Source organism: Paraburkholderia sp. 22099 (genome assembly GCF_052045835.1).
GTDB lineage: Bacteria > Pseudomonadota > Gammaproteobacteria > Burkholderiales > Burkholderiaceae > Paraburkholderia > Paraburkholderia terricola.
Genome location: NZ_JBQEPU010000028.1, coordinates 57,024 through 97,739 on the forward strand (window position 1 = coordinate 57,024; position 40,716 = coordinate 97,739).

The following is a 40,716-nucleotide window of genomic DNA, read 5'->3' on the forward strand; positions in this document are numbered from 1 at the left end:
TCAAGGCTTCCCGAGACGCCGCGTCCCAATGGCATGCGACTTGCCTTGAACGGTCAGCAGCCAGTCTGCGTTCACTAGACGATGACGCCGCCCGCATGGCCTCGCGTCGAATAATTTCACAGCAATCTGCATGGGACCGGCGTCACGCTCCAAAGCGCGAACGCCGGTCTACACAGGAGACAAGGATGAAAGCACGTCCAATTTCGGCGACGCGGCCCACGGCGCTCGCGATGAGCATCGCCACGGCGATCGGTCTGATGCTCGCATCGGCAGCGGGATCAGCGGCGGGAGCGGCCGACTATCCGCCGGTCACGTACGAGCGGTTGACGGCGGCGCAGAGCGACCCCGGCTGGCTCACGTATTACCGCACCTACAACGGCCAGGCGCATTCGCCGCTCAAGCAGATCGACACGTCCAACGTGAAGGGACTCAAGCAGGTCTGGAGCTACAAGTTTCCGGCCGATCTGCAGCAAGGTTTCGAGGCGACGCCGATCGTCAATGGCGGCTATCTCTTCGTGACCACGCCGAAAGACAACGTGTACGCATTCGATGCCGCGACCGGCAAGCAGCTCTGGAAATTCGAGCCCAAGCTCGGCGCCGAGTCGTTCAAGACGGCATGTTGCGACGTGATCAACCGGGGCGTGGCGCTGTACGGCAAGAACGTCTATGTCGCGATGCTCAACGGCGAGGTCGTCTCGCTCGACGCGCAAACCGGCGCGCTCGCCTGGCGCAAGTCGATGTTCGAGCCGGGCCTCGGCTACGCGTTCTCCCTCGCGCCGCTCGCGCTCGACGGCGCACTGGTGGTCGGCAGCGCAGGCGGCGAATACGGCGCGCGCGGCTTCATCGCCGCGCTCGATCCCGCCGACGGCAAGGTGCTGTGGAAGCGCTTTACCGTCCCCGCAGCCGGCGAGAAGCACGCCGACACATGGCCGAAGGGCATGCAGGAGCATGGCGGCGCGCCGGCCTGGCTGACGGGCACTTACGACGCCGCATCGAAAACGCTCTACTGGGGCGTCGGCAATCCTGGGCCGTGGCTCGCCGATCTGCGTCCGGGCGACAACCTGTACTCCGACTCGCTGCTCGCGCTCGATCCGAAGAACGGCGAGATCAAATGGCACTACCAGTACACGAAAAACGATACGTGGGACTACGACGGCGTCAACACACCGGTGCTCGCCAATATCAAGTATCAGGACAAGGATTACGACGCGATTATCCACGCCGACCGCAACGGCTATTTCCATGCGATCGATCGCGGCACCGGCAAGCTGATCTACGCGAAGCCCTTCGTCAAGGCGACCTCGGTGACGGGCTATACGGAGGACGGCGCGCCGATCCAGGACAAGTCGAAGTATCCGAAGGCCGGCACGACGATCGAAACCTGCCCGAGTTTCCTTGGCGGCAAGAACTGGTGGTCGGTGTCATACGATCCGCAAAAGCACATCGCGATCGTGCCCGCGCTGCATGCGTGCATGTCGCTGTCCGGCAAGTCGGTCAATTACATGGAGGGGCTGCCGTATCTCGGCGAGGGCTTCGAGATCAAGCCTGAGCCCGGCAGCAAGGGTTACGGCGAGTTGCAGGCCATCGACGTCGATACCGGCAAGAAGCTCTGGAGCCACTGGAGCAAGCTGCCGTGGAACGGCGGCGTGGCGACCACCGCGGGCGGCCTGGCATTTAGCGGCTCGCTCGACGGCTACCTGTATGCGTTCGACGTGACGACGGGCAAGGTGCTGTGGAAGAGCCCGAAACTCGCGAGCGGGATCATCGCGCAACCGTCGGTGTTCGAGGTCGACGGCCGCGAGTACGTCGCGATCCTCGCCGGCTACGGCGGCGCCAATCCGATCTGGGGCGGCCCGATGTCCAAGGCGGCGGAGAAGGTGCCGCGCGGCGGTACGCTGTACGTGTTCGCGCTCAACAAGGGTTGAACTCCACATGGCCGCCGCGCCGGTTTGCGACACGCAGCGTGCGTGCGCCCTTCGATCGTGGCGGCCGGGCCTTTTCCGGAAAGCAGGATCATGAAGACTTCACTCCATTCGTTTGCTCTCGCCAGCGCGTTGCTGGCGACCGGCGCGCTCGCGCCTCAATCCGCTCTTGCCGGGGCGACCAGCGTGCGCGTCTGCACGTTCCCCGGCAGTCCCTCCACGGCGCTCGACGAGGCGGTGGCGCGCGAAGCGTTCCGCACCGCCGGTATCGCACTCTCGCTCGCGCCGGGCGGCTTCGCCAGCAGCGACGACGACGGCGTGTCGCTGAAGGAACTCGACAAGGCGTTGGCGCGCAAATGCGACGTGATCGCGGGCTTCCCGCGCTCCGAGGTCGCGGACGGCGCCGCCAGCAAGCTCACGTTCTCGCGCGGTTATCTACAGTCCGGGTATGTGAGCGTCACGTCGCGCGGCTCGTCGGCGCAGGCCGGCGACGCCGAGGTCGTCGCGGCGACTTACGCGAGTCCCGCGCAACTGATCGCCGTGCAGCAACCCGGTGTCGAACTCGACCTGGAGAACACGGCGGAACTGACCGTCGATGCCGTGGCACGCGGCCATGCGCGGCGCGCGATCGTCTGGTATCCGGCGGTCGTCGCTTATTCGATCGCGCATCCCGAGCGGCATTTCCAGATCGCCGGCACGCACTCGCCGTATGCGGACTGGCATCTGACGTTCGCGTTCGGCACGAACGGCGCCGCGTTGCGCCCGCGTATCGACGCCGCGCTGGAGAAGATGGCCGCCGACGGCAGGCTCGCCGCCTTGACCCGCGCATGGCGTCTGCCTGAAACGGCGCTGGCCGACGCGCGACCGGCGGCCACGTTCGCCTATCGCGACGGCCCCGCGCGCGGCAACGACGTGGGGCGGATGATGCGCGCGGGCGGCCGCGAGTCGCCGCAAGGCCGCTTCGTCAAGGTCGATGCGAGCGCACCCGCCGAGGCGCCCGGCTTCGACCGCGCGCAGGTCGCGCACGGCAAGACGCTGTACTCCAGTTCGTGCGCGAAGTGCCACGGTCCCGATCTGCAAGGGCTGAATGCGCCCGCGCTGCGCGGGCCGTCGTTCGCGCCGGCCGCGAATGCGAAGCTCACGATCGGCGGGGTGTACGGCTACATGGCGAGCAATATGCCGGCGGATCGTCCCGGCAAGATGAAGCCGCAGGATTACGCCGACATCATGGCGTTCCTGCTGTATTCGAACGGCTATGGAGCCGGCAAGACGAAGCTGACCGACGACGCCGCGAAAGCGTCGACGACGCCGCTCAACGCGCGCGCCGCGCAATAGCAATAGTGCGAAGGCCCGGCGCTCGCCGTGTGGGTGTGCGGCGAGCGCCGGGGGTCGGGTTCAAGAGCGATTGCGTGTTAGAGAAGATGCCGTGCGCGGCGCATGAAAACACACGCGATGCGAGAGGTCGGGTGAGCCGTACCAACAGCCATGACGACCTGCCCGCTCGGCCCTCCCACGATGCCCGCATCAACCCCTGTCAATCGAGTCAATCGAGCCAGCCGCGTTGCCGTGCATGGTCGATGAAGCGATAGATATCGGCGGCCAGATCGGACGCGCGAAACAGATCCTCCAGTTCACCGATGATGTCGTCCAGTTCGCGCGTGCCATCGCAGCGCGAGAGAATTTCGCCCGCGCTCGGATTGAGCGTCACCCGACCTTCGGGATGGAGCAACACATAGGCATGCTGCCCGGCTTCCCATTGCAGGCGGAATATCGCGCGTAGGCGCGGCCGCAAGCTGAGGCAGCGCCGGATGTTCGGGGCGGTCATGGGAAGCGGGGTGTGGCTGAACGATGAGCAGGGCGCCGCCGCGCACGATGACGACTTGCAACGTGCGCGCGGCGCTTCATCGTTGCTTCAACGAACGGCGATGTACATCGTGACTTCGAAACCGAAGCGCAGATCGGTATAGGCGGGGGTGGTCCACTGCATGGCTGTCTCCTTGGGTATGGCATGTGATGGGAAAAACCGCATGGCTAAAAGCTAAAGCGGCCGCGTCATTAAACGCAATGTCCATGCCGGATGGAGCGAAACGGAGTATCGAAGCGGTTAGCCGCGCAGCGATAACGCGGCCGTTGAGATCAACGCGGCATCAACTGCTTTTGCCTGCTGCTTGCGCGGATCTGGCGCGTCGAACAGCGCAGCGGTGAGCCGCGCGCTGTTCAATCGAAGAACACGCCTGTTGCAATATGGAACACCGTTGAACACGTGCCGTCGCGCCACGTCCGTACCGCTCGGCCCGCTGTCAGGCCTCGCCCGCGGTGTCGTCCGTGCTGGCTAGCGCCGGCAATTTGCGGTAGATGGTATTGCGCGACACGCCCAGCGCGCGGGCCGCCGCCGACACGTTGCCGCGATGCTGCGCGATGGCCGCGGCGATCGCGCTGGTGGTGACGTCGCGCAAGCGCTCGCCCTGCAAGGGAGCGGCTTCGGCGGGGCGCGCGCTGGGCGAGGGGGCGGAGCGCAAATCGTCGAAGAAGTCGTCGGGCAAGTGCTCGCGGCGAATCTCGCCGTCCTCGTCCACCATCGCGGCCGCGGTGCGCAGAAGATTGCCGAGCTGACGAAAGTTGCCCGGCCACGCGCACTGCTCGAACAGCGCCATCACGTCGGCGGCGACGCTCAGACGCCGGCCGTCGGGTTCATCGAGCGATGCGCAATGCAGCATCTTCTGGATCACGGCTAGCAGGTCCGTGCGCTCGCGCAGCGGCGGCAGTTTCACCACCAGACCGTTCAGGCGGTAATACAAGTCCTCGCGGAAACAGTTCTGCGCGATCATCTCGCGCAGATCGCGATGGGTCGCGCAGATGATCGCGATATCCACGGGAATCGATTTGGTCGAGCCGAGCGGATTGACGAGACGCTCCTGCAACACGCGCAGCAGCCGCACCTGGAGCGGGTAGGGCATGTCGCCGATCTCGTCGAGAAACAGCGTGCCGCCGTTCGCCTGCAGCAGCTTGCCGGCCGCGCCCTTGCGGCGCGCGCCGGTGAAGGCGCCTTCTTCATAGCCGAACAGTTCGGATTCGATCAGGCTTTCCGGTATCGAAGCGCAGTTCACCGCGACGAACGCCCCCGACCTGCGCGGCGAATCGTTGTGGATCGCCTGCGCGAGCAGTTCCTTGCCGGTGCCCGTCTCGCCGGTGATCAAGATGGGGATGTCCTTGCCGAGCACCTTGCGGACCTTGGTGATGACCGTGGCGATCTGCGGATCGCCGGTGTCCAGATAGCTCAGTCTCGACAGCGCGCCCGCGGCCACCGCCGGCGGCGGCGCGTCGGGGCGCGGCGCGGGCTTCTCCGCGCGCGGCGCAGGCGGCGGCACGCCGTCCTCGGCGAGCGTGGCGCGGCGGAATTCGACGCGCGCGCAAACCACTGCGCCGTTATGCAGGTTCAACGACAGATTCCGGTCGCCGCCCGCACGCAGACGGTCGATCAACTGCGGACTTGTCAGGCCGAACAACGAGAACAGCGTATGCGCGCGCAAGGCGGTGAGCGGCAGGCCCAACTGGAATTGCGCGCTGCGGTTGGCGGACAGGAAGCGGCCATCGCAGGTGAACGCGGCGATGCCTTCCATCAGCGTGCCGAGAAACTCCGGCCGGCCGTGAAAGGCGATCCGCAAGGTCTCGCGGAAGGTGTTGGTGAACAGATGATTCTCGATCATCTGCACGGACATCTTGGCGAGCGCCATCGTGTGTTGATGGTAGCTGCGATGGTCGCCGCTCACGTCGAGCACGCCGATCAGATCGCCATACGGATCGAGGATCGGCACGCTCGAACAGGTCAGAAAGCGGTTGGCCGCCAGATAGTGCTGCTCGCCATGCACGACGGTCGGCGAGCATTCGGCGATCGCGGTACCGATCGCGTTGGTGCCCTGGCGGTCCTCGGCCCAATTCGCGCCGGGGCGCAGCGCCACCTTCTCCGCGCGGCGCAAAAACTCGTCGTCGCCGATCGAATGAAGAATCAGCCCTTCGGCGTCGGTCAGCACGATCATGCTTTGCGTGTTGACGATCTGCTCATGCAGCGTTTCCATCACCGGCGTGGCATGCGCGCACAGAATGCGGCTCTGTTCCAGCCGCAACGCGAGTTCCGCGGCCGGCAGGACGTCGTAGTCGGGCCGCATCAGGGAACTGAGGCCGAACGTTTGCGAACGCTCGTGGGACTTCTGAATGGATGGCGTGAGCCAGCCCGCTTCATGCGGGGCGATTGGGGTCATGGCGTGATGAACGGCATCGCGCATTTGTCTCCTCCTGCTGGTCAGGTCTGGTCGATCGCCAGAACCGTATGGGCTCATCGCTTAAAGCAAATCGCGCGCCAGTTCGCGATTTTTTGGCCGCGCATTGGGGCCCGTGCGCGGCCCAAGCGTGGCTCACGCGCGGCCCATGCGTTGCATGTTCTTCCTGAACGCAACCCAGGGATTGACCTGAATCAACGCAGCGCGCATTGAACCCGCCCGAGGCAGGGCGGCCAATGCTAACGCTGCGTCGAGGTGCCAGTCGAGATGCCGGCCCGTCGCTACGCGGAGATCAATGCCGTGATCTGCTCGGCGCTGAGCGCGTTGCGATAGACGCGGAACTCGTCGATCGAGCCGTTGAAATACGGATCGGCGAATTGCGAGCGGCCGATCCAGTTCTGGCTCGTGCTTTCCAGGCGGAACGGCGCGAACGACATCGCCGTGTTGGTGCCGATCGCGGCGCCGTTCAGGTACAGCGTGCCGACGCTGCCCGACAACGTCACCGCGACGTGCGCCCATTGTCCGGTGGGCAGGGCGACATTGCCGTTGATATCCTGCTCGCCCGCCCCACCGTTCAAGGTGATCGCAAAGCGTGCGAGTCCGTTGTTGGCGCGCGGCGTCAGCATCATGTAGCGGCCCGTGCCGGCGCCGAAATCGAACACGCGCTCCCAGGTTCGCGCCGCGTTCCAGTAGACCCAGGCCGCGATCGTGAAGTCGGCTACGTCGGCGACGAGATCGCCGGGCAAGCTGACATAGCCGGTACTGCCGTCGAGCGAAACGGCATTGCCTTTCTTGCCGGGCACCCGGCTCGCCCCGCCGACGAGCGTGCCGGCATGGCCGTTGCCGCTCGAATCGGCCGCGCTCGTGCCGCTCGTTTCGTCGAAGGCGAGCCACGTTTGCAGTTGCACCGCGGTGACCGCCACCGCCTCGTTCGACGCGGCCGTTTCGCCGGACGGCGTCGCGGCCGTGACGACGTAGTACCAGGTGCCGGCTGCCACGGCGCTGTCCGTGTAACTGAGCAGATCCGTGACGCCGCTCGCGATCGACGTGTAGGGACCGCCCGCCGTGCTGCCGCGCTTCACGTTGTAGCTCGTCGCATAGGCGGTCCCCCACCACGACAGGATGACTTTCCCCGCGCTGACGGTCGCGGTGAGTCCGCTCGGCGCCGCGCCGCTCGCGATCGGATCGCGCGTGCAGGTGAGGGTGCCGTAGCCGAGCTGGTCGTAACCGCCGCTGTTCGGGCCGTAGTTGCCGCCGCCGCCTTCCGGTTGAACCAGCGCCGCGAATTTCTGCGTGTACGGCGCGGCCAGGCCCTTGCGGTTGACGTAGTGGTTATAAACGAGCGCCCAGCAAGGCCGGATCGTGCCTTGAGAGGCTGTCGAGAACACCGTCTGATTGACGTTGTCGACATTGTTGTAGCGCACATAGGGCACGGTGTGATACGTCGTGCCCGATTCGATCAGGTTGCCTTTGGCGACGTATTCCGCGCCCATCAGGAAGCGGTTGTTGTCGTAGCCGTAGAGGTCCACGCCCTGGTTCCAGGCCATCTCGCAGATCGCGCCGCCGAGCGCGATGCCGAGCGTGTTGTGCCCCTGGTCGCGTCCCGATTCCTGCCATTGGCCGAGATAGCCGGGGTGCACGTAGTACACCGCGTTGAAGATCGCGCCGTTGCCCGCGCCGCTCTTGAAGTAGGACACGGCTTCGTCGAACAGGGCCTGGTCGTCGCATAGCACGCCGATCGCCATGATCGACGCCATGTTGCACAGATCCCAGTTGGCCCAATAGTGGGTCGCCTGGGTGTTGTTGTGCCGGTTGAGGAAGTCGTGATTGATCGGATAGAAGATGTTGCGCATCATCGCCTGGAAGCGCGCGAGGTCGGCGGCGGCCCAGCCCGAATACGTGCGCATGATTTCGCCGGCGTTGGCGAATTCATAGCCGTAGATGCCGGCCGCGAGATCGACATCCGTGGAGCCGCCGAGGCCGGTCAACGTCGAGGACCACGCGTTCATGATCTGCACCGACTTGTCCGCATACGCCGTGTTGCCCGTCACTTTCCAGCGCAGCGCGCACGCGTAGGCCGCCGCGATGTCGTTGAACAGCAGCGAGTAGTTCTGCGGGTGAACGCCGTCGTCGCCGCGGTAGACCACCGCTTGCGGACGCGGCGTCCATGACAGGCTCGCGTGACTGTTCGCGATCAGGATGTTCCAGCTGTCGACCCACGGAGACGCTTGCGCCGCGACCTTCTGGCTCATCCGGTCGAAGTCGGCCTGGGTATGCAGCAGGCCGGGATGCACGAATGCGCCGGATGACGCGCTGTTCGCCACGGCTTGCAGCGACCGGGGCGACGATTGCGCCGATGATTGGGTCGACGACTGCGCCGAGGTCGTCGCGGACGCGCCGCCTTCTGCGCCGCCGCCACAGGCGGACAGCGCCAACGCGCCGAGGCTGTAGAGGAAGGTGCGGCGCGACATGCCTTCGGCGATGTCCGCCTCGTTGGCGAGGCTGTCCGATGGTTCAAACCACGGTTCAGGCGAAGCTGAATTCATGTGTGCCTCTGGTGCAACGGCCTTGCTCGATTTCGCCCGCTTCATGCGCTTCTCCGCTCCTGATTGGGACGGCTCCGGGGTGGGTTCATGAACCCTTGCGGTGGCCGCCGATGGTTGGCAAACGTTTGCTCTTGCGGCCGCGATCCGTGTTGCCGGCATGCGCCGGCGAACGACATCATCGTGGCTTATTCGTGCTGCGGTTTAGTGACTCGCGATTTGCGACATACGCGTTAATTCGTATAAAACTGATTTGCCGGCATTCGCTTTCCATTCGCTTACATGAATGCGCGGCTCGTGCTGCTGCGATGAATGGAATTCGGATATCGCTCCAATCCTGTCGAGCGATAAGAGGCGCGTATCCCAAGCGCGTATCCAAGGTATACGGCCACGACGAGGGGTTCTGAAGAGCAAAGCCGGGCGCTATTTTATTGGATCGGGCCGGTCGCCGGTTTTCAATTGCATTAATACAAAGGCGCAATGAAAAAAACAGGGATTCCCTATATGGGAATCAGGATTGCCTTACACGGAAAAGCGGCCAATTGCTCCGCATGCGACGATCGCATCGAGCTTCGTGAGGGTCATCGGGGAGACGCCATGGCCTGCCGGTTTCGCGTTCTTTCCGGCGCATGCCGACTATGTTGATATCGGTCAAGCGAAATCAGCCCGCGAGAGCGATGATGTCTTCATCACTCCGTCCAGGCTCCGTGGAGGGCATCATGGTCCGCTCAGAAAGCAGAATCGTTTTTTCGGCCATTGCCGTATTCGTGGCGTTGGCGGGCATTGCTGCGTCGATCCGCGGTTTGCTGTTCGATGCGCCGCAGTTCTTCCACTACGGTGTCGCGGCCGTGATTGGCGGCGTCGCGTGCTTTGTGCTCTTGCTCAATCCGATGCGCAACGGCGATACGTAAACGTAGGATAAGCGCGGCGATCGTCACCGCGCCGCGAGCGGGTGGTCGGCGCCAGCCGGCGCTTTACGCTTCTTCGCCGGCAGCGAACAAGCCGTGTTCGGGCTGCGCCTGCTCGTTGTCGACACACTGCACATGCCAGTGGCCGGTCATCAGGAGGCGGTCGCGTTCCGCGCAGCACTGTGCGCGTCCGGTCTCGCCTTCGAACGGCCCGCTGCAGTCTTTCAGATCCAGGCCTTCGAGCACGCAGAGGGGCGTCGCGTCGCGCGGACCGCACATAAGGGTATTGCCGCCATCCACCTGCAGCGTGCCCCATTCGGGCAGATCGAGCCCGTGGTGGCCTTCGCGCGACCATTGCCGCGTGTCCTTGTCCAGCCAGAGGATTGCAAATGCCATTGGGTGGGTGCAGTCGAAGGCGTCGAGGTGGACAGTGAGGCGCATGAAAATTCTCCGAAACAGGCGGTCCGGTTCAGGCGGAGCAGACCGCGGAAGTCATGATTCAAAAGCGGGTCATTGACTCAACACCCACTGCACCAGCGTGTGCGCGTCCTCCGGGGACAGCGGGCCGCCGCGATCGGCCGGCAGCGGCATCGGCGTATCGCCCCAATGCGCCTTGCCGCCGAGCCGCAGTTTGTGTTCGAGCATGAACTGCGCATTCGGCACGTCGCGGTAGCGCTCGGCGATCTGCTGAAACGACGGCGCGAGGAACGGCGCATCGCGCGTGTGGCAAAACATGCAGTGATGCTGATCGACCAGCGCGGCCGGCTCCGGCGCGGCGTGCGCGGCGGCGGCCAGCACGAACCCGGCACATGCCACCAGACTGTTTCTGGACAGGACGTTCATGGCACGCGCTCCTTTGCGACGGGGATGAGTCCAGTGTAAGGGCGGTGATCCGGGTGCGATTGACCTCGGTCAACGAGGACGCAGGGCCTGAGTTTGACGAATCGCGCCAGGCTCCTATGCTGATGACAGGCGGGGCGACGCGACCCACGGACCGGGCCGCCTCGACGCGTGGTGCGCGATGCGCGGGTGGGCGGAGACGCCGCTTAAGCCTCGCATCCTGCGCAAGGAACCAGGTGGTGATGATGAAGATTCATTTTCCCGAGGAACGTCCGGAATATTGCGCGCGCGATCTCGTCGTCGCGTTTCCGGCCGAGGTGGATGGCGTGCGCGTGCAGTGCGCGATCACCGCGGAAGCGCTCGAGGATCATTTTGGCGCCGCGTCGCTGCGTGAGGACGATCTGATCGCCGCATTCGACTCGAACCGGCATCCGATCGAACACGCGGCAAGGCAACTGCTGAACGAAATCGGCGCCAAGCCGGTGCTCATGCACAGCGGGTATTTCCGCTTTTGCGACTGACTTCGCGTGAGGCGGCCGGGCGTGCGGCCTGTTTCAATGCGTTCGGATGCGCCGGCCGCCACCTTCGAGGAGACCCTGATGCGTGCGATGGTATTCGACGGCAGCGCGTCGTCGCTGCGTGAGCGGGATATGCCTGATCCGACGCCAGGCCCTGGGCAGATCCTGATCGATGTGCATACCTGCGGCGTGTGCCGCACCGATCTCCATCTGATCGACCATGAGTTGGAGCACCCGAAACAGCCCGTGATTCCGGGCCATGAAATCGTCGGCACGGTGGCCGAACTCGGCGCGGGCGTGACGGGCTTCGCCGTCGGCGACCGGGTGGGGGTGCCGTGGGTGGGCCGCACCTGCGGGCATTGCCGCTACTGCCTGTCGGCGCGGGAAAATCTCTGCGACGAGGCCGGCTTCACCGGTTATACGATCGACGGCGGTTACGCCGAGCGCACCGTCGCCGACAGCCGCTACTGCTTTCATCTGCCGGAGCACTACACGGATATCGAGGCGGCGCCGCTGCTGTGCGCCGGCCTGATCGGCTATCGCACCTTGAGCATGGCGGGCGACGCGCGGCGGATCGGCATCTACGTTTCGGCGCGGCGGCGCATATCGTCGCGCAGGTCGCGCGTCATCAGCAGCGCACGGTGTACGCGTTGACGCGTCCGGGCGACGATGCGGCCCGGCAACTCGCGCTGCGTCTCGGCGCGGCCTGGGCGGGCGGCAGCGATGAGACGCCGCCCGACGAACTGGATGCCGCGTTGCTGTTCGCGCCGGTCGGCGCGCTCGTTCCGCAAGCTCTGCAAGCGGTGGCGAAAGGCGGTGTGGTGGTGTGCGGCGGAATTCACATGAGCGACATTCCGTCGTTCCCGTACGCGTTCCTATGGGGCGAGCGGCGCGTGGTGTCGGTCGCCAATCTGACCCGCGACGACGGGCTCGCCTTCATGCGCATCGCGGACGAGACGCGCCTCGCGATCGAAACGACGACGTATCCGCTGACGGATGCCAACCGCGCGCTGAGCGACCTGCGTGACGGCAGACTGACGGGCGCGGCCGTGCTCAGCATTCGCTAGCGTGAGCGGTTCGGGCGCGGTCCGCGTCGCCCCGCGTTTTGCGGTGCGTTCGGGCGAGAACCGCACCGCGGATCAAACCCGGAATCACACCCGCACGAGGCCCGCGTGATCCACGATCCGGATATCCTTGCCGCGTATGTCGACCAGTCCGTCGCGCTGGAACTTGGAGAGCATCCGGCTCACCGTTTCGAGCTTGATGCCCAGGTAGCTGCCGATTTCCTCGCGTGTCATGCGCAGATGAAATTCCGCCGGCGAATACCCGCGCAGCCGCAGGCGGTCCGACATATTCAGCAGGAACGTCGCCACCCGCTGATCGGCGGACATGGTGCCGAGCAACAGCATCTGTGACGACTCGCGCACGATCTCGCCGCCCATCATCCGGTGCAGGTGCTGCTGGACGGCCTTGACCTCGCGGCACATGGCTTCGAGCAGATGGAACGGGATGATGCAGACCTTGCTGTCCTCGAGCGCCACGGCGTCGCAACTATGGTGGCCGGAGCACACTCCGTCCAGCCCCAGCGAGTCGCCGGCGAGATGAAAACCGGTCACCTGCTCGCGGCCGTCGCGATGCATGACGACCGTCTTGAACGAGCCGGCGCGCACCGCATAGATGCTCTGAAACGAATCGTTCGCGCGGTAGATGGTCTCGCCCTGCTTGATGGTCCGCGACGGGCAGATGAGCGATTCCATCCGTTGCAATTCCTCGGATGTCAGCCCTTGCGGCATGCAGATGGAGCGCATCGAGCAGGCCGTGCAACGTACCGCGTCGTTGCGCGGCGCCCGCGCGGTTGCCGGCTCGGCTGCGGGAGCGGGCGAGGCTTGCCGGGTCTTAAGCGAGGGCGACGTGACGGAATAGACGGCAACGTCAGACATGATGTGCTCCAGGTTGAGGAAGGGTGCGCGCGCGATGTTCGCCGGCGATCCGCTGGATCGCGTTGCGCGCTAGATTGAATTCGCTGGTCTTGTCGAAAAAGTAGTGAGCGCCGCTCGCGAGGCATGCGCGCCGGAACCAGGCGCCTGAACGGTTCGTCAGCACCATGACGATCACATGCGGCATGCGTTGGGCAAGCAAAGCGAGCAACTCCATGCCGGTGCCGCCGTTCAGATGCAGTTCCGTCACGACCAGATCGACCGCGCCGGCGGCGATGCCCGCGAATGCCGCGCCGGGCTCCTCGGCTTCGCCGACGATCTCGACGCCGTCGAGCGCGCCGAACAGCGCGGCGATACGGTGCCGCACCAATGCTGCATCGTCGACGAGAAAGACGCGCAGGGCGGGGTGGTCAGTGCTTGAGTTCATGGCTCGAAGTATCGGTCGCGCCGTATCTAAATGAAATCGGCGTCGAATGAACTTCGAGTAGGCGAGAGGGAGGCGCTGTAGGGCGTTTCCTACAGCGGGTGGAGTGGAGCGGGGATCGACGAGTGCGCTAAGTGGACGGAGTGCGCAATGGGCGCAATGGGCGCAATGGGCGGCTGGCGCGGCAGGTTAGAGCGGGAACGCGCGGCGGCGGGGTCCGTGCGCGTCGTGACCCGCAAGCCGATGCGAGCCGCGCGGGCGTTCAGATGTCGTCCTCGTCGCTGACCAGCTTGTGACGCATCGCATAGCGCACCAGCGCCGCATCGTGCGGCATCTGCATTTTCTCGAGGATGCGCGTCTTGTACGTGCTCACGGTCTTGGCGCTCACACACAGTTCGGCCGCGATCTCGGTGATCGTCTGACCGGTGGCGATGCGCTTCAATACGTCGAATTCCCGATCGGACAGACGCTGATGCGGCAGCAGATCGGTGGGTTCGTTCAGGCTCTGCGCGAACCGCTCGGCCATCGCGAGGCTCACGTAGACACCGCCCGCGGCGACCTTGGTCACGGCGGCCACCAGCTCGGCGCTCGCGCTTTCTTTCGTCAGATAACCGGACGCGCCGGCCTTGAACGCGCGCACCGCGTATTGCTGCTCGGCGTGCATGGTCAGCACGAGAATGCGCAGCGTCGGCTTTTCCTCCTTGATCTGCTTGATCAACTCGACGCCGTTGCGGCCGGGCATGGACAGATCGAGCACCAGCACGTCGGCGGCCCGCTCGCGGATCAGCGCGACGGTGCTCGGGCTGTCGTTCGCTTCGCCGACCACTTCGAAGCCGCTTGCGCCCTGCAGGATATGGCGCAGACCGTCGCGCACCAGCGCATGGTCGTCGGCGATCAGGACGCGGGTCATGTTTGCATCTCCTGCATTTGCACGGTTTCCGCCGGAATGGTGACGGTCAGCACGAAGCCTTCGCCTTGCGCGGTATGAATGTCGACCGCGCCGCCGAGCATGTGCGCGCGTTCGCGCACGCCGAGCAAGCCGAACGACTTGCCGGCCGGCTCGGCTGCCTGCTGCGCGCCCTGGCCGTTGTCGGCGATGCGCAGCACGAAGGTCTGTTCCGCCGCGCGCAGGCTCAGCGTGACCAGTGTGGCGTCGGCATGGCGCGCGACATTGGTGAGCGCTTCCTGCACGATGCGGAACAGCGCGGTGGCGCCCGCCGGCGTGAAGCGCGCGTCGCCGGTTTCGATGTCGCGCTCCACGTCGATGCCGTAGCGGTTGGTGAAGTCGTTCGCGAGCCATTCGATCGCGGGAATCAGCCCGAGGTCGTCGAGCATGACCGGCCGCAGATCGGCGGCGATGCGCCGCACCGAGGCCACCGTCATGTCGATCAGCCGGCGCATGCCTTGCAGTTGTTCACGCACCGGTGCGCTCGCCGACGCATCCAGCGCCTGTTCGACCGACGAGATGTCCATTTTCAGCGCGGTGAGTTGCTGGCCGAGATCGTCGTGCAGTTCGCGCGCGATGCGCGTTTTCTCGTCTTCGCGGATGTTCTGCAAATTGGCCGACAGTTCGCGCAGCTCCTCGCGCGCCTGCTGCTGCGCGCGCTCCGCCTTGACGCGTTCCGTGACGTCACGCAGCATCACCGTGTAAAGGCGCGTGTTGCCGTCGCGGATCTGCGAGATCGACGCCTCCAGCGGGAATTCCTCGCCGTTGGCGCGCGAGCCCGATAACAGCCGCTGCCTGCCCATCTGCCGGTCCGACACGCCTGTCTCGCCGAACTGCTCGACATGCCGCGAATGGGCCGCGCGAAACCGTTGCGGGATGAAGCGGTCGAGCGAGGAGCCGATCGCGTCCATGGCGGAACAGCCGAACACCTGTTCCGCCATCGGATTGAAGATGACGATGCGCTGCTGTTCGTCGATGGTGATGACCGCTTCCATCGAGGAGCGGATGATCGCCATCATGCGAGCCTCGTTCACGCCGGCGTGGCTGCTTCCGGGGCTTGCCTCGCTGTGTGCGGACGACCCGTCGCGACGCGCGCGCACGAGCAGGAACGCGCTCGTGGCCAGAAGCAGGGCGGCGGCGACGCAAATGAACAACACCGGGTCGAACCAGCGCCGCGCCGCCAGCATCGCGGCCAGCGTCACGACGAACGCGGCCGTGGCCGCGACCGCGGGCCGGGCCGCCAGCGAGCCCAGGCGCTCGCGTGGAACGGCACTGGGCGGCATGGGCGTCTTACCGCTAACGGGCATGTGCGCCTCTTTGGAATGACAACGGACAAGAATGGGGCGCACCGCCCGACGAGGTCGGTGCAGCGGTGCGCGCGGCAAACACGCTTGTTCCGGGTGATTCCGTGATTCATGTGGCCGCAGGCCGCGGAAACACCGCGCGGAAAGTGTGTGTTTGCGTTCATTGTCCGTGAAACGCCCGCTTCATGCCAGTGCCGGCCAGTGCCGGCCGGCGCAGGCCGGCGACCTGCCGGTTCCCCTGGTGCGGGCGCCGGCGCACCCGCTTCGTCTCGACGCGGCGCTCAATGCGACATCAGCACGGGCACGGTCATCGCCTGCAACACGTTGCGCGTGACGCCGCCGAGGAGCCGCTCCTGCACCCGCGCGTGACCGTACGCACCCATCACCAGCAGGTCGACATGGCGGTCGGTGAGCGCATCGAGCAGCATCGCGCCGGTGTCGACGCCCGGCGCTTTCAGCGTGGCCGTGAAGCTTGCCTCGATGCCGTGCCGCGCCAGCCAGGCGGCCACGTCGATGCAGGCCGGCTCGCCGTAGTGGGGATGGCGCTGAACTTCGATGATGGTGACGAAACTGGCGCGGCGAATGAGCGGCAGCGCATCGGTCGCGGCCCGCGCGCTTTCGCGGCCGCCGTCCCACGCGATCATCACGTTGTCCATGTGCGGCCGGACCGGGCCCGCATACGGCAGCACGATGGCCGGCCGGCCCGATTCCATGATCACGTCCTCGACGAAGTGGCGCGCGATAAAGGCGCTACTATCTTCGGGATCGTCCTGGCCGAGGATCAGCAGATCGGCGTGGCGTGCGTGCAGAATCGCCGCCGCGCCCGGCGGGCCCTCCGGCGCGCGCCATTCGACGCCGCGCCCGGCGCGATCCGCCGCGGCGAGGCAGGCCGCGTGCGCGCGCTTGCGGTTGTCGTTGCGTTGCGCCTCGCGGCCGGCGCTCCAGATGTCCTCTCCATGCAGGAAGAGCGGCCCGGCCGGGTCTTCGCAGACCAGATACAGACCGATCAGATGCGCGTCGTGGCGGGCGGCCAGCGCGAGTGCATAGTCGAGCCGGGCAGCGGCATGGGCGCTGTCGTCGAGATGCACCAGCAGCGTTTTGCAGTTCATGACGGCTCCTTGACCGATTCGCTCGCGGGCTGGGTGGCGTCAGCCGCGCTCGCGGCGGGCGATGCGCAATGCGCGGAGATCAGCAGCACCGGACGGTTGGCGATGCGCACAAAACGTTCGGCGACGCTGCCGAGCATCAGCCGCCGCACGCCGCGCCGGCCGTGCGTGCCCATCACCACGAGGTCGGCGTCGAACTCGTCCGCGGCGAGCCGGATGCGGTGCGCGATGTCGTCACCCGTCAGGTCGGTTTCGATCATGCGCGGCGAGCCTTTCACGCCCGCGCTGGCCATCCGCGCGGCGGCGTCGGCGAGCACGCGCCCGCTTTCCTCGACGAGCGCGTTGCGCACGTAGGACGGGTCATAGGCGGGCACGTCGTAGACCATCAACGGCACGTCGACCACATAGAGCGGCTGCAGTTGCGCGCCCGACTCGCGCGCCAGTTCGACGGCGGCCGCCAGCGCGCGCGCCGAGGTGTCGCTGCCGTCGACCGCGATCAGAATCCTGTTGTACATGGCGAACACTCCTGAACGGGAAAGCAATCTGCCGTACTCAATGCGACATCAGAACGGGCACCGTCATCGACTTGAGGATCGTGCGCGTGGCGCCGCCCATCATGAGTTCACGCCAGCGGGCATGGCCGTAGGCGCCCATCACCAAGAGATCGACGCCGCCGTCGGCGACCTGCGAGAGCAGCACCTCGCCGACCGAGCCGCCCGCTCCGGTTTCGACATCGGCGACCTCGACGTGCACGCCATGCCGCGCGAGCACCGTGGCGATGTCCGCGCCGGGAAGGCGGATGCGCTCGTCATCGTGCCGGCCCGCGTGCATCCCGTTCACGGTGAGGATCGTGGTGCTCGCCGCCGCGCGCATGAACGGCAGCGCGTCGTGCACGGCGCGCGTGGCTTCGCGGCTGCCGTCCCACGCGACCAGAACCCGGTTGCCCGTGGCTCTGTCATTGCCCGCATACGGCACCAGCAACACCGGCCGGCCGCTCGTCAGAATCAGGTTTTCCGGAAAGAAGTCGCCGACATACGACTCGGGATCGGCGGGGTTGTCCTGGCCGGCCACGATCAAGTCGGCGCAGCGGCCCGCGCGCGGAATCGCGAGACTCGCGGGCGCGTCGATGGCGATCCACTCGCCGGGCACCTCGGCGCGCCGGAGTTCGGCGTGAAAGAGGCGCTCTAGCGCCGCGCGCCGCTCGGTGCGCCGCGCTTCCTGCTCCCGGTAGTACTCCGCGGTTCCCGCCATCACATAGAGCGAACGCGGGTCCGGCGAGAACACGGCATAGGCGCCCGTCAGATGCGCGCCGAACTGTTTGGCGAGCCGCAGGGCGATTTCGAGCCGCGGATGCGCGCGCTCGCTGGTGTCCAGGTGAACAACGATGGTTTTGTAGTTCATGGCAGTCGCTCCGGAAAGAGACGGTGACGCACGGATCGTTGAGCTTGAGTCTAGGAACGATCGCGGCGGCCCCGTTGATGCAGATCAATGGCGGCAGGGGCGGCGTGCATGGCCCGCTCAGTGCCCGCGCAACGCGGACGCCGCGCCGTACAGCACACGCGCATCGTGCTGGCCTTTGTACACGGGCGGCGCCGACCGGTTCAAACCGAGCAGCGTATAAACGGCGGTCTGCGCGGACCGAACCGAATATTCGACGGTGAACACGACGTCGTTCGGCAGCTCGCAAAACTGTCCGATGAACGCGAGGTTCGCCCAGCCCTCGGGCACGACTTGCGGCCGGTCGCCGCGCTTGCGCCGCAGGAACTGGCTGGTGACGAACGGCATCAGGCACGGAATGCAGATCGCGTCGTCGAGAATGCGCGGGGCTTCCGCCTGAATGTGCAGATGGCCGAGCAGCTCCGTCATGATCTCGCGGCCCGTGCACTCGGCCATCGGCTTGCCGACGAAGTTGCCGGGCCGGTCGATGAAGAGCCCATAACCCCAGAACACCTGGACGTCCTTCGGCTGGCCGATGAAATGCGGCTGGTGAGGCAGCACGATCGAGGCGAGCCAGTTCGATTGCGGGAAGGTGATCAGGCCGCCTTCGCCGGGCACGTTGCCGGTCAGATCGCGGACCAGGCGGAACAGCGTCGGATCGCGCAGCGTCGCTGTAAAGGACAGCCATTTGGATTCGTCGACATGATCGGCGAACACCGAGGGGTGGCCGAATTCGGCTCGTCCGGCCGCGATGGTTTTCCACAGCGCCCATGCGCCGCTGCTGTCGGCATGATCGAACACGGCCGGGCGGTGCGTGCCGCCGAGGCTCGATCCCGCCGTCATCGAGCCGAGCGTGACGATGACCTTGTCCGCCGCGCCGACCGGAATCTCCACGCGCCGCTTGTCGTGTTCGCAGACGATGCCCGACACGCGGTTCAGTTCGCCGCTTTCGTCATACCGCAGATCGACGACGCGCGTGTTGGCGCGAAACGCCACGCCATGCTCGTCGAGCCATTTGCGCAGCGGCCGCACCATCGAGTCGTACTGGTTGTAGACCGTGCGCATGATGCCGTGCAACTGGTTGAAGCCCGAGGTCATATGCGCGAAGCGCAGCAGATAACGGCGGAATTCGGCGGCGCTGTGCCACGGCTGGAAGGCGAACGTCGTGCACCACATGGTCCAGAAGTTGGTGTCGAAAAAGTCCGGCTCGAAGTGGTCGGAAATGCGGCTGTCGCCGAGCAGAATTTCCGGTTCGAGCGACAGGCGGCCGAGCGTCAGCAGATGCGTGTCGGCGAGCCCGTACGCGGGTGCGTCCTCGCGCCGGCCGTCGCGCACGAGCCGCGCCTTCGATGAGGTGCGCAGCGTCTCGTTCCAGTCGAAGATTTCCTTCGTGACGCTGCCGTGGCCGTCGAGCGTGGGAATCGAGTCGAACAGGTCGTAGGTGCACAGATACTTGCTTTCGAGCATGCGGCCGCCGCGCACGACGTAGCCTTCCCGCGACGAACCGGCGCCGTCGAGGCTGCCGCCCGGCTGGTCGAGCGCTTCGAGAATCGTGATGCGGCAGCCGGGCATATCGGCGTCGCGAATCAGAAACGCCGCGGCCGCCAGCGACGCGATACCGCCGCCGATCAGATAGACATGGCCGGCGGCGCTCGCGTCGTCGCGAGCCTGATCCGCGAGCGGATGAGTATGGAGATAGTTGGAATCGTTCATGTGATGCTCCCCGAAGGGTAATGGCCGTTGACGTATTACCCGGACCATACGCGCGCGGCGCAAAGGCGCGTTGCGTTGGATCAACCGGAGCGCGACCCGCGCTCGCCGGTGTCGCGCGATTGGTCGGCGATTGATCGCTGCTCACTCCGCCGATTCGTCCGCGGCATTCCACGCCCGCGTTCGCACAGGCGCTGCGCGGCACTGCCGCGCCGTTGACGCATGTCAATCGCATGACGCGAATAGCGCCGATCATGTATTCATCGGCTCGCTGTCGTTCGCGGCTTCCGTTCTGGCGACTGAAGCCGCGACGGCCGATGAGTATCAAGGCACGCTCGGAGGCGGCATGGGAATCGATATGCAGATCGTGTACTTCGGGTTTGCGGGGTCCGCGCAAATCGAGGCCGAAGCCGCCGTTCAGTTCATGCGGCTCGAGCGCTTCGGCAAATCCATTTCTGGTTGCCATCTCGCGATCGAGGCGATTCGCGAGCGTGCGCCAGATGGCACCTCACGCGGCGTGTTCGACGCCACGCCGAATCACCTCATGTTCGATGCGCGACTCGATCTGGTTCTGCGCAACGGCGAACTGGTGCCGCTCGAACATCGGCAGAGCGCCGACCCCGACGCCGCCGTGCGCGCGGCTTTCGATGCGGCCGAACGCCTGCTCGAACGCGGCGTTACGCGGGTCTGATCGTCCAACGCCTGTCGCAACGTTTCATTCCTGATCCGGGAGGCAGTCATGTATTCGAACATCGTGGTGGCCATCGACGGCAGCGCAGCCGCGAAGCGCGCGCTCGCCGAGGCGGTTCAGCTCGCGAAGCTCTCGCGCGGCAAGTTGACGGCGGTGTACGTGCTGGATCAGTCGGCGGCTTTCACGTACGCGGGCGCCTGCGATCCGCATCTGCTGACGGACGCCGCGCGGCAGGTCGGCACGAGTTTGCTGCATGACGCGCTTGCGCAGATGCGTGAGTTCAATGTCACGGGCGATATGGAGATCGTGGAGACGCAAGGCATCGGCGAGGACATTGCCGGCGCTTTACTGCGCTGCGCGCAACGACGCGGTGCGGATCTGGTCGTGATGGGTACGCACGGACGCCGCGGCTTGCGGCGCATGGTGATCGGCAGCGTGGCCGAGCGGTTCGTCCGCTTCGCGACGTGCCCCGTGCTGCTGATCCGCGAGGCGGGCGATACGGGTCAGCAGGCGGCGGCTTGATGGGCGTTTCTCCGGTTTGCGCGGGTGCGGGCTGACTCTTCTTTCAGGTGAAGTGGCCGGTGATGCCGCGACGGATGCGTTGCTTGGCATCATGCAGGGGCGGCGCCGCTGCCCGGTGATGGGCGCGCGCTCGTGCGTCAGCGCGATTTGGACAAGGCGATTCACAACACCAGGCGACAACTCAAGCACCGACTTGCGGCCGTGCGTCCGGCTTGCACCACGACACGATACCGCTCAGTAAACAGCCCCTAGGTCTCACGCATGCAATGCAGCGCGGCCCAGTACGCGCACGCGCGCTCAGCTCGCGCACCCCTCAGGAGATATCGTCCGCATCACCAGGCTCGGAACGATCGAAGTACCCGACGGTTTGTGCGAGAACCGGCACGCTGTCGCGCGACAGATGCATCTCGACGCCCAACGCGCTGCGATTGAGCCAGCTTCGGGCGGCGACCGCCAGCCCCGCAGCGGCGCAGAAAAGATAGACGTTCTCCACGATCGCGCCCGCGCTCGCATACGCGAACGGCTCGCGCTGCGACGGCGCGATGTCGTGCATGCGCGCGAGGTCGGCCACGTAGACCAGTTCGACCGGCGCTTCGCCGACGAAGTCCTGATAGCCCGTCAAGCCGCGCAGATCAGCGGCTCTCACCAGATCGAGGCAATGCTGCAACGGGTCGTAGCGGTATAAGCCGCAGGCCATCGCCGCATAAACGTCGATTTCGTGCAAGGCGAGCACGGAGGGCGCCGTGCGTCCGCCGTTGCCGTCCGAATCGCCGCGGTTGACGCCGTTGGCGGCCCAGAGCAACTGGCCGAGGGTCGCTTCGTCGAGTTCCGTCGCGGCGAAGCGGCGCGTCGTGCGCCGTTTCGAGAAGGCTTCCATGATGGGCAGGCCGCCGCTCGACATCGGCGGAGGCAGGGCGATACGCGGCGCCGATGGGCCCGCCACCGGGCGGGGGCGAGCCGGGTCGCGCATTGCCGTGCCGAGTCTGAAGAAGTGTTTCATCGCGGTCTCATCGAACACGGGTGGGGCAGCCGCCGGGCGTTCATGTCGTGGTCTCCTGGACGCTTTCATACGCCCACTGTGTCAGGCTGCGGCGTGCGCGGATTGATCTGGATCAGTTCGAATTCAATGGAGCGCCGCTCGCGGCGACGGTGCGCCGGCATGCCGCGCACCGTCGCCGCATTCGCGACGGCGACGCACGGATCGACGCCCGCGTATTCCGCGGATGCCGGCAAGTCGACGCTTTCCAGGTAGACCGGCACGTCGCAGTGCCAGTGATACGTCTCTTCGATGTGACGGCGCATCGCGTCGGCGGCGGCCGGCTCGCCGTGGGTGACGAAGGTGCGCCGCGGCGGCTCCGGTATCGAATGCAGCCAGGACAGCATCTCGGCGTAGTCCGCGTGGGCCGACAACGACGACAGGCTCATCACCGAGGCGCGCACCGGCACGTCGTCGCCGTGAATCCTGATCGTCGGCGCGCCGGCCGCCAGCGCCGCGCCGCGCGTGCCGGCCGCCTGATAGCCGACCAGCGCGATCGTGTTGCGATGATCGGGCGCGAAGGCTTTCAGGTGATGCACGACCCGGCCGCCGGTCGCCATGCCGCTGCCCGCGATGATCACCATCGGGCCGTGCCGCGTCAGAATCGCTTTCGATTCGTCGACGGTGCGCACCCTCTGCGCGGCGTGGCTGATCGCGTTGGCCTCGGTCGAGCTCAGCCGGTGTTCGCCGACATGATGCAAATAAAGCTGCGTGACGCTCGTCGCCATCGGGCTGTCGAGAAAGACCGGCACGTTCGCCATCCGGCCGGTGGCTTTGAGTCGCGCGATGTGATGAAGCACTGATTGCGCGCGCCCCACCGCGAAACACGGAATCACGACGACGCCGCCGCGCCGGAAGGTATTCGCGAAGACTTCCGCCAGCTCGGTGGCGGGATCGGCTGTGTCGTGCAGACGGTCGCCGTAGGTGGATTCGACCACCAGGTAGTCGGCGTGCGCGAGCGGCATCGGCGCGCGCATGATCGGGTCGTCCGGCCGGCCGAGATCGCCCGAGAACGCGATGACCTTGCCTTCGACGCACAGCACCACGCTCGCCGCGCCGAGAATGTGCCCGGCCAGCAGCAGGCGAAAACACGCGTGCTCGTTCAAGCGCTTGGGCACGTCGAAGTCGCGCGGCTCGAGCAGTTCCAGCGCGCGTTCGGCGTCGTCCAGCGTGTACAGCGGCAACGCCGGATGATGCTTCGACAAGCCGTGGCGGTTCGCGTAGGCCGCTTCTTCCTCCTGCAAGCGCGCGCTGTCGCGCAGCATGATCTGGCACAGGTCGCGGGTGCCGCGCGTGCAGTAAATCGGTCCGCGATAGCCCGTTCGCACGAGCACCGGCAGGTAGCCGCTGTGATCCAGATGCGCGTGGGTCAGCACCACCGCATCCAGCGTGTGGATATCGAGGGGCAGGGGGCGCCAGTTGTGCAGACGCAGATTCTTCGTGCCCTGAAACAAACCGCAGTCGATCAGAATCCGCAGCCCCGCGCCTTCGAGGAGATATCTCGAACCGGTGACGGTTTCCGCCGCACCGAGAAAGGTCAGCTTCATGTCGCGCACCTCGCAGTCGGGAGTGGCCGCATTGGCCGGGAGTTCCTTCAGCGCGCCGAGGCTTGCATGGAGGCGTTGCGGAGCGCTTGCGCGACGCGCCGGAACGCGTTGAGCGAGCCGGCGATGCTTGGGTACTTCTCCCGGCCGATCCGACCGTCCAGCGTAACCAGCATGCCCGCCTCGCGAGCGAGCGTGAGGATGCTACTGAAATCGTCGCCGGCGTCGAGCGCATCGCGCAACTGGCCGTCAGCCGGCGCCTTCCTGGCATCGAAAGAAGCGTGGGTCGTCATGATGGTCTCCTGAAGCGCTCGACAGGAATGGCGCGGCGGTTTCTACCGCTGCGCGGATGGGTCGATTGCGGTCTCCGATGAATTCAGTATTGGTCATCGAACAGGCCGGATAAATCAGGTCTCGCTGAGACTGCGGTAGGTGTTCCTGCGTGGATGTCAGCGTTTCCCTACACGGTGGCCCCTCTCACGATAGATCATGATCCACGTCAAATGTCTGGACACGTCCTGCCCATACTTTTAAAAAGACGAGTGGTTGCAACGGCATCCGTGGCGTTGCACCTGAAAATGGGCGGACTGTGATGAAAAACCGATTGCGCGCGGCGCTCGCGCTGCTGACGATCCTTGTTGCCGGCTGCAGTACCGAAGCCCGCATCGCAGCACATCGCGACACTGAAATCGCGCTTGAGAGGAGGGCGCGCGATCTCGCGCGCGTATAGAGACGGTGTCGCCATGAACGAAAGCTTGCGCGTGGCGGGTCTCGCCGGGGTCGATCCTCATGACGACGCGCGCGCCGTGCACGCATGGCGCTGGATGCAGTGGGCGCTGTTCGCGCTCAGCCTGCTCGCGATTCCGGCGTTCTATTTCGAACTGGCTGCCGCAGCCGGGTTTCATCTCGCGGGACGTGCGCTCTATGCGTGCATGTCCGCCGGATTCGCGGCGGTCCTTGTCCGCATGGCCTGCCTGAGCCGCAAACCGCGGCGCTTTCTCACGCGCAATGGCTACGACGTGCTGATTGCGCTGGCCGCGGCGAGCGGTGTGGCGTGGGGCGTGGCGCCGTGGTCGTCGGCCGAATGGGTGCTGCGCATCCTGTTCGTGGGGCTCGTGGCGATGCGCATCGTGGTGTCGCTGCAAGGGTTCTTCTCGCCCGGTCGCCTGTGGCTGCTGCTCATCGCAGCCGCGATACTGCTCGCCTGTGCGGGAGCGGGGTTTTACTGGCTCGAACCCGGCGTGCATACCTACGGCGAAGGCGTCTGGCTCGCGTTCGAAAGCAGCGCGACTGTCGGTTATGGCGATATGGCGCCGACCACGCCCGCCTCGCGCGTTTTCGCCGCCTTCGTGGTGCTGCTCGGCTACGGACTGTTGTCGCTGGTTTTCGCCAGCATTGCCGCGATTTTCGTCGAACGGGAAGAGCGCATCCTGCGGCGCGAAATGCATCGCGACATCAAGGCGCTGCGCGGCGAAATTGCCGCGCTGAGAAAAGACGTGCAGACGCGCGGCGGCGAAACACGCGTTGCCGATCCGCCTTAATGCGCCACGGGGCCCGCGCCACACGCCGGCCAACGCGTGGAGAGGCTGTCTCAGGGCACGCGCAGAGCGTTCGAGTTCACGTTGACGGTAAGCCCTCGCGATTGACGCAAGTCGATTGACGCAAATCAACGGGCTTCAGACGCCCGCGCCTACATTGGACGCAGTGCCGCCGCGCAAGCACTCGCCGCAGCGTCTCGCTGCCCGCGTGCGGACCGCTTCATTACGTCAGGAGATTCATCATGACAGACCCATCCGTCACCCCGTTCGATCTGTACCGCGCGAATCTTGCATTCGCGCTGCAAATGCTGAGCTTCGGCCACGAAGCGCGGCAACAGGCCGGCGAGTTCCACATGCAACGCGTCCGGCGCGACCTGGCGGCGACGCAGGCGATTAGCAATGCGGCCTCGACGGCGCGTGACTGGAATGAATTCGCGGCGTCCTGCCAGAGCGTGGCGCGCGAGTACCTGACAACCACCGCCAGTCTCTGGCAGCAAGGCCTGGGTTCCGCGGTGCGGCTGCAAAGCGGCTATGGCGAGGGCCTGCGCGAAGCGTTGGCAACGTGGCAGTCGGCGTGGAGCGAGCAATGGCCGACGCATGTCCCCATGAATCCGGTCATGCAGCCGTGGCAGGAGTGGTTGCAGTACATGCAAGGCGCGACGGCCGGCATGCCTTACCGGCGCGCAGACCGCGGCGGCGCCAGTCAGGCCGCGCCGGCCAATTCGGCGAATTCGATCCAGCCGCCGTCGTCGTCCGGCGGTCGCGAGCGGCGAGGCCAACGACATGGCGGCTAGGCCGCGCTGCTTGCATCGCCGGCGGCATCGAGGTGATTCGGCGCCGCGCTCAGCCGGCGTCTTCACGATGCGGGGTGCTTGACGCACGTCAATCGGCGTCTCGCCGCCGAGCCTAAAGTCGGTGATACGGCATGCCCGTCACGACATGAAAGAGCGCGAACGGGTGATTCGCCGCACGACGGCGCATGGCTGCACGCAAACGAGGAGCACGCAATGAAGTCGGACATGGAATTGAAACGGCAGGTCGAAGACGAACTGGCCTGGGATCCGGCGGTCAACGTCGCGGACATCGGTGTCGAAGTGCATGACAGGGTCGTGACGCTGTCGGGCCACCCGGTCAGCTATGCGGAGAAGCTCGCGGCGGAGAAGGCCGCGCAGCGCGTGGCCGGCGTGAAGGCGGTCGTCGTGGAGATGGCGATTCGGCTGCCGCACAAGGACGTTCGCACCGACGAGGAAATCGCCAGCGCGGTCCGCACCATTCTGCACTGGACCGTCGGGTTGAGCGAAGAGGCCGTGAAGGTGCAGGTCGAGAAGGGCTGGGTGACGCTGGGCGGTGAAGTCGATTGGGCGTATCAAAGCCACGTCGCCACGCGCACGATTTCGCACATGCGCGGCGTGACAGGGGTTTCGAACCTCATCAGGATAGGGGGCGACGCGGCCGCGCACGATATCGGCGAGCAGATCGGCCGCGCGCTGCAACGCCACGCCGAGCGCGAGGCGAAGCACATCGGCGTGAAGGTGCACGAGGGAACGGTCACGCTGGAAGGCACGGTCGGCTCGCTGGCGGAGCGCTCGGCCGCGCGCGGCGCGGCATGGTCGGCGCCAGGCGTGCATGCGGTCATCGACAATCTGACGGTGAGGTAGGCACCGCCAGCTCGCCGCGACATGGCCGACGCCACTCATGCAGCCGTCACCGTGCGCGACGGATTGCCGGCGACGCATCAACGAGGAACGACTCATGACGATTTCGGGTAACGCGGGCGAGGGCGACTGGTCGGTCGCCGCCACCACGCATTGCGCGGCGGGCGGCTTCGATTGCTCGATCGAACTCAGCCATCGGACGCCAGCGGGAGTGTTCAGGCACGAGTTCAGGCACAGCAGTATTTTTCCCACGGAGCGCGAAGCCGTACTGGCAGGATTGCGCGAAGGCATGCAATGGCTGGGACTCAAGATGTCGAACACGTTGTCGGTCGTGCCACGCGAGTGTTCTGCCGGGGCGGCGTGATTTCCGGCTCTCGTTCGTGACGCTCTCGTTCGTGATTCACCGCTTCGCCACGACTCCATGACTTCGTGCCGGGCGCGAGCCGGTCAAGCGCTTGCGCCCGTGTTGTGTCCGCCGTCGTGCCCCTGCAAATCCACCGATCAATCGAGCTTCAGCACGATCCGGCCATCGACCCGACCGCTCTTCAGTTCCGCGAAAACATGATTGATGTTGTCCAGCCGGTCCAGATGAATCCGCGCGCGCACGCGGCCTTCGGCGGCGAATTCGAGTGACTCCTGCAAGTCCTTGCGGGTGCCGACAATGGAACCCCGCACGGTGATGCCGTTGAGCACGGTCGAGAAGATCGGCAGCGGGAAGTCGCCCGGCGGCAGGCCGTTCAGCGCGACGGTGCCGCCGCGGCGCACCATGCCCAGTGCCTGAGCGAAAGCGCCGCGCGATACGGCGGTGACGAGCACGCCATGCGTTCCGCCGATTTCCTTCTGGATCGCCGCGGCGGCGTCGCATTCGGCGGCGTTGAACGTGAGCGCCGCGCCGAGTTCACGGGCGAGAGCGAGCTTATCGTCGGCGATGTCGACCGCGACCACGCGCAGGCCCATCGCGATCGCGTATTGAACCGCGACGTGGCCCAGGCCGCCGATGCCCGAAATCGCAATCCATTGACCCGGCCGCGTGTCCGTCATGCGGATGCCTTTGTACACCGTCACGCCGGCGCAGAGAATCGGAGCGATATCTTCGAAGGCGACATTCGACGGCAAGTGGCCGACGTAGTTCGGATCGGCGAGCACGTACTCGGCGTAGGCGCCGTTGACCGAATAGCCCGTGTTCTGCTGCTCGTGGCAGAGCGTTTCCCAACCGCCGAGACAATGCTCGCAATGACCGCAGGCGGTATACAGCCACGGCACGCCGACGCGGTCGCCTTCCTTGACATGCGTGACGCCCTCGCCGACGGCGGCGACATAGCCGACACCCTCGTGGCCGGGAATGAAGGGCAGTGTGGGCCTGACCGGCCAGTCGCCGTCGGCCGCGTGAAGATCCGTGTGACAGACGCCCGACGCCTTGATGTTGACGAGGATCTGTCCGCGCGCGGGCTTCGGAACGGGAACCTCCTCGATACGCAGCGGAGCGCCGAATTCGTGAACGACAGCAGCTTTCATAACTTGGGCCATGACCTTTCTCCAGACGAAGATTGCGTGGCAACCAGTATCGTCTTCACGGATGCGGCGTAATTGACCTGAGTCATCTATCGGTGGATGCGCGCGCCAGCGTTCGGGATGATCCACGTCAAACGGGACGACCCCGCATCGGCCTAATCTCAAGGCACAAGAGGGCTTAACCGGCGTCCCGACGGCCGGTCCCGCGAATTCAAGTATCCCAACTGTTGAGGAGGCTTACCATGCGCGCATCCGATGTCATGACCACCAATGTCATATCCGTTTCACCCGACATGACCGTGCGGGAGGTCGCCAGAATTTTCGTCGATAACCGCATCAGCGGCGCACCGGTCCTGGGCCCCGGCGGCGATGTCGTCGGCATGATCAGCGAAGGCGACCTGCTTCGCCGCAGCGAAATCGGCACCGATGAGCGCACGCGAACCTCGTGGCTCGATCTCTGGTCCGCGGACCATGAAGCACGCGATTACGTCAAGACTCACGGCGCCAAGGTGCGCGACGTGATGACCGCCGAGGTGCTGAGCGTTCGGCCCGACACGCCGCTCGGCGAAGTGGCCGGCATTCTGGAAACGCGGCGCATCAAACGCGTGCCCGTGATGATGGCGGGGCAACTCGTGGGTATCGTGAGCCGCGCCAATCTCGTGCAGGCGCTGGCGAGCGTGCCGGATGAGCCGACATCGGATGTCGCGCTGTCGGACGGCGAGATCCGCGCGATGTTGATGGGCGAACTCGCGGGCCGCAAGTGGGCGTTCGCGGGCCGCAATATCGTCGTCAGCGACGGCGTCGTGCATCTGTGGGGCGTGTTTCAATCGACGGAAGCGGTCGATGCGGTTCGTGTGGCGGCGCAGAACATACCCGGTGTTAAAGGCGTTGAGGATCACACGGAGCCGTATCAGATGATGCCGGGGATTTGATTGTGGGTGCTGCTGCGGGGATGAGGATGGGTAGTGATGGGTAGTGGGAAGAGTACGAAACGAGCCCCGCGAGGTTTCGCGGGGCAGTCGTCATCTCTGTGAGACGGTGGGAGCGGTTGAGCTGGCGAAAGCTGCGCTCGGCCGCCTGTCGCGGGGGCGGGTTAGGGTTTTACAGCGGTTTTACGGCGCGTTGCGCATTGGGTTGAATCGCTACAGTTTCCGTTTCTTCAGCGTGTAGGCGAACAGTGCGTATTGGGTGTTGGTATCCGGGTCGAAATAGCCGCCCTGGGCCGCGCCATCATTGAGTTCGTTCCACGATTTGCCGGAATCCTTGCTGATGAAAGTGAGATCGACCGGCGCGCCATCGCCCGTCGCATCAGTGGCATAGACCAGCAGCACGCCTTGCCTTCCTGCGCTGAGACCATCGAGCATCAGGCGGTCGTCGAACGTATGCAACTGCTGCACATTGGGGCGCTGGACGTTCGCCCATACCGAGAGTGCGCCCGTGCGGTGTCCCTTGTCGCTCGGGTCGTCCCAGTTGCGCGGCGCGCCCAGGCGGGATAACGCATACAGTGAATAGCCGCCGGTCGTCTCCGGTGACGATTGCAGGTCGACTACCGTCTGGTTCGGCAGCACCACGTCCTGCTCGAAGTCCTGCTGGTCCCACGTCATTCGGTAGATAAGACTCGATGTTTTGAGCTCGCCCAATTGTTCGACGTAGTAGGCAACGCGCAGCACGCCATCGGGGCCGAGATTGACCGCGTCGAAGGTTCTGCGCGGCTTGCCGGTGTTGGCTAGCGGCGGCACCTTTATTTCTCGCCATGACTGACCGCCGTCGGCCGTGCGCCATACGTGGGGCCCCCAGCCGATTGCATAACCACGCTGCGGATCGAGAAACAGCAACTGGCCGATGTTGTGGTCCTCTTGCCAGCTCAATTGGGTCCAGTTCTGGCCGCCGTCGCTGGAGCGCCAGAGTTTGGTGATCTGCGGGGCCTGCTCGTCAGCAGCGTGCGGTACCTTGTAATCCATCCATCCGGTGCTGACGTACACCGTGCGCCAGTCTTTTGAGTACCACCAGACGGCATTCTGACCGCGTTGCTGGAACGTGCGCGTCAAGCCACCACTGAACGTTCCTTTTAGGAAAGCTACTGTGCGTCGATTTAGCCGTTCGGAAGAATCATCCATCCACGCTTCGGTAAACTCCGCGACCTCGGGATTTTTGAGTTCACTTGCCGGCTTGAACTTCAGTTCTGGTCCTGCAGTCTTGAGGCTGATGATGTCGTCGCCGCGAATACGAAATGCGCCCCCGCCATAGGGTTTGTCACCTTTTGCAAAAGATGTCGTGACCGTTTCCCAGCCTGTTGTCATGCTCTGATATCCGTAGGTTAAAGCGGCCAGCAAAGCAAGACCGCCTAATAGCATCGTCCAGCGTTTCGATTTTTGCATGTCATTTTGCCAGCAGGCGACCGAGTGCCTTGCCGACTGGATCGTCGATGTCAGAATGGTTAATCATATGCGGCAGAACCACTTTTCCGCTGTCAACGGCCTGCTCCCACGTTCGTATGTCGCCCCATTCCTGGATGTTCGGTTGCGCCGAGATTTTTGCCAAATCCAGAATCGGAAGATCTGCAAGACCTCCATCCAGATATGCTAAAGGATGCGTCTTGAATGCAAAGGATTTGAAGGTATTGTCGTCAAGCTCAAGCATGTACCGTTGCACCGGAAAGTCGATGCTGCCGTTCCCTGGTTTCAGACTGTCCATTTGAATACCATCATGCTCCATGTTTTGGCGTAAGCCATCTTCCATGTTCGTCTGCAGAAGCTTTCTGGCACTTCGCAACCACGCTTGCCCCTCCGGACTCAATCTCGGATACAACTTCGCCCCATAGTTCGAGCAATAGTAATACCCATAGCTGACGTAGTACGAGGGCGGCTTATGCCCACACCCGACATGGCGCATCATGAAATTGCCATGACGCGACCAGTCGGAATCCGTGCTCTCAGGCGCAATCAGTTGCTCGCGACGATGCAGCAAACGGCGCGCGACTTCCTTGTCCTTCCACGGATCCCACGAGGTCGCGAAAGCCTTCACCGTTTCCCATGCGCTCGAGACGCTGACCTTTTCCACCGTCTCAAGATATTCACCATGCAGTGGCTGGTAGTAGTACGGACACTTTCCGATAATCGACGGTGCCGCTGGTGGCACTGTCCTGTTGCAACTGCTCAGCGCGACCTTCGGGCGGACTTGATATCCGCTGGGTGTCAGCATTGCCGCCCCCGTTCCCAAGACGGAGTCCTGCTTGTCTGCCATCAATGGTTCTCCAGAAATTTAATGACCACATCCTTCGGCACGTGACTTTGGGTGAGCCCTGTTTCACCCAGTTCGTTCGTGACACCCTGCGAAATGAGCGTGCCGTCGGAGAACATTTGGAATTTCATATTGGCTGCGGGGATATCCGTGCCGGCCCAATGCGCAATAAACGCCTGATCGTAGCTACCTTCCGAACCGGGCATGGCGGGGAGGGCAGTGGACATGTGTGTCGGTCCCGCGAATGCATGCTGACTGCCCTTGATATCAATCTTGCCAGGCGCGTGAATTTCGATGTTGCCGCCCGTCATGCGGATATAGGCACCGCCCGATGTCAGAAGAATTTCCTGTTTCGCGGCCGCCTCGATTTTCTCTGTTGCCGACAGCAGCTTCATCGTCTTCTGCGCCGTCAGTTCGATGTTGTCCGAGTGCGCCTGAACTTCGATCTTGCCCCTGGCCGCGAACAGCTTCATCCCGGCGTTCTGTACGAACAGGCTGAGTTTTCCGGCCACGCTCGCGATCAGCGATTTGCCGGTCGCGATGTGCGTGCCCTGACCGCTTACGAAGTTGATGTGTTCGTCCGCCGATACATGGGCCGATTTCTGCGTGGACAACGCGATGCCCGACGGGCTGGCGAACAGCATGACGGGCTCCCTGAACGCATTGGCACTGCCCGCTCCATCGCCCGCCGTCCTGCCACCCGACGACGAGCCCGAAACATTGTTCCGGGTAGCATCGGTGAACGACTTCAGTGCAGTGTGTCCGTCCCCGAGACTTTCAGCCTGATGCGTGGTGCTCGCCCCGGACAGCGCTTCCAGCACGCTTTCCGCATTCACCAGTTGCGAGTTCGCCTCGCGCACGTCGAGTTGCGGGCTCGTTGCCGGTTTCGCATGCGTGGAGACGTACAGGCCCTGGCCGGCGCGCACCGCGCCGTAGGCGTCGGACTTCAGGTCGAAACCGCTGCCCAGATACGCGCCGCGTGTGTTGCCGGTCTGCGCGATCAGATAACCCAGATGCAGATGCGCATTCGTGCTGCTGCTATGGAGGTGAACGCGGTTCTGGCCGGTCGCATCGTCCATCACCATCTGGTTGTAGCCGCTGCCCTGATATTCCTTCGACCTGTAGCCCGACAGCAGACCGTTCGAATGCCAGTGCGGTTGCGTCGCGCCGTTATACACCCGGCCCGTGACGAGCGGCCTGTCGCAGTCGCCGTCCACCCATTCGATCAGCACTTCCTCGCCGATCCGTGGCACATGCACGCCGCCATAGCCGCCGCCCGTATCCGACATCGCGACCCGCAGCCAGCATGACGCCTTCTCGTCGCCGTCGTTGAGCCGGTCCCAGTGGAAGCGCACCTTGATGCGGTTGAGCGCGTCGGTGTAGACCTCCTCGTTCGCCGGGCCGACGACGATTGCCGACTGCAGATGCATCTCCGGCTTGTGATGCTCGAACGGACTGCGGTAGGGCACGGCCTTGCGTTGCGCCTCGATCTCAACGAGGAAGAAGCCTTCGCTGCCATCGGCGTGGGCGACCTTCAACGCACTGGCTGTGCTTTCATGATTCGCCCGGACCATCGCCAGTTCGCCTTTCAGGCTATGCGGGAAATCGGCGGCCTGACTCGAAACCGGCAGGTTGTTTTCAATGAACCACGACGTTGCGATCATGGCGAACTGCCGGTTCTGTTCACTGTCGGTGGCGTGCCCGGGGTGATCGTCCAGTTCGAACCAGCGACCCGCATCGGCCTGCCTCACGCCGCCTGAACCGAAGAAGCGCTTGGCCCGCGATTCCCATTCCTCCATGCGGATCTTCGACAGGTGATCGCCCCGGTCCTGGCTGCCGTAGGTGTAGGCGCCGGTGTATTCGTAGACTTCGGCCTGCTGCGGCAGGTCGCCCTGTGTGGCAAGCGTCGGCACGGTCGTGCCCTTCGGACTGGCGGACGAACCCGGTGCCTTGTAATCGAAGGTGCGCGTCGTGAGCGTGGTGCTCTGAAGTGTTCTTGTGCCCGACCACTGAACCAGTGCATCGGTTTCGCTGTTCGTACCCGCTCGATAGAACCGGACCGTCTTGGGTGAAAGCGGCCGGAACGCGTCCAGGTTGTCCGTGACGACGAGCGTATGTGACTTGCCGTCGCCAGCCTGGTCGAAGCAGCCGAACAGCCCTTCGCTTTCCATCAGGCGATGCACGAAATTCCAGTCGTCCTCGTATTGCATGCAGAACGAACGCGCGGGCAGGGGCCTGCTCAGCGCAAAGCGGAATGCGCCCTGGGCCTGTGGATGCAGGTTGAAGACATCGGTGAGAATTTCGTCGGCGGGTTTGTCCTGCCAGATCCGCGCATCCTTGCGAAAGCGCAGGAAGTGCATCCATGAGGCAAAGCCGAGCTGATAACTCGTGAGTCCGTTATCCGAGCCGAGGCGTCGCGCGGTATGCACGTAGCCGTGATGAGGCAGGTAGGATTTGTCGGTCTGCTGGATCCACAGCGTGACGGGCTGCGCAATCAGCGTCTTGAGTTCAATGGCGCCGGAAGTGGAAACGACATCGACCGTAAATTCGTAATGGCGGCCAATCCGTGAATGGCCGATAACCCGCTGCGGCAGAAGAACATTACCGCCCAGCGGACTATCCAGTTTCAGCAAACGGTCGCTCTGGACGAGTCCGCCCTTTATTGCCCCGATTATGTCCTGCGCTCCCATGCTCCCTCGTCTTATTGGATCGAGCGACCGCGCTCCGCGCGATTTTAGGGAACTTCAGACGAAACGGCCAGTTATTCAATGTCAATGAATGTGGAGCGGCATGAATTGCCGAGCCTGAATATGCCGACGGCATATTTTGTAAATTCAGTCAAACAGCTTTCCTGAGGTGCCCTCGGATATACCGATTACGAAGCCGGTATTAAACGGCGATAGCCGGATTGCCTAATCCATTCCACGAGACGAGGGCATGGTCAACCGCGAAGAACCGATCGACCACACCGCGCGCTCCCACTCACCGCGTAACCTGCGTCCCCGCCGTTCCCGCCGCCATTTCCTCGATCTGCTCGAGCGAGCCGATCACCGCGCGCTTGCCGGTACGCGCGACGAAATCGCACGCCGCTTCCACCTTGGGGCCCATCGACCCGGCGGGAAACACGATCGACCGCAATGCCGCCACCGATATCTCCCCCAGCGCCCGCTCGCTCGGCGTATGCCAGGCGGCATAGACGGCATCCACGTCGGTCGCGATCAGCAGCAGATCGACGCTCAGATTCGCGGCGAGTAACGCGCTGCACAGATCCTTGTCGATCACGGCCTCGACACCGGTACGCGTTCGCCCGTCCGCCGCGAGCGTGACCGGGATGCCGCCGCCACCGGCCGCGATCACGATCACGTCGTGCTCCAGCAGCCATTCAACCGGCTTCAGCGCGTCGATACGCCGAGGCTTCGGCGACGCCACGACGCGCCTGAAGCCGCTTCCATCAGGCGCGATACGCCAGCCATTACGCGCCGCAAGCAGCTCGGCCTGCGCCTGCGTATAAACTGGGCCGATCGGTTTGGTGGGATGCGCGAAGGCCGGATCGTCGGCATCGACCTCGACGCGCGTGAGCAGGGTGGCCACCTGCCGCGCGGCCGGCAACGCGTTCGCCAGTTCCTGTTCGAGCAGATAGCCGATCATGCCTTCGGATTCGGCGTCGAGTACATCGAGCGGCGCTGCTTCCTCCGCGTTGCCGTTGGCGGCCTGCAACGCCAGCAGTCCGACCTGCGGACCGTTGCCATGCGCGATCACCAGTTGATGCTCACCGGCAAGCCGCGCGATCTGCGTCGCGGCACGGCGGATATTGGCGATCTGGTGCGCCATCGTCATCGGTTCACCGCGGCGCAGCAGCGCGTTGCCGCCCAGTGCTATCAGAATGCGCATCTCAAGTCCCTTACGCGAGCGTCGCCACGAGCACGGCCTTGATGGTGTGCATGCGGTTTTCAGCCTGGGAGAACACGATCGACGCATTCGATTCGAACACTTCGTCGCTCACTTCGAGTTCGGACAGGCCGAAATGCTCGTGGATCGTGCGGCCGGTTTCCGTATCGAGATTGTGATAGGCGGGCAGGCAGTGCATGAAGCGCGTGCGCGCCTTGCCGGTGGCTTTCATCAGCGCGGCGTTGACCTGATAGGGCAGCAGCAGATCGATGCGCGGGCCCCACGCCTGAACCGGTTCGCCCATCGACACCCACACATCCGTGTAGATGAAATCCGCGTTGCTCACGGCCTCATGCGGGTCCTCGACGATCGTCACGCTCGCGCCGGTTCGCTCGGCGAGACGCCGCATCTGTTCCACCAGTTCGTCATTCGGCCACAACTCCCGCGGCGCCGCGATGCGCACGTCCATGCCCATCTGCACGCCGCCGATCAGCAGCGAATTGCCCATGTTGAAGCGGGCGTCGCCGAGGTAGCAGAACGACAGTTCGTGGAGCGGCTTTTCGCCGAATTCCTGCATGGTCAGCAGATCGGCGAGCACTTGCGTCGGGTGGAATTCGTCGGTGAGGCCGTTCCATACCGGAACGTGCGAATAGGTCGCGAGATCCTCCACCATGCTCTGATGAAAGCCGCGGTATTCGATGCCGTCGTAGAGGCGTCCGAGCACCCGCGCGGTGTCCTTGAGCGACTCCTTGCGGCCGAGTTGCGAACTGCTGGAATCGATGTAGGTGACGTGGCCGCCCTGGTCGTGCACGGCGACCTCGAAGGCGCAACGCGTGCGCGTCGAGGTCTTTTCGAAGATCAGGGCCACGTTCTTGCCGGTGAGGCGCGGCACTTCGTTGCCTGCATATTTCGCGCGCTTGAGTTCGGCGGCGAGGTCGAGCAGAAAGCGGATGTCACGCGGCGTGAAATCCTGCATGTTCAGCAAACTGCGGTTGCGTAGATTGAATGCCATGAGCGAATTCTCCAGAAGTGCGACGTGCGCGCGGGCGTCAGATGGGGGCGCGTTCGATGGGGCAGGTCATGCAATGGCCGCCGCCGCGGCCGCGTCCCAGTTCGCCGCTCGGAATCGTGATGACCTCCACGCCGGCCTTGCGCAGAAGCGTGTTGGTGTAGACGTTGCGGTTGTAGGCCGCGACCACGCCCGGCGCGAGCGCGATCACGTTATTGCCGTCGTCCCATTGCTCGCGCTCGGACTCCCACGTATCGCCGCCGGTGGCGACGGTGCGCAGCGTCGCGATGCCCAGCGCCCTGGCGACCACGTCGAGGAACGGCGCGCTCTCGGGCCGCACGTCGAGCTGACCCGGCATGCTGCCGGGGCGCAAGGTCGTGCAACGGATCGCGTCGACCACCTCGGGAAAGATCGTCACGAGGTCGTGGTCGCAGAAGGTGAAGACGGTGTCGAGATGCATCGCGCCGCGCGAGCGCGGCAGTTGCGCGGCGATGACCTGCTTGACCGATTCGCGGGCGAACAGCGCCCGCGCGAGTTGCGCGACGCCTTGCGGCGAGGTCCGCTCGCCCATGCCGATCAACACGACGTCGCGCGATAGCGGCATTACATCGCCGCCTTCGAGCGTGGCGCCGCCGTGATCCGTGTCGGGGTCGCCCCACCAGATGCGCGTGCCGCCGCTGAAGAGCGGATGGAACCGGTAGATGGCGGCGGCAAGCAGCGTTTCCTGTTGCCGGGCCGGCCAGTACATCGATCCGAGCACGATGCCGTCGTTGATCCAGCAACTGCTGTCGCGCGTGAAAAGCGTGTTCGGCAACGCCGGAAGAATGAAGCCCGAGGGCGGGGTGCATTGCGCGAGCAGGCCGGCGGGCTCGAACGGCAACTCGGCTCGAACGATCCCGCCGATCAGGCGTTCGGCCAACTCGTCAGCGCTCATTTCATCGAGCCAGGGCCGCAGTTGCGCGGCCAGTTCATCATCCACCGTGCCGGGCGCGAGCTTGCGCTCGAGCACCCATTCGCGCGCCTCGCGGCCGCGCAGAATATCGGTCAGCAGATCGTGCATCTCGAGCACGTCGACGCCGTGCTCCTGCATCGTGCTGACGAACGCGTAATGATCGTTCTTCGCCTGCGATACCCACAGCACGTCGTCGAACAGCAACTCGCGGCAATTGGCCGGTGTCAGGCGCGCCTGGGCGAGGCCGGGGCGGCAGACCATGACCTTGCGCAGCGGGCCGATTTCTGAATAAACGCCGAATGTCATTGTGATTCTCCTGGAGATTGACGGATCAAAGGCCGAGCGCGCCGGTGGACAGCAGCCATGCCGCCACGGCGGCGAGAACGAGCAGGGCCGCGAGGATCACCACTTCGAAGGGCTTGAAAAGACGCGCGCCGCGTTCGCGTTTCGCCCAGCCGTACAGCAGCACGCCGGGTGCGTAGAGGAGGGCGGAGAGCAGCAGATACTTGGGACCGGCGGCGTACAGCAGCCAGCAGCAATAGACGGTTGCGGCCGCGCCGATCAGCAGGTCGCGGATGCGCGTGTTGTCCGTCGGCGCATAACCTTCGCCGCGCATCGCAATGCGAGTCGCGTAGACGGCGGAGAACAGATACGGGACCAGGATCATCGAAGTCGCCAGCGAGATGAGCGCCTGATAAGTCGCGCTGGATACGAGCGTGATGATGAGAAACAACTGCACCAGTCCGTTGGTGACCCACAGCGCGTTGGCTGGCACGCCGTGGCGATTCTCGCGGGCCAGAAACTTCGGCATGACGCCGCCGTCCGCCGGTGTGAAGAGCGTTTCGGCCGCCAACAGGGTCCAGGCCAGCAATGCACCGCCGACCGACACCAGCAGACCGAGACTGATCAGCACCGCGCCCCAGGCGCCGACCGCGCGGTCGAGCACGCCGGCCATCGACGGGTTCTTCATCGCGGCGAGCTCGCCTTGCGGGACGATGCCGAGCGACAACAAGGAGACCGCCATCAGCAGCACCAGGACGACGGCGAAGCCGAGCAGGGTCGCGCGCCCGATATCCTCGCGCCGCTGCGCACGGGCCGAGAACACACTCGCGCCTTCGATGCCGATGAACACCCACACGGTGATGAGCATCGTGCTCTTGACTTGCGTGAACACGTTGCCGAGCTTCACGCTGCCCCAGAAGTCCTGCGCGATCACATGGCCCTTGAATGCGGCTGCCGCGAGCGCGATGAACAACAGCAGCGGGATGATCTTGGCGACCGTGGTGATCGCGTTGAGCACCGCCGCGCCGCGCACGCCGCGCAGGATCACCGCGTGCATGATCCACAGCGTGATGGATGCGCCGAGCACCGCAGCACGTGTGTTGCCGTCGCCGAACACGGGAAAGAAGTAGCCGAGTGTGCCGAACACGATGACGAGATAGCCGACATTGCCGATCCACGCGCTGACCCAGTAGCCCCACGCCGAATTGAAGCCGACGAAGTCGCCGGCGCTGGCCCGCGCATAGGCGTAGATGCCGTTGTCGAGTTCGGGCTTGCGCGTCGTCAAGGTCTGATAGACGAATGCGAGCATCAACATGCCCGCGCCGGTGATCAGCCAGCCGATCAGCACGGCGGCGGCGCCGGCGCCCGAGGCCATGTTCTGCGGTAGGGAAAACACGCCGCTGCCGATCATCGAGCCGATCACCAGAGCGGTGAGCAAGCCGAGGCGCAATGGTTTTGCGCCCACGCTCGCAGCGCTGTCGGCCGGCTTCGCGGAAGCGGATGCCGGGAGTGAATCTGCCAGGTTTTTCATGACGGACCTCGCCGTTTTTTTGGTAAGTGGATTAGGTCACTTCATGGCGATGGGTCCATTGATCTGGATCATTCCACCGACGACCGCGGACCGGTCGGGCTGGGAGAACGCGAAGTCGGACGATCTGTCACGCGCTTGCTTGATGCAGGTCAGTTGACGCAGCGCATTCGCGCCGATGATCCAGTTAGCTGTAGCGATGAGCAGGCATCCGGCCGTCGAGCGGGGTGCCCGCAACGTCTACGAGGAGCGGGTCATGTATCAGAAGATCGTCGTGGCGCTGGATGGCAGCGAGTCGTCCAGATGGGCGCTGTACGAAGCGCTCGAAATGGCGCAGCTTACGCAGGCGCGGCTTCACGCGGTGTACATCGTGCATCCTTGGGGCGTGTCCAGGTATGCGGGCTATGTCGATTCGGATCAGCTTCGCGACGTGCTGCGTGAAGACGGCCGCATTGCTCTCGACGAAGCGCGCCGGGCCATGACCGAATGTGGCGTGCCCGGCGACACGGAAATCGAGGAAACAGAAAATGCAGCGGACGATGTCGCTCACTGCCTCGGCCGTTGCGTGCAACGCCAGGGTGCTGGTCTGATGGTGATGGGTACGCAAGGCCGGCACGGCATAGGGCGGTTGTTGCTCGGCAGCGTTGCGGAAGCGTTCTTGCGGCGCGCGGACGTTCCGGTGCTTGTGGTGAGATCTCCGCCGGATCTGGATGGAATACCTTCCGGGCTTTGAGCCGGGGTTGGGGAGGTTTATGAGGGGGTGTGAGTTGGAAGCATGTGTTGGTTGACATAATCTTAATTATCACCCGGACGGATTGTAGTAGCTTTATAGATGGAATGGTCGCCTCCCGCCTTAACGGGCCAACCGACGCCGCAGCAACCCCGGCGACGACGTCGAGCCCGAGTATCGTCTCCGTTGGGATATCCCGTTAAGGAGAAAGCTGATGGAACCCACGACTATTGCCATCGACCTGGCCAAGCGCGTTTTCCAGATTCACTACGTCGAGCCTGTGACCGGCGCGATTCGCAGCAAGGTGCTCAAACGCGCCCAGCTCGTGCCGTTCTTCGCCAACCGGCCTGCGACTTGTGTCGTTGTGGAGGCCTGCGGCAGCGCCCATCACTGGGCCCGTGTCCTGGCGCGGCTTGGCCACGACGTGCGGCTCATCGCAGCCCAGTTCGTCTGACCGTTCGTGAAGTCGAACAAGAACGATGCCGCGGATGCCGCGGCGATCTGGGAAGCGGCCCAACGTCCCGGCATGCGTTTCGTAGCTGTCAAGACGGAAGACCAGCAGGCCATGCTTGCGATGCACCGCATACGCCAGCAACTTGTCAGGATCCGTGTCATGCAGGTCAACCAGCTTCGCGGATTGCTCTACGAATTTGGCGTGATACTGCCGGCAGGTCGCCGTGCATCGATAGAGGCAGCCAAAGTCGCGCTGGCGTCGAT

37 protein-coding genes and 2 pseudogenes are annotated in these 40,716 nt (G+C 64.6%); 14 read left to right on the forward strand and 25 right to left on the reverse strand.

All coding sequences use genetic code 11. The features are described from left to right. The first annotated feature begins 185 nt into the window (after positions 1 to 185). Positions 186 to 1,925 carry a methanol/ethanol family PQQ-dependent dehydrogenase gene (locus ACTJLC_RS23915; protein WP_440845407.1) on the forward strand — a complete coding sequence of 580 codons (1,740 nt, stop codon included), beginning with the start codon at positions 186 to 188 and terminating at the stop codon, positions 1,923 to 1,925. A 90-nt stretch (positions 1,926 to 2,015) separates the two neighbouring features. Continuing rightward, positions 2,016 to 3,257: a c-type cytochrome gene (locus ACTJLC_RS23920; protein ID WP_440845409.1), complete on the forward strand. Its 1,242-nt coding sequence runs from the start codon at positions 2,016 to 2,018 to the stop codon at positions 3,255 to 3,257. 208 nt (positions 3,258 to 3,465) lie between these two features. On the opposite strand, the gene pqqD is transcribed toward ACTJLC_RS23920, so the two are convergent. The 4 genes from pqqD to ACTJLC_RS23940 form a co-directional block, all read right to left on the reverse strand. Beyond that, on the reverse strand, positions 3,466 to 3,747 hold the full coding sequence (pqqD, locus tag ACTJLC_RS23925; protein ID WP_440845411.1) for a pyrroloquinoline quinone biosynthesis peptide chaperone PqqD: 282 nt from the start codon (positions 3,745 to 3,747) through the stop codon (positions 3,466 to 3,468). An 87-nt stretch (positions 3,748 to 3,834) separates the two neighbouring features. Further along, the gene (gene pqqA, locus ACTJLC_RS23930; RefSeq protein ID WP_073431525.1) at positions 3,835 to 3,909 is read right to left on the reverse strand and encodes a pyrroloquinoline quinone precursor peptide PqqA; all 75 of its coding nucleotides are present in this window, start codon (positions 3,907 to 3,909) and stop codon (positions 3,835 to 3,837) included. A 313-nt stretch (positions 3,910 to 4,222) separates the two neighbouring features. Beyond that, positions 4,223 to 6,205, reverse strand: a complete 1,983-nt coding sequence (locus ACTJLC_RS23935; protein WP_440845413.1) for a sigma-54-dependent Fis family transcriptional regulator — start codon at positions 6,203 to 6,205, stop codon at positions 4,223 to 4,225. Positions 6,206 to 6,480: 275 nt separating this feature from the next. Beyond that, entirely contained in the window at positions 6,481 to 8,745 is a 2,265-nt protein-coding gene (locus ACTJLC_RS23940; protein WP_440845415.1) for a LamG-like jellyroll fold domain-containing protein, read from the reverse strand. A 716-nt stretch (positions 8,746 to 9,461) separates the two neighbouring features. Between ACTJLC_RS23940 and ACTJLC_RS23945 the strand changes: the two genes are divergently transcribed. Next, positions 9,462 to 9,653 carry a DUF2964 family protein gene (locus ACTJLC_RS23945; RefSeq protein ID WP_440845417.1) on the forward strand — a complete coding sequence of 64 codons (192 nt, stop codon included), beginning with the start codon at positions 9,462 to 9,464 and terminating at the stop codon, positions 9,651 to 9,653. Positions 9,654 to 9,716: 63 nt separating this feature from the next. Here the strand turns inward: ACTJLC_RS23945 and ACTJLC_RS23950 are convergent, their stop codons facing one another. Continuing rightward, positions 9,717 to 10,091: a DUF3564 domain-containing protein gene (locus ACTJLC_RS23950; protein WP_440845419.1), complete on the reverse strand. Its 375-nt coding sequence runs from the start codon at positions 10,089 to 10,091 to the stop codon at positions 9,717 to 9,719. A 69-nt stretch (positions 10,092 to 10,160) separates the two neighbouring features. Next, the gene (locus ACTJLC_RS23955) at positions 10,161 to 10,493 is read right to left on the reverse strand and encodes a cytochrome C (RefSeq protein ID WP_186814102.1); all 333 of its coding nucleotides are present in this window, start codon (positions 10,491 to 10,493) and stop codon (positions 10,161 to 10,163) included. 242 nt (positions 10,494 to 10,735) lie between these two features. On the opposite strand from ACTJLC_RS23955, the gene ACTJLC_RS23960 reads away from it, so the two are divergent. Next, complete coding sequence (locus ACTJLC_RS23960) at positions 10,736 to 11,011, forward strand: DUF1488 domain-containing protein (protein WP_083084292.1); 276 nt, start codon at positions 10,736 to 10,738, stop codon at positions 11,009 to 11,011. Positions 11,012 to 11,089: 78 nt separating this feature from the next. Next, positions 11,090 to 12,075 (forward strand): annotated as a pseudogene (locus tag ACTJLC_RS23965) (zinc-dependent alcohol dehydrogenase family protein). Positions 12,076 to 12,159: 84 nt separating this feature from the next. Here ACTJLC_RS23965 and fnr read toward each other — a convergent pair. The 8 genes from fnr to ACTJLC_RS24005 all read right to left on the reverse strand — a co-directional run bounded on the left by fnr (position 12,160) and on the right by ACTJLC_RS24005 (position 19,875). Continuing rightward, complete coding sequence (gene fnr / locus ACTJLC_RS23970) at positions 12,160 to 12,948, reverse strand: fumarate/nitrate reduction transcriptional regulator Fnr (protein WP_440845421.1); 789 nt, start codon at positions 12,946 to 12,948, stop codon at positions 12,160 to 12,162. Continuing rightward, positions 12,941 to 13,372 (reverse strand): response regulator, encoded by a 432-nt coding sequence (locus tag ACTJLC_RS23975; protein ID WP_154873862.1) that lies wholly within the window; start codon positions 13,370 to 13,372, stop codon positions 12,941 to 12,943. Before ACTJLC_RS23975 ends, fnr begins: the two co-directional genes overlap by 8 nt. Before the next feature lie 259 nt (positions 13,373 to 13,631). Next, positions 13,632 to 14,279 (reverse strand): response regulator transcription factor, encoded by a 648-nt coding sequence (locus tag ACTJLC_RS23980; RefSeq protein ID WP_310132554.1) that lies wholly within the window; start codon positions 14,277 to 14,279, stop codon positions 13,632 to 13,634. Beyond that, positions 14,276 to 15,622 carry a PAS domain-containing sensor histidine kinase gene (locus ACTJLC_RS23985; protein ID WP_440845424.1) on the reverse strand — a complete coding sequence of 449 codons (1,347 nt, stop codon included), beginning with the start codon at positions 15,620 to 15,622 and terminating at the stop codon, positions 14,276 to 14,278. Before ACTJLC_RS23985 ends, ACTJLC_RS23980 begins: the two co-directional genes overlap by 4 nt. Positions 15,623 to 15,900: 278 nt before the next feature. Then, on the reverse strand, positions 15,901 to 16,728 hold the full coding sequence (locus ACTJLC_RS23990; RefSeq protein WP_310132559.1) for a universal stress protein: 828 nt from the start codon (positions 16,726 to 16,728) through the stop codon (positions 15,901 to 15,903). After that, positions 16,725 to 17,240: a universal stress protein gene (locus ACTJLC_RS23995; RefSeq protein ID WP_310132562.1), complete on the reverse strand. Its 516-nt coding sequence runs from the start codon at positions 17,238 to 17,240 to the stop codon at positions 16,725 to 16,727. The genes ACTJLC_RS23990 and ACTJLC_RS23995 overlap by 4 nt, the downstream gene beginning before the upstream one ends. A gap of 37 nt (positions 17,241 to 17,277) precedes the next feature. Next, positions 17,278 to 18,126 carry a universal stress protein gene (locus ACTJLC_RS24000; protein ID WP_310132565.1) on the reverse strand — a complete coding sequence of 283 codons (849 nt, stop codon included), beginning with the start codon at positions 18,124 to 18,126 and terminating at the stop codon, positions 17,278 to 17,280. 117 nt (positions 18,127 to 18,243) lie between these two features. Then, positions 18,244 to 19,875 (reverse strand): oleate hydratase, encoded by a 1,632-nt coding sequence (locus tag ACTJLC_RS24005; protein ID WP_310132567.1) that lies wholly within the window; start codon positions 19,873 to 19,875, stop codon positions 18,244 to 18,246. Positions 19,876 to 20,218: 343 nt separating this feature from the next. On the opposite strand from ACTJLC_RS24005, the gene ACTJLC_RS24010 reads away from it, so the two are divergent. Together ACTJLC_RS24010 and ACTJLC_RS24015 are read left to right on the forward strand one after the other, a co-directional pair. Then, entirely contained in the window at positions 20,219 to 20,563 is a 345-nt protein-coding gene (locus tag ACTJLC_RS24010) for a hypothetical protein (protein WP_310132571.1), read from the forward strand. 48 nt (positions 20,564 to 20,611) lie between these two features. Continuing rightward, positions 20,612 to 21,085 carry a universal stress protein gene (locus tag ACTJLC_RS24015; protein WP_073431482.1) on the forward strand — a complete coding sequence of 158 codons (474 nt, stop codon included), beginning with the start codon at positions 20,612 to 20,614 and terminating at the stop codon, positions 21,083 to 21,085. Positions 21,086 to 21,398: 313 nt separating this feature from the next. On the opposite strand, the gene ACTJLC_RS24020 is transcribed toward ACTJLC_RS24015, so the two are convergent. The 3 genes from ACTJLC_RS24020 to ACTJLC_RS24030 all read right to left on the reverse strand — a co-directional run bounded on the left by ACTJLC_RS24020 (position 21,399) and on the right by ACTJLC_RS24030 (position 23,958). Continuing rightward, positions 21,399 to 22,085, reverse strand: a complete 687-nt coding sequence (locus ACTJLC_RS24020; protein WP_310132574.1) for a nitroreductase family protein — start codon at positions 22,083 to 22,085, stop codon at positions 21,399 to 21,401. A gap of 65 nt (positions 22,086 to 22,150) precedes the next feature. Continuing rightward, entirely contained in the window at positions 22,151 to 23,668 is a 1,518-nt protein-coding gene (locus ACTJLC_RS24025) for an MBL fold metallo-hydrolase (protein ID WP_310132577.1), read from the reverse strand. 47 nt (positions 23,669 to 23,715) lie between these two features. Beyond that, positions 23,716 to 23,958, reverse strand: a complete 243-nt coding sequence (locus ACTJLC_RS24030; RefSeq protein WP_310132579.1) for a hypothetical protein — start codon at positions 23,956 to 23,958, stop codon at positions 23,716 to 23,718. A 450-nt stretch (positions 23,959 to 24,408) separates the two neighbouring features. Between ACTJLC_RS24030 and ACTJLC_RS24035 the strand changes: the two genes are divergently transcribed. The 4 genes from ACTJLC_RS24035 to ACTJLC_RS24050 all read left to right on the forward strand — a co-directional run bounded on the left by ACTJLC_RS24035 (position 24,409) and on the right by ACTJLC_RS24050 (position 27,222). After that, entirely contained in the window at positions 24,409 to 25,206 is a 798-nt protein-coding gene (locus ACTJLC_RS24035) for a potassium channel family protein (protein ID WP_310132581.1), read from the forward strand. Between the two features lie 239 nt (positions 25,207 to 25,445). Continuing rightward, positions 25,446 to 25,997 carry a hypothetical protein gene (locus tag ACTJLC_RS24040; protein WP_310132583.1) on the forward strand — a complete coding sequence of 184 codons (552 nt, stop codon included), beginning with the start codon at positions 25,446 to 25,448 and terminating at the stop codon, positions 25,995 to 25,997. Between the two features lie 213 nt (positions 25,998 to 26,210). Further along, positions 26,211 to 26,861 carry a BON domain-containing protein gene (locus ACTJLC_RS24045; RefSeq protein WP_114162462.1) on the forward strand — a complete coding sequence of 217 codons (651 nt, stop codon included), beginning with the start codon at positions 26,211 to 26,213 and terminating at the stop codon, positions 26,859 to 26,861. 94 nt (positions 26,862 to 26,955) lie between these two features. After that, positions 26,956 to 27,222 (forward strand): UDP-glucose 4-epimerase, encoded by a 267-nt coding sequence (locus tag ACTJLC_RS24050; protein ID WP_310132588.1) that lies wholly within the window; start codon positions 26,956 to 26,958, stop codon positions 27,220 to 27,222. A 137-nt stretch (positions 27,223 to 27,359) separates the two neighbouring features. On the opposite strand, the gene adhP is transcribed toward ACTJLC_RS24050, so the two are convergent. Then, entirely contained in the window at positions 27,360 to 28,385 is a 1,026-nt protein-coding gene (gene adhP, locus ACTJLC_RS24055; RefSeq protein ID WP_073431475.1) for an alcohol dehydrogenase AdhP, read from the reverse strand. Between the two features lie 227 nt (positions 28,386 to 28,612). On the opposite strand from adhP, the gene ACTJLC_RS24060 reads away from it, so the two are divergent. Continuing rightward, a complete protein-coding gene (locus ACTJLC_RS24060; protein WP_310132590.1) occupies positions 28,613 to 29,302 on the forward strand; it encodes a CBS domain-containing protein in 690 nt (229 codons plus the stop codon). Positions 29,303 to 29,512: 210 nt separating this feature from the next. Here ACTJLC_RS24060 and ACTJLC_RS24065 read toward each other — a convergent pair whose 3' ends face one another. From ACTJLC_RS24065 to arcD, 7 genes are all read right to left on the reverse strand, one after another. Continuing rightward, positions 29,513 to 30,670: a glycosyl hydrolase gene (locus ACTJLC_RS24065; protein WP_310132682.1), complete on the reverse strand. Its 1,158-nt coding sequence runs from the start codon at positions 30,668 to 30,670 to the stop codon at positions 29,513 to 29,515. Positions 30,671 to 30,749: 79 nt separating this feature from the next. Then, positions 30,750 to 31,613: a hypothetical protein gene (locus ACTJLC_RS24070; protein WP_310132592.1), complete on the reverse strand. Its 864-nt coding sequence runs from the start codon at positions 31,611 to 31,613 to the stop codon at positions 30,750 to 30,752. Further along, on the reverse strand, positions 31,613 to 34,300 hold the full coding sequence (locus ACTJLC_RS24075) for a type VI secretion system Vgr family protein (RefSeq protein WP_440845432.1): 2,688 nt from the start codon (positions 34,298 to 34,300) through the stop codon (positions 31,613 to 31,615). Before ACTJLC_RS24075 ends, ACTJLC_RS24070 begins: the two co-directional genes overlap by 1 nt. A gap of 292 nt (positions 34,301 to 34,592) precedes the next feature. After that, entirely contained in the window at positions 34,593 to 35,501 is a 909-nt protein-coding gene (gene arcC, locus ACTJLC_RS24080; protein ID WP_440845434.1) for a carbamate kinase, read from the reverse strand. A gap of 10 nt (positions 35,502 to 35,511) precedes the next feature. Next, positions 35,512 to 36,510, reverse strand: coding sequence for an ornithine carbamoyltransferase (argF, locus tag ACTJLC_RS24085; RefSeq protein ID WP_310132600.1), 999 nt, complete (start codon positions 36,508 to 36,510; stop codon positions 35,512 to 35,514). A gap of 37 nt (positions 36,511 to 36,547) precedes the next feature. Further along, positions 36,548 to 37,765: an arginine deiminase gene (locus tag ACTJLC_RS24090; protein WP_310132602.1), complete on the reverse strand. Its 1,218-nt coding sequence runs from the start codon at positions 37,763 to 37,765 to the stop codon at positions 36,548 to 36,550. 25 nt (positions 37,766 to 37,790) lie between these two features. Then, a complete protein-coding gene (gene arcD, locus ACTJLC_RS24095; RefSeq protein WP_310132605.1) occupies positions 37,791 to 39,272 on the reverse strand; it encodes an arginine-ornithine antiporter in 1,482 nt (493 codons plus the stop codon). Positions 39,273 to 39,525: 253 nt separating this feature from the next. Here arcD and ACTJLC_RS24100 point away from each other — a divergent pair, with 253 nt between their 5' ends. After that, entirely contained in the window at positions 39,526 to 40,002 is a 477-nt protein-coding gene (locus tag ACTJLC_RS24100; protein WP_310132686.1) for a universal stress protein, read from the forward strand. A gap of 211 nt (positions 40,003 to 40,213) precedes the next feature. Beyond that, positions 40,214 to 40,716, forward strand: a pseudogene (locus tag ACTJLC_RS24105) (IS110 family transposase); the annotation flags it as partial.

What these genes read in the sequence shown, in the direction of transcription:
- ACTJLC_RS23915 (WP_440845407.1), top strand. Translation starts at nt 186, where the DNA reads ATGAAAGCACGTCCAATTTCGGCGACGCGGCCCACGGCGCTCGCGATG.
- ACTJLC_RS23920 (WP_440845409.1), top strand. Translation starts at nt 2,016, where the DNA reads ATGAAGACTTCACTCCATTCGTTTGCTCTCGCCAGCGCGTTGCTGGCG.
- pqqD (WP_440845411.1), bottom strand. Translation starts at nt 3,747, where the DNA reads ATGACCGCCCCGAACATCCGGCGCTGCCTCAGCTTGCGGCCGCGCCTA.
- ACTJLC_RS23935 (WP_440845413.1), bottom strand. Translation starts at nt 6,205, where the DNA reads ATGCGCGATGCCGTTCATCACGCCATGACCCCAATCGCCCCGCATGAA.
- ACTJLC_RS23940 (WP_440845415.1), bottom strand. Translation starts at nt 8,745, where the DNA reads ATGAATTCAGCTTCGCCTGAACCGTGGTTTGAACCATCGGACAGCCTC.
- ACTJLC_RS23945 (WP_440845417.1), top strand. Translation starts at nt 9,462, where the DNA reads ATGGTCCGCTCAGAAAGCAGAATCGTTTTTTCGGCCATTGCCGTATTC.
- ACTJLC_RS23950 (WP_440845419.1), bottom strand. Translation starts at nt 10,091, where the DNA reads ATGCGCCTCACTGTCCACCTCGACGCCTTCGACTGCACCCACCCAATG.
- ACTJLC_RS23955 (WP_186814102.1), bottom strand. Translation starts at nt 10,493, where the DNA reads ATGAACGTCCTGTCCAGAAACAGTCTGGTGGCATGTGCCGGGTTCGTG.
- ACTJLC_RS23960 (WP_083084292.1), top strand. Translation starts at nt 10,736, where the DNA reads ATGAAGATTCATTTTCCCGAGGAACGTCCGGAATATTGCGCGCGCGAT.
- fnr (WP_440845421.1), bottom strand. Translation starts at nt 12,948, where the DNA reads ATGTCTGACGTTGCCGTCTATTCCGTCACGTCGCCCTCGCTTAAGACC.
- ACTJLC_RS23975 (WP_154873862.1), bottom strand. Translation starts at nt 13,372, where the DNA reads ATGAACTCAAGCACTGACCACCCCGCCCTGCGCGTCTTTCTCGTCGAC.
- ACTJLC_RS23980 (WP_310132554.1), bottom strand. Translation starts at nt 14,279, where the DNA reads ATGACCCGCGTCCTGATCGCCGACGACCATGCGCTGGTGCGCGACGGT.
- ACTJLC_RS23985 (WP_440845424.1), bottom strand. Translation starts at nt 15,622, where the DNA reads ATGCCCGTTAGCGGTAAGACGCCCATGCCGCCCAGTGCCGTTCCACGC.
- ACTJLC_RS23990 (WP_310132559.1), bottom strand. Translation starts at nt 16,728, where the DNA reads ATGAACTGCAAAACGCTGCTGGTGCATCTCGACGACAGCGCCCATGCC.
- ACTJLC_RS23995 (WP_310132562.1), bottom strand. Translation starts at nt 17,240, where the DNA reads ATGTACAACAGGATTCTGATCGCGGTCGACGGCAGCGACACCTCGGCG.
- ACTJLC_RS24000 (WP_310132565.1), bottom strand. Translation starts at nt 18,126, where the DNA reads ATGAACTACAAAACCATCGTTGTTCACCTGGACACCAGCGAGCGCGCG.
- ACTJLC_RS24005 (WP_310132567.1), bottom strand. Translation starts at nt 19,875, where the DNA reads ATGAACGATTCCAACTATCTCCATACTCATCCGCTCGCGGATCAGGCT.
- ACTJLC_RS24010 (WP_310132571.1), top strand. Translation starts at nt 20,219, where the DNA reads ATGGGAATCGATATGCAGATCGTGTACTTCGGGTTTGCGGGGTCCGCG.
- ACTJLC_RS24015 (WP_073431482.1), top strand. Translation starts at nt 20,612, where the DNA reads ATGTATTCGAACATCGTGGTGGCCATCGACGGCAGCGCAGCCGCGAAG.
- ACTJLC_RS24020 (WP_310132574.1), bottom strand. Translation starts at nt 22,085, where the DNA reads ATGAAACACTTCTTCAGACTCGGCACGGCAATGCGCGACCCGGCTCGC.
- ACTJLC_RS24025 (WP_310132577.1), bottom strand. Translation starts at nt 23,668, where the DNA reads ATGAAGCTGACCTTTCTCGGTGCGGCGGAAACCGTCACCGGTTCGAGA.
- ACTJLC_RS24030 (WP_310132579.1), bottom strand. Translation starts at nt 23,958, where the DNA reads ATGACGACCCACGCTTCTTTCGATGCCAGGAAGGCGCCGGCTGACGGC.
- ACTJLC_RS24035 (WP_310132581.1), top strand. Translation starts at nt 24,409, where the DNA reads ATGAACGAAAGCTTGCGCGTGGCGGGTCTCGCCGGGGTCGATCCTCAT.
- ACTJLC_RS24040 (WP_310132583.1), top strand. Translation starts at nt 25,446, where the DNA reads ATGACAGACCCATCCGTCACCCCGTTCGATCTGTACCGCGCGAATCTT.
- ACTJLC_RS24045 (WP_114162462.1), top strand. Translation starts at nt 26,211, where the DNA reads ATGAAGTCGGACATGGAATTGAAACGGCAGGTCGAAGACGAACTGGCC.
- ACTJLC_RS24050 (WP_310132588.1), top strand. Translation starts at nt 26,956, where the DNA reads ATGACGATTTCGGGTAACGCGGGCGAGGGCGACTGGTCGGTCGCCGCC.
- adhP (WP_073431475.1), bottom strand. Translation starts at nt 28,385, where the DNA reads ATGGCCCAAGTTATGAAAGCTGCTGTCGTTCACGAATTCGGCGCTCCG.
- ACTJLC_RS24060 (WP_310132590.1), top strand. Translation starts at nt 28,613, where the DNA reads ATGCGCGCATCCGATGTCATGACCACCAATGTCATATCCGTTTCACCC.
- ACTJLC_RS24065 (WP_310132682.1), bottom strand. Translation starts at nt 30,670, where the DNA reads ATGACAACAGGCTGGGAAACGGTCACGACATCTTTTGCAAAAGGTGAC.
- ACTJLC_RS24070 (WP_310132592.1), bottom strand. Translation starts at nt 31,613, where the DNA reads ATGGCAGACAAGCAGGACTCCGTCTTGGGAACGGGGGCGGCAATGCTG.
- ACTJLC_RS24075 (WP_440845432.1), bottom strand. Translation starts at nt 34,300, where the DNA reads ATGGGAGCGCAGGACATAATCGGGGCAATAAAGGGCGGACTCGTCCAG.
- arcC (WP_440845434.1), bottom strand. Translation starts at nt 35,501, where the DNA reads ATGCGCATTCTGATAGCACTGGGCGGCAACGCGCTGCTGCGCCGCGGT.
- argF (WP_310132600.1), bottom strand. Translation starts at nt 36,510, where the DNA reads ATGGCATTCAATCTACGCAACCGCAGTTTGCTGAACATGCAGGATTTC.
- ACTJLC_RS24090 (WP_310132602.1), bottom strand. Translation starts at nt 37,765, where the DNA reads ATGACATTCGGCGTTTATTCAGAAATCGGCCCGCTGCGCAAGGTCATG.
- arcD (WP_310132605.1), bottom strand. Translation starts at nt 39,272, where the DNA reads ATGAAAAACCTGGCAGATTCACTCCCGGCATCCGCTTCCGCGAAGCCG.
- ACTJLC_RS24100 (WP_310132686.1), top strand. Translation starts at nt 39,526, where the DNA reads ATGTATCAGAAGATCGTCGTGGCGCTGGATGGCAGCGAGTCGTCCAGA.